Annotated in this window: 52 protein-coding genes (2 of these 52 only partly in view); 24 read left to right on the forward strand and 28 right to left on the reverse strand. The window is 71.3% G+C overall.

Features of this window, described 5'->3' with window-relative positions:
* Positions 1 to 599: the 3' portion of a trans-sulfuration enzyme family protein gene (locus tag ACFYY8_RS32495; RefSeq protein WP_390047608.1), read on the forward strand. 574 nt of this gene lie to the left of the window's left edge; 599 of the gene's 1173 nt are visible here — the last part of the coding sequence; its start codon lies off the left edge, out of view; it ends in the stop codon at positions 597 to 599.
* A 64-nt stretch (positions 600 to 663) separates the two neighbouring features.
* On the opposite strand, the gene panB is transcribed toward ACFYY8_RS32495, so the two are convergent.
* On the reverse strand, positions 664 to 1527 hold the full coding sequence (gene panB / locus ACFYY8_RS32500; protein ID WP_390047610.1) for a 3-methyl-2-oxobutanoate hydroxymethyltransferase: 864 nt from the start codon (positions 1525 to 1527) through the stop codon (positions 664 to 666).
* Between the two features lie 186 nt (positions 1528 to 1713).
* On the opposite strand from panB, the gene ACFYY8_RS32505 reads away from it, so the two are divergent.
* The 3 genes from ACFYY8_RS32505 (at position 1714) to ACFYY8_RS32515 (ending at position 5218) form a co-directional block, all read left to right on the forward strand.
* Positions 1714 to 2919 carry an MFS transporter gene (locus ACFYY8_RS32505; protein WP_390047612.1) on the forward strand — a complete coding sequence of 402 codons (1206 nt, stop codon included), beginning with the start codon at positions 1714 to 1716 and terminating at the stop codon, positions 2917 to 2919.
* Between the two features lie 105 nt (positions 2920 to 3024).
* Positions 3025 to 4587 (forward strand): MFS transporter, encoded by a 1563-nt coding sequence (locus ACFYY8_RS32510; RefSeq protein WP_390047614.1) that lies wholly within the window; start codon positions 3025 to 3027, stop codon positions 4585 to 4587.
* A 16-nt stretch (positions 4588 to 4603) separates the two neighbouring features.
* Entirely contained in the window at positions 4604 to 5218 is a 615-nt protein-coding gene (locus ACFYY8_RS32515; protein ID WP_390047617.1) for a TetR/AcrR family transcriptional regulator, read from the forward strand.
* A gap of 21 nt (positions 5219 to 5239) precedes the next feature.
* Here ACFYY8_RS32515 and ACFYY8_RS32520 read toward each other — a convergent pair whose 3' ends face one another.
* The 10 genes from ACFYY8_RS32520 to ACFYY8_RS32565 all read right to left on the reverse strand — a co-directional run bounded on the left by ACFYY8_RS32520 (position 5240) and on the right by ACFYY8_RS32565 (position 17873).
* Complete coding sequence (locus tag ACFYY8_RS32520) at positions 5240 to 6166, reverse strand: alpha/beta fold hydrolase (RefSeq protein WP_390047621.1); 927 nt, start codon at positions 6164 to 6166, stop codon at positions 5240 to 5242.
* A gap of 161 nt (positions 6167 to 6327) precedes the next feature.
* Positions 6328 to 6543, reverse strand: coding sequence for a DUF1918 domain-containing protein (locus ACFYY8_RS32525; protein WP_390047624.1), 216 nt, complete (start codon positions 6541 to 6543; stop codon positions 6328 to 6330).
* A gap of 201 nt (positions 6544 to 6744) precedes the next feature.
* Positions 6745 to 8529 (reverse strand): NAD+ synthase, encoded by a 1785-nt coding sequence (locus ACFYY8_RS32530; RefSeq protein ID WP_390047626.1) that lies wholly within the window; start codon positions 8527 to 8529, stop codon positions 6745 to 6747.
* 56 nt (positions 8530 to 8585) lie between these two features.
* Positions 8586 to 9485, reverse strand: coding sequence for a TolB family protein (locus ACFYY8_RS32535; protein ID WP_390047628.1), 900 nt, complete (start codon positions 9483 to 9485; stop codon positions 8586 to 8588).
* Between the two features lie 66 nt (positions 9486 to 9551).
* Positions 9552 to 11618: a sensor histidine kinase gene (locus ACFYY8_RS32540; protein WP_390047630.1), complete on the reverse strand. Its 2067-nt coding sequence runs from the start codon at positions 11616 to 11618 to the stop codon at positions 9552 to 9554.
* A gap of 2 nt (positions 11619 to 11620) precedes the next feature.
* The gene (locus ACFYY8_RS32545; RefSeq protein ID WP_390047632.1) at positions 11621 to 13102 is read right to left on the reverse strand and encodes a BTAD domain-containing putative transcriptional regulator; all 1482 of its coding nucleotides are present in this window, start codon (positions 13100 to 13102) and stop codon (positions 11621 to 11623) included.
* Positions 13103 to 13186: 84 nt separating this feature from the next.
* Positions 13187 to 15157, reverse strand: a complete 1971-nt coding sequence (locus ACFYY8_RS32550) for a sensor histidine kinase (RefSeq protein ID WP_390047634.1) — start codon at positions 15155 to 15157, stop codon at positions 13187 to 13189.
* 180 nt (positions 15158 to 15337) lie between these two features.
* Positions 15338 to 16459, reverse strand: coding sequence for a terpene synthase family protein (locus ACFYY8_RS32555; RefSeq protein WP_390047636.1), 1122 nt, complete (start codon positions 16457 to 16459; stop codon positions 15338 to 15340).
* Positions 16459 to 16971 (reverse strand): EF-hand domain-containing protein, encoded by a 513-nt coding sequence (locus ACFYY8_RS32560; RefSeq protein ID WP_390047638.1) that lies wholly within the window; start codon positions 16969 to 16971, stop codon positions 16459 to 16461. The genes ACFYY8_RS32555 and ACFYY8_RS32560 overlap by 1 nt, the downstream gene beginning before the upstream one ends.
* A 35-nt stretch (positions 16972 to 17006) precedes the next feature.
* A complete protein-coding gene (locus tag ACFYY8_RS32565) occupies positions 17007 to 17873 on the reverse strand; it encodes a hypothetical protein (protein WP_390047640.1) in 867 nt (288 codons plus the stop codon).
* 477 nt (positions 17874 to 18350) lie between these two features.
* Between ACFYY8_RS32565 and glnA (ACFYY8_RS32570) the strand changes: the two genes are divergently transcribed.
* From glnA (ACFYY8_RS32570) to ACFYY8_RS32595, 6 genes are all read left to right on the forward strand, one after another.
* Positions 18351 to 19712, forward strand: coding sequence for a type I glutamate--ammonia ligase (gene glnA / locus ACFYY8_RS32570; RefSeq protein ID WP_352008797.1), 1362 nt, complete (start codon positions 18351 to 18353; stop codon positions 19710 to 19712).
* A 397-nt stretch (positions 19713 to 20109) separates the two neighbouring features.
* Complete coding sequence (locus ACFYY8_RS32575) at positions 20110 to 20835, forward strand: hypothetical protein (RefSeq protein WP_390047642.1); 726 nt, start codon at positions 20110 to 20112, stop codon at positions 20833 to 20835.
* A gap of 87 nt (positions 20836 to 20922) precedes the next feature.
* Positions 20923 to 21648, forward strand: a complete 726-nt coding sequence (locus ACFYY8_RS32580; RefSeq protein WP_390047644.1) for a type 1 glutamine amidotransferase — start codon at positions 20923 to 20925, stop codon at positions 21646 to 21648.
* Positions 21649 to 21750: 102 nt separating this feature from the next.
* Positions 21751 to 24720 carry a bifunctional [glutamine synthetase] adenylyltransferase/[glutamine synthetase]-adenylyl-L-tyrosine phosphorylase gene (locus ACFYY8_RS32585; protein WP_390047798.1) on the forward strand — a complete coding sequence of 990 codons (2970 nt, stop codon included), beginning with the start codon at positions 21751 to 21753 and terminating at the stop codon, positions 24718 to 24720.
* 74 nt (positions 24721 to 24794) lie between these two features.
* Positions 24795 to 25883 (forward strand): hypothetical protein, encoded by a 1089-nt coding sequence (locus tag ACFYY8_RS32590; protein WP_390047646.1) that lies wholly within the window; start codon positions 24795 to 24797, stop codon positions 25881 to 25883.
* A gap of 73 nt (positions 25884 to 25956) precedes the next feature.
* On the forward strand, positions 25957 to 26841 hold the full coding sequence (locus ACFYY8_RS32595; protein WP_390047648.1) for a TIGR03620 family F420-dependent LLM class oxidoreductase: 885 nt from the start codon (positions 25957 to 25959) through the stop codon (positions 26839 to 26841).
* A gap of 16 nt (positions 26842 to 26857) precedes the next feature.
* Here ACFYY8_RS32595 and ACFYY8_RS32600 read toward each other — a convergent pair whose 3' ends face one another.
* On the reverse strand, positions 26858 to 27391 hold the full coding sequence (locus ACFYY8_RS32600; protein WP_390047650.1) for a C40 family peptidase: 534 nt from the start codon (positions 27389 to 27391) through the stop codon (positions 26858 to 26860).
* A gap of 257 nt (positions 27392 to 27648) precedes the next feature.
* The gene (locus ACFYY8_RS32605) at positions 27649 to 28155 is read right to left on the reverse strand and encodes a Pycsar system effector family protein (protein ID WP_390047652.1); all 507 of its coding nucleotides are present in this window, start codon (positions 28153 to 28155) and stop codon (positions 27649 to 27651) included.
* Positions 28156 to 28544: 389 nt separating this feature from the next.
* Here ACFYY8_RS32605 and ACFYY8_RS32610 point away from each other — a divergent pair, with 389 nt between their 5' ends.
* Complete coding sequence (locus ACFYY8_RS32610; protein ID WP_390047655.1) at positions 28545 to 29495, forward strand: N-acetylglucosamine kinase; 951 nt, start codon at positions 28545 to 28547, stop codon at positions 29493 to 29495.
* 115 nt (positions 29496 to 29610) lie between these two features.
* Here the strand turns inward: ACFYY8_RS32610 and glnA (ACFYY8_RS32615) are convergent, their stop codons facing one another.
* Complete coding sequence (gene glnA, locus ACFYY8_RS32615; protein ID WP_390047657.1) at positions 29611 to 31035, reverse strand: type I glutamate--ammonia ligase; 1425 nt, start codon at positions 31033 to 31035, stop codon at positions 29611 to 29613.
* Positions 31036 to 31193: 158 nt separating this feature from the next.
* Positions 31194 to 32210: a hypothetical protein gene (locus ACFYY8_RS32620; protein ID WP_390047659.1), complete on the reverse strand. Its 1017-nt coding sequence runs from the start codon at positions 32208 to 32210 to the stop codon at positions 31194 to 31196.
* A gap of 117 nt (positions 32211 to 32327) precedes the next feature.
* Here ACFYY8_RS32620 and ACFYY8_RS32625 point away from each other — a divergent pair, with 117 nt between their 5' ends.
* Positions 32328 to 32792: an RDD family protein gene (locus tag ACFYY8_RS32625; protein WP_390047661.1), complete on the forward strand. Its 465-nt coding sequence runs from the start codon at positions 32328 to 32330 to the stop codon at positions 32790 to 32792.
* 1 nt (position 32793) lies between these two features.
* Here the strand turns inward: ACFYY8_RS32625 and ACFYY8_RS32630 are convergent, their stop codons facing one another.
* The 9 genes from ACFYY8_RS32630 to ACFYY8_RS32670 form a co-directional block, all read right to left on the reverse strand.
* Positions 32794 to 33591, reverse strand: coding sequence for a class I SAM-dependent methyltransferase (locus tag ACFYY8_RS32630; protein WP_352008808.1), 798 nt, complete (start codon positions 33589 to 33591; stop codon positions 32794 to 32796).
* Positions 33591 to 34271, reverse strand: coding sequence for a DUF4191 domain-containing protein (locus tag ACFYY8_RS32635; protein ID WP_390047663.1), 681 nt, complete (start codon positions 34269 to 34271; stop codon positions 33591 to 33593). Before ACFYY8_RS32635 ends, ACFYY8_RS32630 begins: the two co-directional genes overlap by 1 nt.
* 106 nt (positions 34272 to 34377) lie before the next feature.
* Positions 34378 to 35307: a lipoyl synthase gene (gene lipA / locus ACFYY8_RS32640; RefSeq protein WP_390047665.1), complete on the reverse strand. Its 930-nt coding sequence runs from the start codon at positions 35305 to 35307 to the stop codon at positions 34378 to 34380.
* 272 nt (positions 35308 to 35579) lie between these two features.
* Positions 35580 to 36257 (reverse strand): lipoyl(octanoyl) transferase LipB, encoded by a 678-nt coding sequence (gene lipB / locus ACFYY8_RS32645; RefSeq protein WP_390047667.1) that lies wholly within the window; start codon positions 36255 to 36257, stop codon positions 35580 to 35582.
* A 28-nt stretch (positions 36258 to 36285) separates the two neighbouring features.
* Complete coding sequence (locus ACFYY8_RS32650) at positions 36286 to 37023, reverse strand: peptidase E (protein WP_352008812.1); 738 nt, start codon at positions 37021 to 37023, stop codon at positions 36286 to 36288.
* Between the two features lie 37 nt (positions 37024 to 37060).
* A complete protein-coding gene (locus ACFYY8_RS32655; protein ID WP_390047670.1) occupies positions 37061 to 37957 on the reverse strand; it encodes a TIGR01777 family oxidoreductase in 897 nt (298 codons plus the stop codon).
* A gap of 136 nt (positions 37958 to 38093) precedes the next feature.
* A complete protein-coding gene (gene sucB, locus ACFYY8_RS32660) occupies positions 38094 to 39554 on the reverse strand; it encodes a 2-oxoglutarate dehydrogenase, E2 component, dihydrolipoamide succinyltransferase (RefSeq protein WP_390047672.1) in 1461 nt (486 codons plus the stop codon).
* 36 nt (positions 39555 to 39590) lie between these two features.
* Positions 39591 to 40970 carry a dihydrolipoyl dehydrogenase gene (lpdA, locus tag ACFYY8_RS32665; RefSeq protein ID WP_390047674.1) on the reverse strand — a complete coding sequence of 460 codons (1380 nt, stop codon included), beginning with the start codon at positions 40968 to 40970 and terminating at the stop codon, positions 39591 to 39593.
* A 210-nt stretch (positions 40971 to 41180) separates the two neighbouring features.
* Positions 41181 to 42674 carry a leucyl aminopeptidase gene (locus ACFYY8_RS32670; RefSeq protein ID WP_390047676.1) on the reverse strand — a complete coding sequence of 498 codons (1494 nt, stop codon included), beginning with the start codon at positions 42672 to 42674 and terminating at the stop codon, positions 41181 to 41183.
* Positions 42675 to 42800: 126 nt separating this feature from the next.
* Between ACFYY8_RS32670 and ACFYY8_RS32675 the strand changes: the two genes are divergently transcribed.
* Genes ACFYY8_RS32675 through ACFYY8_RS32685 form a run of 3 tightly spaced genes read left to right on the forward strand, consistent with a single transcriptional unit; the run spans position 42801 to position 45141 of the window.
* A complete protein-coding gene (locus tag ACFYY8_RS32675) occupies positions 42801 to 43148 on the forward strand; it encodes a GntR family transcriptional regulator (protein WP_390047678.1) in 348 nt (115 codons plus the stop codon).
* 50 nt (positions 43149 to 43198) lie between these two features.
* Positions 43199 to 44176, forward strand: coding sequence for a DUF1648 domain-containing protein (locus tag ACFYY8_RS32680; RefSeq protein ID WP_390047680.1), 978 nt, complete (start codon positions 43199 to 43201; stop codon positions 44174 to 44176).
* Positions 44177 to 44217: 41 nt separating this feature from the next.
* Positions 44218 to 45141, forward strand: coding sequence for a CPBP family intramembrane glutamic endopeptidase (locus ACFYY8_RS32685; protein WP_390047682.1), 924 nt, complete (start codon positions 44218 to 44220; stop codon positions 45139 to 45141).
* A 1-nt stretch (position 45142) separates the two neighbouring features.
* Here the strand turns inward: ACFYY8_RS32685 and ACFYY8_RS32690 are convergent, their stop codons facing one another.
* Complete coding sequence (locus ACFYY8_RS32690; RefSeq protein WP_390047684.1) at positions 45143 to 45922, reverse strand: adenosylcobinamide-GDP ribazoletransferase; 780 nt, start codon at positions 45920 to 45922, stop codon at positions 45143 to 45145.
* A 29-nt stretch (positions 45923 to 45951) separates the two neighbouring features.
* Positions 45952 to 46989 carry a bifunctional adenosylcobinamide kinase/adenosylcobinamide-phosphate guanylyltransferase gene (locus ACFYY8_RS32695; protein WP_390047686.1) on the reverse strand — a complete coding sequence of 346 codons (1038 nt, stop codon included), beginning with the start codon at positions 46987 to 46989 and terminating at the stop codon, positions 45952 to 45954.
* 142 nt (positions 46990 to 47131) lie between these two features.
* Between ACFYY8_RS32695 and ACFYY8_RS32700 the strand changes: the two genes are divergently transcribed.
* Positions 47132 to 47338: a hypothetical protein gene (locus ACFYY8_RS32700; RefSeq protein WP_352008822.1), complete on the forward strand. Its 207-nt coding sequence runs from the start codon at positions 47132 to 47134 to the stop codon at positions 47336 to 47338.
* A 48-nt stretch (positions 47339 to 47386) separates the two neighbouring features.
* On the opposite strand, the gene ACFYY8_RS32705 is transcribed toward ACFYY8_RS32700, so the two are convergent.
* The gene (locus ACFYY8_RS32705; protein ID WP_390047688.1) at positions 47387 to 48385 is read right to left on the reverse strand and encodes an aldo/keto reductase family protein; all 999 of its coding nucleotides are present in this window, start codon (positions 48383 to 48385) and stop codon (positions 47387 to 47389) included.
* Positions 48386 to 48449: 64 nt separating this feature from the next.
* Between ACFYY8_RS32705 and ACFYY8_RS32710 the strand changes: the two genes are divergently transcribed.
* Positions 48450 to 49598, forward strand: a complete 1149-nt coding sequence (locus ACFYY8_RS32710; protein WP_390047690.1) for an SMI1/KNR4 family protein — start codon at positions 48450 to 48452, stop codon at positions 49596 to 49598.
* A gap of 55 nt (positions 49599 to 49653) precedes the next feature.
* On the opposite strand, the gene ACFYY8_RS32715 is transcribed toward ACFYY8_RS32710, so the two are convergent.
* Positions 49654 to 50262 (reverse strand): DUF3043 domain-containing protein, encoded by a 609-nt coding sequence (locus tag ACFYY8_RS32715; RefSeq protein WP_390047692.1) that lies wholly within the window; start codon positions 50260 to 50262, stop codon positions 49654 to 49656.
* 146 nt (positions 50263 to 50408) lie between these two features.
* Here ACFYY8_RS32715 and ACFYY8_RS32720 point away from each other — a divergent pair, with 146 nt between their 5' ends.
* The 7 genes from ACFYY8_RS32720 to ACFYY8_RS32750 all read left to right on the forward strand — a co-directional run.
* Entirely contained in the window at positions 50409 to 51221 is an 813-nt protein-coding gene (locus tag ACFYY8_RS32720; RefSeq protein ID WP_390047694.1) for a PspA/IM30 family protein, read from the forward strand.
* Positions 51218 to 51496: a hypothetical protein gene (locus ACFYY8_RS32725; protein ID WP_390047696.1), complete on the forward strand. Its 279-nt coding sequence runs from the start codon at positions 51218 to 51220 to the stop codon at positions 51494 to 51496. The genes ACFYY8_RS32720 and ACFYY8_RS32725 overlap by 4 nt, the downstream gene beginning before the upstream one ends.
* 9 nt (positions 51497 to 51505) lie before the next feature.
* Positions 51506 to 52414, forward strand: coding sequence for a zinc metalloprotease HtpX (htpX, locus tag ACFYY8_RS32730; RefSeq protein WP_390047698.1), 909 nt, complete (start codon positions 51506 to 51508; stop codon positions 52412 to 52414).
* Positions 52415 to 52418: 4 nt separating this feature from the next.
* The gene (locus ACFYY8_RS32735) at positions 52419 to 52997 is read left to right on the forward strand and encodes a hypothetical protein (protein WP_390047700.1); all 579 of its coding nucleotides are present in this window, start codon (positions 52419 to 52421) and stop codon (positions 52995 to 52997) included.
* Between the two features lie 21 nt (positions 52998 to 53018).
* The gene (locus ACFYY8_RS32740; protein WP_390047702.1) at positions 53019 to 54494 is read left to right on the forward strand and encodes an alpha/beta fold hydrolase; all 1476 of its coding nucleotides are present in this window, start codon (positions 53019 to 53021) and stop codon (positions 54492 to 54494) included.
* Positions 54495 to 54558: 64 nt separating this feature from the next.
* Entirely contained in the window at positions 54559 to 56823 is a 2265-nt protein-coding gene (locus tag ACFYY8_RS32745; protein ID WP_390047704.1) for a serine/threonine protein kinase, read from the forward strand.
* Positions 56824 to 56911: 88 nt separating this feature from the next.
* Positions 56912 to 57160, forward strand: partial view of an SIMPL domain-containing protein gene (locus ACFYY8_RS32750; protein ID WP_390047706.1) — the start only. Its footprint extends 495 nt past the window's final position; the window shows 249 of its 744 coding nt (coding positions 1–249); the start codon lies at positions 56912 to 56914; its stop codon lies beyond the right edge, outside the window.

Raw genomic sequence — 57160 nt, forward strand, 5'->3', positions numbered from 1 at the left:
GTCCGATCGAGCACGGGGCCGACATCGTGGTCCACTCGACGACCAAGTACCTGAGCGGGCACACCGACGTGCTCGGCGGAGTCGCGGTCTTCGCCTCGGAGGAGCTGTACCGCAGGGTGTGGCACTTCGCGGTCGAACTGGGCGCCACCGCCGACCCGTTCGCCGCCTGGCTCACCCTGCGCGGCATTCAGACGCTGCCGCTGCGCATGGAACGCCACTGCGCCAACACCCGTGAGCTGGCCCTGCGCCTGGACAACCACCCCGCTGTCGTCGCGGTGCACTGGCCCGGCCTGCCCTCCCACCCCTCGCACGCCCTGGCCAGGAAGCTGCTGCCCGACTTCGGCGGGGTCTTCTCCTTCGATCTCGTCGGCGGGCGCGCGGCGGGCGAGAAGTTCATGAGCTCGGTACGGCTGGCGCTGCTGGCCCCGTCGCTCGGCGGCGTAGAGACCCTCGTCCTGCACCCGGCGACCACCTCGCACCGGTCGCTGACGCCGGAGGAACTGGCCCGGCACGGGATCGGCGAGGGCACGGTCCGGGTCGCGGTCGGCATCGAGCACATCGAGGACCTGTGGGACGACTTCTCCCAGGCGCTTTCTTGACGACCCGCTGAGGGGTGTACGGCCCGGCGAACACCGGGCCGTACACAGTGGGGTCGGCGGTGGGTCAGCGGTAGCTGTGCTCGACGGTGGGGAAGGCGCCGCCGGTCACCTCGTCGGCGAAGGCGCGTACCGCCCGGTTCATCTCGCCCGCCAGGTCGGAGTACCGCTTGACGAACTTCGGCGGGTTGGGGGTCAGCCCCATCAGGTCCTGCCAGACGAGGACCTGGGCGTCGGTCGCGGGACCGGCGCCGATGCCGACCGTCGGGATCGACAGGGAGGCGGTGACCCGCTCGGCGAGGTCGCCGGGGACGCACTCCAGGACCACGGCGAAGGCCCCGGCGTACTCCAGGTCCTTGGCGTCGGCCATCAGCTCGTCACCCGACTGGCCGCGCCCCTGCACCCGGTAGCCGCCGAAGGCGTTGACCGACTGCGGGGTCAGGCCCAGGTGGGCCATCACCGGGATGCCCGCCGAGACCAGGGTCTCGACCTGGGGGAGGACCCGGCGCCCGCCTTCGAGCTTGATCGCGTGGGCTCCCGCCTCCTTCATGAAGCGGGCGGCCGTCTCCAGCGCCTGCTGGGGAGAGGCCTGGTAGGAGCCGAACGGCAGGTCGGCGACCACCATCGCGCGGGAGGAGCCGCGCACCACGGCCGAGGTGAGCGGGAGGAGGTCGTCGACCGAGACCGGCAGCGTGGAGTCGTGGCCGTAGACGACCATGGCGGCCGAGTCGCCGACGAGCAGCACCGGGATGCCCGCCTCGTCGAAGACCCTCGCCGTCATGGCGTCGTAGGCGGTGACCATCGGCCACCTCTCGCCCCGTTCTTTGGCCGCGGCGATGTCGCGGACGGTGACCCTTCGCCCGGCCTTGCCGCCGTAGAGGGCGGTCGGCTGGCCGGCCGTGGAGGGCGCGGAGGGCGCGGAGGAAGGCATGGACGAAGACACAGAAGAGGGCATGAAAAGCCTCCAGTGAAGTCTCGAGGCGTCCCTGTGACGTCCCCGGACTGCTTCCGATGATTGCACGCGGACGTCTTGATAAACACCCCCGGCCCCGACCGTAATCCGGTGCGGAGCGTGCCGGTGCCATACGACACAATACGCGGGGAGGTAAGCAATCAAATGGCATTGGAGCCTTACCGTCGTCTGCTGTCCGTTCCCGGTGTGCGGTCGTTGTTGCTGGTGGGAATGGTCGCCCGGATCCCGGCGACCGCGACCGGGATCACCCTGACCCTGCACGTGGTCAACGGGCTGGGGCTCGGATTCGCCCAGGCGGGGCTGGCCGCGACGGCGAGCGCGATCGGCACGGCCGTCGGCTCGCCGCTCGCGGGACGGTTCATCGACCGCAGGGGGCTGCGGCCCGTGATCCTGGTGACCTCGCTGGCGCAACTGGCGTTCTGGGCGACGGCCTGGGCGCTGCCGTTCCCCGCGCTGCTGGCCGCGACGGCGCTGGCCGGGCTGCTCAGCCTGCCGCTGTTCAGCGTGATCAGGCAGTGCGTCGCGGCGATGGTCCCTCTCGAACAGCGCAGGCTCGGCTTCTCCCTCGACTCGATGATCATCGAGTTGTCCTACATGACGGGTCCCGCGCTCGGTGTCCTCGGCGTCACCCTGCTCGGCAGCACGTGGACGATGTGCGTGGTCGGGGTCGGCCTTGTCGGGGCGGGCGCGACGTTGTTCGCGCTGAACCCGCCCGTCCGCTCGGCGGAGGAGGCGCGGGAGATCGCGAAGACCGGCGAGCCGGTGTCCAGGCGAGGCTGGCTGACCCCGGCGTTCGTGGGCCTGCTCGGCACCGTGTGCGCCGCGACCTTCGTGCTCACCACGACCGAGCTCTCGCTGGTCGCGGTCATGAAGCAGTCGGGCGACACCGCCTGGACGGGCCTGGCGATCGGTGTCTGGTGCGCTTACTCCCTGCTCGGCGGCTTCGTGTACGGTGGCCTGTCGCGGGGTTTCTCCCCGCTGTTGCTGATCGGCGCCATGGGCGCGCTCACCATCCCCGTCGGGCTGGTCGGCGACGACTGGCGCTGGCTGATGGTGGCGCTTGTCCCGGCCGGGGTGCTGTGCGCGCCGGGATTGTCGGCCACGGTCGATACCTTGAGCCGCTGGGTTCCCGCGGGGGCGCGCGGTGAGGCGATGGGCCTGCACGGTACGGCGTTGCTGATCGGCGGTGCCGCGTCGGCGCCGATGGGCGGGGCGCTCATCGACTCCTGGGGGCCGGGCTGGGCCTTCGCCGTCGCGGGCCTCGTGGGGGTGGTGATGGTGCTGCTCGCCCTGCCGTTCTGGCGACGAACCGGTGTCCAGGTTGAGGAATCTGTGCCGGTTTCCACGTGAATCTGCCGGAAATATCCGGCAAATACGAAACGCAACGGTTGCGTATCGTATGATCTACCGATACGGTACTGTTTCGAAACTTTTGTGTATCGAAACGGGGCATCCATGGAACACCAAACCGGCCACCCGAGACGGTGGCAGATCCTGGGGGTGCTGGTCTTCAGCCTCCTGGCGGTCGTGCTGGACAACACGATCCTCAACGTCGCGCTGAAGACGATCGCCGACCCTCAGGAGGGGCTGGGGGCCACGCAGAGTCAGCTTGAGTGGGCGATCAACTCCTACACGCTCGTCTTCGCCGGTCTGCTGTTCACCTTCGGCGTGATCGGCGACCGCACCGGTCGTAAGCGCATGCTGTTCATCGGCATGGTGCTCTTCGGCCTGGCGTCGCTGGCCAGCGCCTACGCCCAGGACCCGACCCAGCTGATCGTCGCGCGCGCCTTCATGGGCGTCGGGGGCGCCGCGATCATGCCGGCCACCCTCGCGATCATCTCCAACGTCTTCCCCCCGCAGGAGCGCGGCAAGGCGATCGGCGTCTGGGCGGGAGGCGTCGGCATCGCCGTGGCGATCGGCCCGATCACCGGCGGCCTGCTCATCGAGCACTTCTGGTGGGGTTCGGTCTTCCTGGTCAACCTGCCGATCGTGCTGGTCAGCATGGTGCTCATCGCCCTCGTCGTGCCCGAGTCGCGTGACCCCAAGCCCTCCAGACTCGACCCGGTCGGCGTGCTGCTGTCCATCATCGGCCTCGTGGCGATCACCTACGGCATCATCAGGGGCGGTGAGCTGGCCACGGTCGCCAGCGCCGAGGTGCTGGTCCCGACGATCCTCGGCGTGGCCGTGCTCGCGGCCTTCGTCTGGTACGAGCGCCGCATCGACCACCCGGCCTTCGACGTCCGCTACTTCTCCAACGTCCGTTTCTCCACCGCGGTCGGCATGATCGGCATCGTGTTCTTCGCGATGATGGGCGCGATGTTCTTCCTGATCTTCTACCTGCAGATCGTCCTCGGCTTCACCCCGATGGAGTCGGGCGCGCTGATGATCCCGTTCGCCGCGGCGCAGATCATCTTCGCCCCGCTCAGCCAGCAGATGGTCAGGCGCTTCGGCAGCAAGGTGAGCGCGACCGTGAGCATGGTCGTGGTGGCCGCGGCCCTCGGCTCGTACGCGCTGATGGACCAGAACACCCCCGTCCTGCTGATCGAGATCGTCTTCTTCGTCCAGGGCGCGGCGATGGCCAACATCATGCCGCCCGCGACCACCACGATCATGGAGGCGTTGCCCAGGGAGAAGGCGGGCGTCGGCTCGGCTATGAGCAACACCATCCGCCAGGTCGCGGGAGCGCTCGGCGTCGCCCTGCTCGGCTCGCTGCTCTCGGCGACCTACCGTGACGAGATCGCCCCCAGCCTGACCGGCCTGCCCGCCGACCTCCAGCACGTGGCGGGCGAGTCCCTGACGGCCACGATCGGCGCGGCCAAGGCCCTTGGCGAGCGCGGTGCCGCGCTGATAGAGCCCGCCAAGCACGCCTTCCTCGACGGCATGCACGTCACCTCGCTGGTCTCCGCCGCCATCGCACTCCTCGGCGCTCTGGTGGTGCTCAGGTGGCTGCCGGGAAAGAACGCCCCGGTGACGGTCGCGGAACAGCACGATCTCGATAAGGAACCGGCCGGCGTGTAGGTAATGTGGACATACGATGACCACGACGGATGAGACTCAGGCGGCCCGTCCCGCGGGCCGCCCCCGCAGCGCCAGGGCAGAGAAGGCGATCATTGAGGCGACCCTCGATCTGATCAGCGAGAGCAGCGGCCTCGGTGAGCTGTCGATCGAGGCGATCGCCGCCCGCGCGGGCGTCGGCAAGACGACGATCTACCGCCGATGGTCCAACAAGGAAGATCTGCTCGTCGACGCCCTCGCCGCCCTCAAGGCGCCGCTGCCCGCGCTGGCGGGCAGGTCGTTGCGCGAGGACCTGGTCGCCTGCGCCGAGGTCTTCCTGCAGGAGACGCGCAACGCGCGGTCGCGGTGCGTGATGAACATCGCGATGAACGAGACCGAACGGCATCCCCGCCTCGTGCAGCGCATCCACCAGGCGACCATCGCGCCGCGCAGGGCCGTACTGACCGCGTTGCTGCAGCGTGGCATCGCGACCGGCGAGCTGAGGGCCGACCTCGACGTGCCGGTCTCCATCGCCTCGCTGATCGGGACCGTGGTCTGGTACGTCAGAGGCTTCGGCCCCGATCAGGAGGATCTTCCCGAGGGGACCGCCGAGCGGGTCATCGACCATCTGCTCGTCGGTATGTCCCCTCGCTGATCCCCGCCTCACGCCCGGGCCTCATCCGGTGGTTCGGGCGCCGATCCGTGCCCGCAGCCACGGGCGCACCAGGGGCAGGACCGTGGGAGGCTGCATGGCCCCCATGTGGTCGAGCCCGTCCAGGACCGTCACGTCCCAGCCGAGGGCCTCGATCTCGGCCCGCCGCCCGACGACCGCGCTCGCGATGCCCACACGCACCCCGCCCCAGCGCTCGCCGTACTCGATGTCGTCGGCCGATCCGACGAAACAGAGCCTGGGGCAGGTGATCCGGGCCTGGGCCGCCAGATCGTCGAACCCCCGCAGTTCCTCGTACAGCGTGACGAACTGCCTGGTCTGGTCCGGCGACAACGTCACCTCGACCGACGACCAGTCGTCCTTCTCCGGCGGTCCTGAGGGCTTCTCGGCGGCCTCCCCGGCGGCTTTCTCCGTGGTTTTCTCTGTGGTTTTTTCTGTGGTTTTTTCTGTGGTTTTTTCCGAGGGTCCGGCGAGCGCCATCTCGTGGGTCGCCGTGGTCACCCGCAGCATCTCCGCGTACGGCCCGCCGAGTGGCGGGAAACCGCCCATGACCAGGGCGGACAGCCGGTCGGTCCTGAGCGCGAGCTGGAGTCCGCTCAACGCGAGCCAGGAGTAGCCGTAGTAGGCGAACCGGTCGGCACCAGCGGCGTCGGCGACGGCGAGCAGGTCGCGGGCGATGTTGGCGGGGGTCAGGGTGCCGGGCTTGGGGTTGGCCAGGACGTGGTTCTCGTAGTCGAAGGCGACCACCGTGAAGGCGTCGCGCAGGCCCTCGATGAGGGAGCGGCCGAGCGCGGGGTCCATGCCCCAGGCACGCATCGTCTCGGCCTGGGGCCCCTCGGCGGGGAGGGGGTCGACGGGTAGCAGCAGGACGGGTCCCTCGCCGTGGATCTCCACCTCGATGGGGCTCGCGTCGTGCAGGGTCACCGTGGGCATGGGCGTCTCTCCGGTTCTTCCAGCGGCGGCGGTAATTCCGTACGCCGTAAGGAGTTAATGGGCGCAAGAATAGCTTATGCCGTAAAGAATTGTCGCCCGGGGTGGGGAGACGAGTTCGCCGCCGCCCCGGATCGGGACGACGGCGAACGACCCGCCTCACGTCACAAGGTGGTGAGCGGGGTCTCCCTCCGGTCCTCGGTGACCACGTGGGCGTCCGGGCCGGGGAACACCATGGTCTCGTGCTCGTCGTGCTCCCAGTGCACCATGTAGGGCGGGGAGCCGTCCTCGTGGACGAGCCCCACGACCACACCGATCCGCCGGGTCTCCCCGTGCCGGGTGCCCTCGACGACGAGCCTGTCACCTACCTTTGCCTTCATCTGATCTCCCCCTGTCTCCTGGATTCCGGCGGGCCGCCGAGCGCGGGCGGACGGGTGGAGGGGAGTCGACGGCGCCCGCTCGCCGCCCGCCGGACCACCGCGGCCGATCTCAGCCCCCTCCCCGGCCGCCGGTGCTCCTCCCTGCGGTGATACCCACCCCGCAAAGCTCATGCACGGCCTGGGCGGAGTCGTTCAGGCAGGTCAGAGGGGAGTCTCGCGCCAGCGGTTGGTGATGGGGAGGCGACGGTCGCGGCCGAAGTTCTTGGCCGTGATCTTGGGGCCCGGGGGATACTGGCGGCGCTTGTACTCGGCCAGGTCGACCAGGCGGATGATCCTGGCGACCAGGGCGGGGTCGTGACCTGCGGCGACCAGCTCGGCCGATCCCATGTCCTCCTCGACGTAGTCGTGCAGGAGGGGGTCGAGCACGTCGTACTCGGGCAGGGAGTCGGTGTCGCGCTGGCCGGGTCGCAGCTCCGCGCTCGGCTCCTTCTCGATGGAGTTCTCCGGGATGGGCGGGCGCGCGAAGCCGTACAGGAACTCGCCCGACCTGCCCGCCTGGGCGTTTCGCCAGCGCGACAGCTCCCAGACCAGGGTCTTGAGCACGTCCTTGATGGGCGCGAAGCCACCGGCGGAGTCGCCGTAGAGAGTGGAGTATCCGACCGCGAGCTCGCTCTTGTTGCCGGTCGTCAGCACCAGGTGACCGTGCTGGTTGGACAGGCCCATCAGGATCATGCCGCGCACCCTGGCCTGGAGGTTCTCCGCGGCCAGCCCGGACAGCTCGATCTCCTTCTCGAAGGCGTCGACCACACCGGAGATCGGGACGACCCTGGAGTTGATGCCCTGCCGTTCGACCAGCTCCCTGGCGTCGCTCAGGGAGTGGTCCGAGGAGTAGCGGGAGGGCATCAGCACCGCGTGCACCCGCTCGGGGCCGATCGCGTCCGAGGCGATCGTCGCGGTCAGCGCCGAGTCGATCCCCCCGGACAGGCCGAGGATGACCGACTGGAAGCCGTTCTTGCGCACGTAGTCGCGCACCGCGAGGACCAGCGCCGCGTAGACCTCCGCGGTGTCCTCCATGGGCTCGGCGACCGAGGGCGCCAGCGGCTCGTACGGCTCGAGGGAGCGGGCGGACAGCTCGATCCGCTCGACCGTGATGACCGTCCCGTCGCCAGCCTCGGTCTCGAAGGTCCCCAGGCCGCCGAACCGCGCCTCGGGCAGGTCGAGATCGACGACCAGCAGTTCCTCGGCGAACTTCGCGCCCCGCGCGACCAGCTCGCCCGAGGCCGAGACGACCAGCGAGTCGCCGTCGAAGACCAGCTCGTCCTGACCGCCGACCTGATTGACGTAGAGGAGGGCGCAGCCCGCCTCCCTGGCCCGCCGCGCGACGAGCTCAAGCCGCACGTCGTCCTTCTCCCGCTCGTACGGCGAGGCGTTCGGCGTGACCAGCAGCCCGGCGCCCGCCTCGGCGACCACGGCGACCGGCCCGCCCTCCTGCCACAGGTCCTCACAGACGGCGATGGCCACGTCCACCCCGTGCAGCCGGAAGATCGGCAGCCGGTCACCGCGCACGAAGTAGCGGTACTCGTCGAAGACCCCGTAGTTGGGCAGGTGGTGCTTGGCGGTCCTGACCACGACCCGGCCCCGGTGGATGAGGGCCGCGGCGTCCAGCGGGGCCCCCTTCGGCAGGCCGAGCCTCGGGGAGAGGTTCGCCCGGTCCACGTAGCCGACCACGACCGGCATCTCGCCGAGCCCCTCCTCGGCCAGCCGCGTCGCGAGGGCCTCGACGGCGGCGAGCGAGGCGTCGACGAAGGACGCCCGCAGCACCAGGTCCTCGACCGGGTATCCGACCAGGGACATCTCGGTGAAGACCGTCAGGTGCGCGCCACGCTCGGTGGCGCGCCTGGTCCACTCGACGATCCTGTCGGCGTTGGCCGCCAGGTCGCCGACCTCGGGGTTGGTCTGGGCAAGGGCGATGCGCAGTTGAGCCACGTGCCCCACCCTATTGGGGCCCCGCCCTCCGGCGCGGCGGGGGCCGTACGGGCGGGTCAGCCGATGACGCTGAGCAGGCCGAGGTTCTTGGCCTGCGGGATCTCGCCCACGCGCTGGCTCACCTTGTAGGTGTCGGGGTCGAGCACGACCCAGGTGTTGGCGCTCTTGCCCTTGACCCGGACCACGAGGGTCCCGTCGGTCAGGAACCTGGCGCCGATCAGCGTGCCCCGCACCGGGATGGGGATCTTCCTGCCGGTCCTGGTGTCATAGAGCGACGGAGTGTAGGACAGCGGCCAGGAACCGTCCCCGCCGGGGGCGTTCTTGCCGATCGTGTTCACCACGACCCGGTCGCCGTTGGGGGACAGGCCGTCGACGTGGTTGGCGAGCCGGATCCCGGGGACCCTGGTCGAGACGTGCGAGACGGTGTTCAGCAGGTAGACGCCGTCGGTGTTCCCGGCGTATCCGGCGAGCGTTCTGCCGTCGGCCGACCAGGCCAGGTGGCACACGCCCGCGGTCTTGCCCGCGATCACCGGCCTGCCGCCGCCGGCGCCGACCAGTGCGACGGTCGCCTTGTCCGAACCGCCCTTGGTCACGTAGGCGATCCGCTTGCCGTCCGCGCTCCAGGCGGGGGTCAGGCACGGCCCCACGTAGGCGGCGTTCGTGGCGACCACCTTGTCACCGGCCGCGCTCTTGACGTGCAGGCGTCCCCTGCCGTCGATCCAGGCGACCTTCCCGCCGCCGGGCGCCGCGGCGAACTGCCCGGCGAAGGAGGAGCCGCCGACGGTCAGTTTGCTCAGGCCCCCCTGTTGGGTGACCACCTCGACCCCCGCGCCCTTGTAGCCGAAGAAGACGGCCCCCGGGGTGGTGGCGGCCCGGGCGGGGGAGGGGACGGCGGCGACGGACACGACGGTGGACGCAGCGAGTACGGCGCCGACGGCCAGAGCCAGGTGCTTCACGCGAAACTCCTCGGATAATTTCAGCAACGCCTTGTCAGACCCGCGGGAGCACCGGAAAGTTCACACTCAGGCGGCGGAGATCGGCAGCACGGCCTCGACGACCGTACCGCCTCCCGGCGCGGCGCCGATCACGCACGTCCCGCCCAGCTCCGCGGCGCGCTCACGCATCGACAGCAGGCCGACGCCCGCACGGCGCCCCTCGGGCAGCCCGCTTCCGTCGTCCTGGACGCGGACGACCAGCGACTCGCCCCGGCGCAGCGAGACCACGGCGGAGCTGGCGCCCGCGTGCTTGCGGACGTTGGTGAGCCCCTCCTGCGCGATCCGGTAGGCGGCGACCTCGGTGGCCGCGGGCAGGTCGGACAGGTCGCCCTCGGTCTCCACGGCCACCTCGGGCCCGCCGTCGGCGGCCAGCGCCCGTACGGCCCCGGCAAGGCCGAGCTCGTCAAGGGTCGGCGGGCGCAGGCCGTAGACCAGCTCCCTGATCTCCTGACCGACCGTGTCCATGCCCTCGCGCAACTCGGCCAGGAGCCGGTCGGCCGAGGCCGGGGCGGAGCGCAGGCTGATCCTGGCCATGTTGATCGACATCGCCATGTCGGTCAGCGCGTGGCCGAGCCCGTCGTGCAGGTCCCGCCGCAGGCGCCTGCGCTCCTCCTCACGGGCGGTGAGGATGCGCTCGCGGGAGCGCCGCAGGTCGGCGGTCATCGTCACGGCGTGCACCACGTCCGCCACGTACGGCGTGACCACGGCGATCAGCCGGTCGTTGTGGGCCGCGGCGAACCTGCGGGGGCCGGGCGCGCCCAGGAGCAGCCGTCCGACGGGCTCGCCGTGCCAGACCAGCGGTACCACGCGGGGTGTGGGCCCCAGCAGGCCGATCTCGACCCTCCTGCTTCCCGGGGCCCGCGCCTCGACCGCCACACCGGTGACGCTCAGGCCGTCCTTGACGGCCGAGGCCACGGCGGCCAGCGCGTTGGCGGGCTCGGCCTGGCCGACCTCCCTGGTCAGCCGGGCGGCCAGGGCCGCCGGATCTCCGTGCGTGCCGTACATGAGACGGTCGGCCCAGCGCCTGAGCATCACGCGCAGCGGGTGGAAGAACACCCCGGCGAGCAGGGCGGCGGCCAGGCCGCCGACCCGGTCGTAGCCGGACAGGGCGAACCCGGCGACGGCCCCGGCCCCGAAGTAGACCACGCTGACCGCGGCGATCAGCCCGGCGGCCACGAAGGCGCGGCTGATCACGGTGTCGATGCCGTACAGGCGGTGGCGCAGCACGGAGAAGGTGATGGCGATCGGGATCAGCCCGGTCCACACGGTGGCCGCCAGGATCCAGTCCTTCCCGGCGAGCATGCAGACGATGTAGACGGCGAACGCGCCCAGCGGCCAGGCGATCTGGCGGCGCAGCACCGGGTCGGCCCGGCGCAGGCGCAGCACCAGGGAGAGCATCGCCAGCACCGCCATGCCCATGATCATCCCCAGCATGACGTTCTGCAGCGCCGCGTTGTACGGCCTCAGCGCCTCGATCGCCAGCGGGTTGGGAAGCCGGGCGGGCAGCGGGTAGCCGTCCAGGGGCGGTGTGGGCCGTACGACCAGGCGGAGAGCCTCGACGGCCATCACCACGCCCGTCAGGACCACGACAGGACGCCAGCGCCGGGAGGGCAGCCTGCCGTCGGGGGAGTAGAGCGGCAGCAGGACCGCCAGCGTCAGCCCGCCGACGGCCCAGCCGATCCCGGCGGCGTAGCGGTACGTCCCGGCCGCCATCAGGTCGCCCTGGGCCCCCGAGCGCAGCATCAGGGCGGTGCCCAGGACGTTGACGGCGCAGGCGATCCCGCCTACGCACATCAGCCACGCCGCGGGCGGGCGGGACCGGTGGGCCAGCAGGAAGGCGCCGACCAGCGGGAAGGACAGGGCACACGACAGGTCGGGGGAGACGAGCAGCCCGACGCCCCATTCGGACGGCAGGTCCCAGGTGACCACCAGCGCGGCCACCGTCAGCGCGGACGCGGCGGCGGAGAGCGCGATGACCACCAGGCGCGGCCGGGAGATCGCCCGACGCCCCCGTGCCGCCCGCCCGGGCACGTCCACGGAGGGGACCGTTCCGGGGACGTCGGGGGGGCGGCCGGGAGGTGTCTCGACCGGCATCGTCACCTGCCCACGTCACCCGGGTTGACCAGGCCCGACTCGTAGGCGGCGACGACGAGCTGGGCGCGGTCGAACAGTCCCAGGTGGTCGAGGAGCCTGGCCACCGACTGGGCGACCGACCGTTCCTGGACGGCCAGGGTCGCCGCGATCTGCCGGTTGGTGAGCCCCCTGGCGATCAGTTTCATCAGGTCGAGGTCGGCGTCGCCGAGACCGGCGAGGCCGGGGGGAGCCGAGGGGTTGGCCCGCCCGGCGAAGCCCGCGATCAGGCGGGTCGTGACGGCGGGGTCGATCAGCGCGTCACCGGCCTGCGCGGCGCGCATCGCGCTGATGAGCTGCTCCGGCGCGGAGGTCTTGAGCACGAACCCGCTCACCCCGGCCCGCAGCGCCGCGTAGAGGTTGTCGTCCGTGCCGAACGTGGTCATCATGATCACCTTCGGCGGGGCCTCGTCGGACAGGATGCGCCGCGCGGCGGTCAGGCCGTCGAGACGGGGCATCTGGATGTCCATCAGCACCAGGTCCGGGTGGGTCTCACGGACGACCGTGATGGCCTGTTCGCCGTTCTCGGCCTCGCCGACGAGGTGGAAGCCGGGCTCGCTGTCGAGCACGACGCGCAGACCCGTGCGGACCAGGGCCTGGTCGTCGGCGACGACCACGCGCAGCGCGGGGGCGGCGGGGAGGACGGGGGCGGAAGGCCGTACGGTGACGGTCTCCCTGACGGACGGCTCGTCCCCGTGCGGGTCCAGGTGGGCGGCCTGCGAGAGCATGTCCGATTCGAGCCGTTGCAGCGTCGCGCCGAGATCGAGGCCGAGCTCCTCGCGGAGCGTCGTCCTGGCCCGCCGGAGAGCTCCCAGGGCGTCGCCCTGCCTGCCGCCCCGGTAGAGCGCGAGCGCCAGCAGCCGCCAGGCCTCCTCCCGCAGCGGGTGCGCCGAGACGTGCGCCTCCAGGTCGGCGACCAGCGCGCCGGACCGGCCGAGCGCCAGCCCCGCGTCCGCGCGGCGTTCGAACGCGATCAGCTGCAGTTCCTCAAGGCGGCCCGCCTCGGTCATCGCCCAGGGCAGGTCGGAGAACTCGGCCAGCGCCGGTCCCCGCCACAGCGACAGGGCCTCTCCCAGCCGTTTCCACACCGTCGCGGGGTCGCCCTCGGTCTTGACGGCGTCCTCGAACATCCAGGCGTCCACCTGCTGGGCGTCGGCGCGCAGCGCGTACCCCGGCGGCGCCGAGACCAGCACCTCCGCCTCCTCCCGGGGGGCGCGGCCCGGTTCGAGGGCACGACGCAGCCGCGAGACGTATCCCTGTACGGTTGACAGGGCCTGAGTGGGGGGTTCGCCCGGCCAGAGCTCGTCGATGAGCATGCTTACGGGCACGGCGCGACCGCCCGCGACGAGGAGGCGGGCCAGCACGGCCATCTGGCGTTGGCCGCCTAGATCGATCACCGTGTCGCCGTGGCGAGCCTGGAACGGTCCGAGAGCACGAAATATCAGCATCGCAGGGTAAGCGTAGGGCTAGCAGGGCTAACGTCATACGGTAATACCCACCATCGTTCGCATCCTGTGAGAAATCGCCAAAGATCAGGTCTCCGCGTTCACGTTCAACGGGAGCACCGCCTCGACCACCGTCCCGCCCTCCGGCGGCGAGGCGATCACGCAGGTGCCGCCGAGTTCGGCGGCCCGCTCCCGCATCGACGAGAGGCCGACGCCGGAGCGCCTGTTCGCGGGCAGGCCGACACCGTCGTCGCTCACCCTGACGTTCAGGTGTTCTCGCCCGTCCTGGCCCGGCGCGACCTGTTCGAGGACGACCCGCACCGTCTGGGCCCCGGCGTGCCTGGTGGCGTTGGTGAGCGCCTCCTGGACGATCCGGTAGGCGGCGACCTCGACCGCGGCGGGCAGCCCGGCCGCTTCACCGCTCACCTCGACCCCCGGGCCCGCCATCTGCCTGACGGCCCCGGCGAGCCCGAGGTCGTCCAGGGCGGGCGGGCGCAGGCCGTAGACCAGGTGCCTGATGTCGCTGGTCACCGCGTCCATGCCGGAGCGAAGGTCGCTGAGCATGCGTTCGGCGGCCTCGGGGGAGGTGCGCAGCGAATGCCTGGCCATGGTGATGGACATGGCCATCCCGCTGAGCGACTGGCCGAGCCCGTCGTGCAGGTCCCGCCGCAGGCGGCGGCGCTCCTCCTCCCGGGTGGCGACGATCCGCTCGCGGGAGCGCCGCAGCGCGCCGACCAGCCTGACCGCGTGGGCGGCGTCGGCCACGTACGGCGTGAGCGCGGTGATCACCCGTCCGTTGTGCGCGGCGGGCAGCCGCCTGGCCCCGGGCGGTCCGATCAGCAGGTCGCCGACGTGCCCGCCGTGCCAGACCAGCTCGACGTCGCGCACCACCTCCCGCAGCTCGCCGGCCGTCACCTCCGCGGGCCCGCCGTCCGGGAAGCGCACCGCGACCCCGGTCACCGCCAGGCCCTCCCGGAGCACCTCCAGCGCGGCGACCAGTCCGTCGGCGGGGTCGACGCTCTGCAGGCGCCGCCGGAGCCCCTCGGCCAGCGCCACCGGGTCGCCCCTGCTGCCGTAGAGCAGGTTGTCCGCGCCGCGTTGCAGCAGACGGCGCAGCGGGTGGAAGAACGCCCCGGCGCAGAGCGCGGCGAGCAGTCCGCCGACCGGGTAGACGTCGGACAGGAACAGGCTGGAGGCCGCGCCCGCCGCCATGTAGACACCGCCGATCACACCGACCAGTCCCGCGCCGACCAGCGTCCGGGTGACCAGCGTGTCGATGCCGTAGAGCCGGTGGCGCAGCACGGAGAAGGTGATCGCGGCGGGGATGAGCAGGACCGTGAACGAGGTCAGCCACCACAGGGGGTTGCCGATCACCCAGGGGATGATCACGGTGGCCATCGCCAGCAGCGGCCACAGGATCTGCCTGCGCTCCTCCAGGGCCGCCCGCCGGAACCGTACGGCCAGTGAGACGAAGGCCAGGACCATCGCCACGTTGCCGAGGTACTCCATCAGCAGATGGGCCTGCCAGGGGAAGGTGGAACGGTCCCGTGTCTGAGGGATCAGGAACTCGGCGCGCAGCGTGTCGACGGTCAGCACGACGACGGTGAACCAGATCAGCGGCCGCCAGCGGCGGGAGGGCAGACGCCCGTCCGGGTACAGCAGCGGCAGCAGCACGCCCAGCTGCAGGATCGTGAGCTTCCCGCTCACTCCGGCGACCGTCCAGATCTGCTCGGGAAGGCCGAGATGCCCGACCGCGTTCAGCAGCGCGAGGTTCGTCGTCAGGCTGTTCAGCGCCGAGCACAGCCCGCCCAGGCACAGCAGCCAGCCGATCACCAGCCGGGGCCGCTGGAACACCAGCAGCGCCCCGAAGATCGGGAAGGCGCTGCCCGAGACGTCCTCGGGCGCGAACGGCAGCGGCGTGTAGGAAGGCTGCGGCAGCTGCGCCGTGACCCAGATGTTGCCCCATTCCATGGCCACGGAGACGGCGGCGATCAGTACCGCCGAGATCCGCGCCCTGACGGGCGTCATCGTCGGGAAAACCCGGCTCAGCCCGCGCATCGCCTCGGCCCTTCCATGTCGTGCTCAAAAGGACCTTAACCGGCACGAACCACAAACGAATCAACCAATGATCAACGTGAGAACCTCACCTTCACGCCCCGTACGGCCCGGGCGCGCCGGGTGAGGGGGAGGCCGCCTTTCGCCACGCGGGTGCGGACGCGGGCGAGGGCGGCGCGAACCTCACGCCGTGACGTCGTATCTCTCTGACTCGAGGAGCCATTCGAGCTGGGCCCTGGGCGCGGTGAGGAAGGCGCACGCGACCTTGCTGGCGTTCCTCGCCTCGACGGGTGTGAGCCCGAACTCGTCGAACAGTCCGGGCAGCCGTCGCGCGGCGGCCCGCAGGTCCTCGGCGCGCTCGGCGATCCGGTCGTTCACCCAGGCCACGGCCTCGGCGTCGGACAGGCCGAAGGCGTGCGCGGCGACCATCACGTAGTTGTGCACGTCACCGTTGGCCCGCTCCTTGTGGTGCGAGGCGACGTCGTTGCACCAGGCGGTGACGTCGTTGCAGGCGTCGACCAGCGTCCGCCAGGTCCGGCACTCCCGCAGCTCGGCCGGGACCTCGACCCCCAGGCACGGTTCGACCAGGTCGAACAGGTAGGGACCGACCGTTCCCCTGCGCAGCACGGGGTACTCCGTGATCGAGGGCACCCGCCCGGCGCACCGGTTCTCCGCCTCGGTACGGCACGCCGCCCCCTGGGCCGCCAGCCCGTGGGCGAAACGTTCCCGCCAGCGACGGCTCATCCTGGGGGCGGTCGTCCCCCACAGGTCACGGAAGGCGGCCTCGACCGGGGAGACCCCCTCCGGCCTCGGCGTCCTGACCGGGAGCGGGGACGGGATCCGCGTCATGACCGGTGCCGGAGGCCTCGGCCGTACGGCGGTGAGCGACGCCGTCATGGCCGTCCTGGCCGCCTGTGTCTCGCCGTGGGCGGCCTCCGCGGTGTGGCGGACCAGACGGGAGAAGGTGGCCTCCACGATCCCGGCCGCCCGCCCGGCGGGTTTCTCGTCCCACTCGTCGTCGAAGTGGAACAGCCAGGTCAGCCATTTGGCGAACAGGAGCGTCGAATCGGTGCCGAACCCGGCGAAGGCGCGCCCCGCCATCCGGTCGAAGCGCGCGAGCACGGGAGTCTCAAGCCCGACCTCGCGGGTCCAGTCCGCCAGTGAGGCCGTGATCCAGTCGATCGAGGCGTGCATGCGGCACGGGGCGGCCATGACCGGAACCCGGTCGACGAGGGGCAGCAGCAGAGCCGCGGCGACCGAGGAGGCCCGTCCACCGGTCCTGGTCGCCGTGTCGATGACGGACACTACAGCGAACCGCCGGGCCGGGAGGGAACCGTGTAGTAGGCCCTGGTCGCCTCGACCAGTTCGCCGACCGAGACCCCCCGCTCGTGCTCCAGCCGCTCGAAGGCGGTTTCCGCCTCGCCGCACGGCGCGCCGAACGCGCTCAGCAGAAGCCGGAGCTCGGCCGCCTCGACGACACCGTCTCCATCGGTGTCGCACATCTCCGCGACCGCCTCGGCGGCGGGGCGGAGCACCGCGTCGAACCGCGCGTCCTCGGAAAGGACCGAGGACATGCCGGTTCTGAACTCCTCCGGGGAGATGGCGCCGTCGCCGACCTCACCGGAGAGGGCTCGCCAGACCGACTCGAACCCGTCGACCAGTTTGCTGCCCGCGGCCGAGGTCGGCGACTCGCCGAAACCGACCAGGATCAGGGCCCCCAGGCCGAGTAGGTCGTCACGCTCGACCCGCCCGTTGCCATCGGCGTCCAGTTGCCCGAAGGCATGATCCAACCTGCGCTTGAGAAGCTCTGTGCTCATCCTACACCTCCACGTTACTTGTGGGACACAGGCGGTTACTCTAGGTGACGATAGCGACGGGATTCCAGAAGTCCCTCCAGGTAAGCCCTTGGAATCGTCAAGAAGGCACAGGCCACCTGGATCACCTCACGAGAGGCGTCGAGACCGAGGCCGTGGCGTCCGACGAGCGGGGGCAGGGCGCGGGCGGCGGCCCACAACTCCTCCATGCGCTCGACCACGCGGTCGACCGCCCGGGCCTGGGCGCCCTCCGGGAAGGCCTCCGCCCTCGCGGCGGGAACCGGAGGAACGGACGGGGAAGACGGGACGGCCACGACCGGCGGACGACCCGTCAGCAGGACGTCGCACCAGGTCACCACGTCGCCGCCCGCCTCGGCCGCCGCGCGCCACCGGCGGCTCTCCTGGAGCGCGGCCGGTACCTCGACCCCGAGACACGGTTCGGCCAGGTCCAGCAGCTGCCGCCCGAACCCCGCCCCGGCCGGTACGGCGAGCCCCGAGACGAACCGCTCGCGCCACCTCCGGCTCATCCCGGGAGCGCAGGACCCCCACAGGTCGGCGAAGGCCCGTTCGGCCGGGGCGTGCCCCGGTTCGCCGCCCCCGGCGACCGCGAGCACCCCGGGAAGAGCCGCGGGTTCGCGGCGCAGCCGGGTCAGCAGGGTCAGCCAGCGGGCGAACAGTGTGGCCGTGCCGGTGTCGTGACGGGCGAACGCCCGCCCGGCCAGCCGGTGGACCTCCTCCGCGGGGTCGGCGTCAAGACCGGTCCTGCGCGCCCAGTCGATGACCGCCGCCTCGATCCGGTGCGAGGACGGGTGCATGGGGCAGGGCGCGGACAGCGCCGCCAGCCGTTCTCTGAGCGGGACTCCGGGCGAGACCGCCCCCCGTGGCGTGTTGAGCCGGGTACGCATCGTTCTCCCCCAGAAGGACGTCGGCGGGACGTGGTGTGCGAGGGCCGGGCCGCCGGGGCGGAGCCGGGAGCCCGTCACGGCCCGGGGGTCCCGCCTCGCCGTGGCACGGCCGCCGCGGGCCATCGGGACGGCCGTTCGGATGATCGGCCGTACGGTGTCCCCGATCCCGGCCCGCCGGTGCGCGCGGGCCGGTGGCCCGCATTGTTTCGCCTGGTCACCGCAGGTTCCAGTACCTCTCGCGCCGGGCGTGTCCCGCTCTCGCGGCGACCTCCCGCGGCCTCCGCGGGGCCGTACGGCGGGGGCGGGGACGCGAAGGGACACAACGGGTGACACAGGAAGGGCGGGAAAGGGGCGAAACGGCGTCTCGCCGCCTTCTCCGTAACGTGTCCGAAACACTGAGCGGGCAGACTGGTAGAAGGCCAGGCGTGTGCCCGCAGACGTGCACCGTGTCGGCCTCGGCAGTGGAGGAGAGAGGCTTTGGACCGCCAGCAGGAGTTCGTTCTCCGTACCCTTGAGGAGCGCGACATCCGGTTCATCCGGTTGTGGTTCACCGACGTGCTCGGGTTCCTGAAGTCGGTCGCCATCGCCCCCGCCGAGCTTGAGGGGGCCTTCGCGGAGGGCATCGGCTTCGACGGCTCCGCGATCGAGGGCTTCGCCCGCGTCTACGAGTCGGACATGCTCGCCAAGCCCGACCCGTCGACCTTCCAGATCCTGCCCTGGCGCAGCGAGACACCTGGTGTGGCCAGGATGTTCTGCGACATCCTCATGCCGGACGGCTCACCGTCGCACGCCGACCCGCGCTGGGTGCTCAAGCGGACCCTGGCCAAGGCCTCCGACATGGGCTTCAGCTTCTACACCCACCCCGAGGTCGAGTTCTTCCTGCTGAAGGACAGGCCGGAGGCGGGCAGGCGGCCCGAGCCGATCGACGACGGCGGCTACTTCGACCACACTCCGCACAGCTCGGGGCACGACTTCCGGCGCAGCGCGATCATGATGCTGGAGTCGATGGGCATCTCGGTCGAGTACAGCCACCACGAGGGCGCCCCCGGTCAGCAGGAGATCGACCTGCGCTACGCCGACGCTCTCACCACGGCCGACAACATCATGACCTTCCGGCTGGTCATGAAGGAGGTCGCGCTGGAGCAGGGCATCTGGGCGAGCTTCATGCCCAAGCCGTTCACCGAGCACCCCGGCTCCGGCATGCACACCCACATGTCGCTGTTCGAGGGAGACCGCAACGCCTTCTACGAGCCGGGGGCCGACTACCAGCTCTCCAAGGTCGGCCGGTCCTTCATCGGCGGGCTGCTCGCGCACGCCGCCGAGATCACCGCCGTCTGCAACCAGTGGGTCAACTCCTACAAGCGGCTGTGGGGCGGCGCCGAGGCCATCGCCGGGGCGGGCGGCGAGGCGCCGAGCTACATCTCCTGGGGGCACAACAACCGCTCCGCCCTGGTCAGGGTGCCGATGTACAAGCCCCACAAGAGCGGTTCGACCCGCATCGAGTTCCGCTCGCTCGACTCGGCCTGCAACCCCTACCTCGCCTTCGCGGTGATCCTCGCGGCAGGCCTGAAGGGCATCGAGCAGGGATACGAGATGCCTCCCGGCGCCGAGGACGACGTCTGGGCGCTGACCTCGGCGGAGCGCCGGGCGCTGGGCATCCAGCCGCTGCCGCAGTCGCTCGACGAGGCCATCGCCGTGATGGAGCGCAGCGAACTGGTCGCGGAGACCCTCGGCGAGCACGTCTTCGACTACTTCCTGCGCAACAAGCGCGCCGAGTGGAGCGAGTACCGCCGCCAGGTCACCGAGTTCGAACTCGGCCGCTACCTGCCGGTGCTGTGACGGTCCGCGGGGTGCGGCAGGGGGCCGTACCCCACCTGCCTCACGCGGGCGCGTCCCGGGCGCGGTAGGGTTCAAGCGCGCGGGCGGTTCCGGCGCCCGTACCCTGTGACCCCCGATCATGCGGGCTGCTTCGGCGTGCCCGCGACCGGCCGGTCCGCGGGGCGCGGGCCGGGCGAGGTTTCGCGGAGACGACCGGCGGGCCGTCCCCGAAAGACTCGCCGGCAAGGACGCGCCCCCCGCGGTTCCCCTCAGGACGGCGGGTGGCAAGGCGCCGTTGACCCGCTCGTCACCGTCACCTGGTTCGCTGACCCCGTGGCGGCTCCGGTAAAATCAGTCGGTCCATTTATAGGGATTTTTCGAGGACAAATCGCCGTAAAGGGCGATTAGGAGGTGCCGTATGACAACGGCTGCCGAGCTGCAGACCGTGGTGACCGTCCCGGCGCGTTTCCGTGGGCCCGAGGGCTCAGCGAACGGCGGATGGATCGCGGGCACGGTCTCCCAGGCGTCGCACGGCGCCCGGCACGACTCGGCCGTCGAGGTCACACTGCACGCCCCCACACCGCTGGAGACCGAGCTCTCCCTGCGGCACCTGGCCAACAGCGCGACCCTCACCGACGGGGAGACCCTGCTCGTCGAGGCCATCCCGGTCGCCGAGCGGCTCAACGCCCCCGACTTCGTGCCCTTCAACGAGGCCGCCCGTGCTGAGAGCGGTTTCGCCGGGATCGCCGGGCACCCCTTCCCCGGCTGCTTCGTCTGCGGTCTGCGCGACCCGGGAGACGGCCTGCGGATCTTCCCCGGCGCCGTGTCCGGCGGCGAGCTGGTCGCCGCGGGCTGGCGGGTGCCGATGACCGTCACCGACGAGGACGGCGTCGTCCCCGACGCGCTCGTCTGGGCGGCACTCGACTGCGCGACCGGCTGGGCCCACTTCGGACCCGGCGAGTCGGCCCTGCTCGGCAGGCTGACCGCCAAGGTCGAGCGGCGTGTCTACCCCGGCGGCACCTACTCCGTCGTCGCCCGCGCCACGGGTCGCGAGGGCCGCAAGCTCTTCGGCGAGAGCGCCGTCTACGAGGTCGACGGCACCCTGGTCGCCGCCGCCAAGGCCGTCTGGATCACCTCCGCCTGAGGTCGTACGGGGACCGGGGGCCGCACCCCTCGTATCCCATTGAAGACCGATATGGGGTCCGGTACGGCTTTCGCCGATAATTGCGGCATGAGAATCACCGTCGTCGAGAACGAAGCCGGAGCGGGCCTGGGCGCCTTCGCCGGATGGCTGGCCGACAGCGGCGCCGAGTGCGAGGTCGTCCGCCCCCACCTTGGAGAGCCGATCCCGCGGCGGGCGCGGGACGGCCTGATCGTGCTCGGCGGGACGGCGGCGGCCTGGGAGGACGAGCGCTTCCCCTGGCTGCCCGAGACCCGCGCCCTGATCAGGTCCTCCGTCGAGAACGGCGTGCCGACCCTGGGCGTCTGCCTGGGCGCCCAGCTGATGGCGCTCGCCTGCGGCGGCTCCGTAGAACGCGGTGAGCCCGGCCTTGAGGTCGGCGTCACCGAGGTCGTCCCCCTCCCCGCCGCCGCCGACGACCCCCTGTTCACCGGATTCGGCCCGGTGCCCGCCGTGCAGTACCACGGCGACGCGGTGACCCGGCTGCCCGAGGGGGCCGTGCCGCTCGCCACCGGCGACCCCTACCCCAACCAGGCCTACCGCCTGGGCGAGAGAGCCTGGGGGGTGCAGTTCCACCCGGAGGCGGACGTCGAGGTCTTCACCGACTGGACCGGTCAATCCGCCGACCACCTGACCGGGCTCGGCCACTCGGTCGAGGAGCTCAACGCGGGGGTCAAGGCGGCCGAGGAGGACCTGACCCGGACCTGGCGGACCTTCGCGCGGCGTTTCGCGGCCGTCGTCGAGTCCACCGGGGAGGGCACGGACACCGCTGGCTGATCGGCGCGGCCGTATCGGGTGGGGATGACGGGGCGGTGATCGGGGAAGGCCACACCCGTGCCCGGTGACCGTGGACGAGGGAGGGTGAGCGCCGTGCCCCGGATGGAGACGACCGCGGGACGGATGGCCAGGCTCGGTTTCGCCGACGCGGCCAGGGCGGGCCGGCTGTTCGGCGAGCTGGGCACGCGGGCGGCGAGCGAGGCGGGCCTGCTCGACTCCCTCGTGACGACCGCCGACCCCGACCTGGCGCTGACCTCGCTCAACCGGCTGGCCGAGCGGGACGAGGAGGCCGTCGAGGCGCTCACCGCCGACCCCGTCCTGCGGGCGCGCCTGCTGGGCGTCTTCGGGGTCAGCGCCGCGCTCGGCGACCACGTGGTCAGGCACCCGGAACACCGGCACCTGCTGGACGGCACGCGGGACCTGAGGCGTCCCGCCGCCTCCGAACTCCGTGCCTGCCTGCTACGGGCGGTCGGCGCCGACCCGGCGGACCCCGAACCCAGGGCGGCGGCCACCGGTACCGAGACCCTGGTCGCGCTGCGGGTCGCCTACCGGGCCCGCCTGCTGTGCCTGGCCGCCCGTGACGTCCTGGGCCAGGCCTCGCTCGCGGAGGTCGCCGCCGAGCTGTCCGACCTCGCGGGAGCCGCGCTTGAGGCGGCGCTGGCCGTGGCCAGGGCCGAACACGACGACCCGGGGACGGTACGGCTCGCCGTCATCGGCATGGGCAAGTGCGGGGCGCGGGAGCTCAACTACATCAGCGACGTGGACGTCGTCTTCGTGGCCGAACCCCGGGAGGGCGCGGAGGAGACCGAGGCCATCCGGCTGGCCACCCGCCTGGCCCAGGGCATGATGCACGCCTGCTCGGCGGGCACCCCCGAGGGGGCGCTGTGGGAGGTGGACGCCGCGCTGCGTCCGGAGGGCAGGTCCGGGCCGCTGGTGCGCACCCTCGCCAGCCACCGCGCCTACTACCGCCGCTGGGCCAAGACGTGGGAGTTCCAGGCGCTGCTGAAGGCCCGCCCCGTCGCGGGAGACCTCGAACTGGGCGAGCAGTACGTCTCGATGACGAACGAGATGGTCTGGCAGGCGGCCACCAGGGACCGGTTCGTCGAGGACGTGCAGGCGATGCGCCGCAGGGTCGAGGCCCACGTGCGCGGTGACGAGGCGGAGCGTCAGATCAAACTCGGGCCCGGCGGGCTGCGCGACATCGAGTTCGCGGTGCAGTTGCTGCAGCTCGTCCACGGCCGCCTCGACCCGCTGCTGCGCCGCCGCGCCACGCTTCCCGCGTTGGCCGCGCTGTCCAGGGGAGGCTACGTCGGCAGGGACGACGCCAAGGCGCTGGCCGAGGCCTACACCTTCCTGCGCCGGGTCGAACACCTGATCCAGCTCTACCGGCTGCGCCGTACCCACGTGGTGCCGGAGGGGGAGGGTGACCTGCGGCGGCTCGGGCGCGGGCTGGGCATGACCGTCGATCCGGTCGGGGAGTTCACCGTCCGGTGGCGGCGGCACGCGATGGAGGCCAGGCGCCTGCACGAGAAGCTGTTCTACCGGCCGTTGCTGCAGGCCGTGGCCCGGCTGCCCGAGTCGGAGGACCGGCTCTCGACCTCCGCGGCGCAGGCCCGCCTCGAGGCGCTCGGCTACGCGGACCCGGCCGGGGCGCTGCGTCACATCAGCGCGCTGACCAGCGGGGTCTCCCGGCGGGCCGCGATCCAGCGGACCCTGCTGCCGGTCATGCTCGGCTGGTTCGCCGACGCCCCCGATCCGGACGCGGGCCTGCTCGGCTTCCGCCAGGTCTCCGACAGGCTCGGCGCGACCCCGTGGTACCTGCGGCTGCTGCGTGACGAGACCGCCGTCGCCTCACGCCTGGCCAGGCTGCTGGGCACCAGCCGCTACGTGACGGGCCTGCTGTTGCACGCCCCGGAGGCGGTCGCGATGTTCGGCTCGGACGCCGACCTGGCCCCCCGGGCCCCGGAGGCGCTGCTGGCCGAGGCGCGGGCCACCGTCGGGCGCTACCCGGGCGAGGCGGAGAGCGCGGTCGCCGCCGCCCGCGGGCTGCGGCGCAGGGAACTCGTCCGTACGGCCGCCGCCGACCTGTCGGGGCTCCTCGACGTGGAGCGGGTGGGGCAGGCTCTGTCGGCGCTGAACGACGTGACCGTCCAGGCCGCGCTCGACGCCGCGATCGGCAAGGTGGAGATGGAGCGGCGAGCCCCGCTCCCCACCAGGTTCGCGGTGATCGCGATGGGCCGTCTCGGCGGCCTCGAATGCTCCTACGGCAGCGACGCCGACGTGATGTTCGTGCACTCGCCCCTGGAGGGGGCGGCGGAGCGGGAGGCGACGGAGGCGGCCTTCGCGGTCGCCAACGAGCTGCGCCGCCTGCTGGCGCTGCCCGCCCCCGACCCGCCGCTGCTCATCGATCCCGACCTGCGTCCCGAGGGCCGTCAGGGACCGCTGGTGCGCACACTGGCCTCCTACGCCGCCTACTACGGGCGCTGGTCGTCCCCCTGGGAGTCCCAGGCTCTGCTGCGCGCCCGCCTCTCCGCAGGGGACGCCGCGCTCGGCGCGGAGTTCCTCGCCCTGGCCGACCCGGTGCGCTATCCGGCCGGGGGCATCCCCGACGCGGCGGTGCTGCAGATCCGCAAACTGAAGGCCAGGATGGAGGCGGAACGGCTGCCCCGGGGCGCCGATCCCGCCCTTCACACCAAGCTGGGCAGGGGAGGCCTGTCGGACGTCGAGTGGGTCGCGCAACTGCTGCAACTGCGCCACGCGGGGCCGCTGCCGTCGCTGCGGACCACCCGGACCCTGGAGACGCTGCGCGCCGCGGTCGCCGAAGGGCTGCTCTCCGAGGCGGACGAGGCCGCGCTCGCCGGGGCCTGGCGGCTCGCCTCACGCGTCCGGGACGCGATCATGCTGGTCAGGGGCAGGGCCGCGGACTCCATCCCGGTCGACGTCCGTGAACGCGCCCTCATCTCCCGCACTCTCGGCTACCCGCCCGACGACAGCGGGGATCTCGTCGAGGACTACCGCCGGGTCACCCGCCGCGCCCGTCTGGTCATGGAACGCGTGTTCTACGGCGAGTGAGCGTTTTACCGGTTTCCGGTGATGTTGTTGCGCCTCCAGGGACGGACGTGTATCAACGGTGCGGGTGATCTACTGTGATATCGGTATACGTTGACCTGGCCATCGGCCTGGTGCTGGCCTTCCTGCTGCTGTCGCTCCTGGTGAGCGGTGTCAACGAGGCCATCGTCAGGCTGCTCGGCATCCGCAGTAAGTTCCTGTGGGCCTATCTTCGTGACACGCTCGACGGCGGGCGGGGCAAGGGCGTCTCGTGGATTCCGTCGAGGGTCCTCGACGTCTTCGCGCGGCTCCCCTTCTCCCGGCACGATCCGAGGCCCGTGCACGATCCCGACCCCGCACCGCCGGTGGTCGAGCCCGTGCCGGTCGATCCCGAGGTGGTGCTCGCGACGGAGGCTCCCGCGCCCGCGGTCGACATGACCAAGCGGCTCTACGAGCGCCTGCAGGAGATCGACCGTCCCGAGGGCGCCAGGACCAGCATCGCCGACATCCCGCCCGAGCGTTTCGCCTGGGCGCTGCTCGAACTGGTCGCCGCGGAGAAGGAGGGCGTCGAGGGGCTGATCGCCAAGCTGGAGGCCGTACGCAGCCCGCTCGCCGGACACCTGAGGGGTGTCTGGGAGGGCGCCCAGCGCGACATGGGCAGGTTCCGCAAGGGCGTGGAGGACTGGTTCGACGGAGAGATGCAGCGACTGTCCCGGCTCTACCGTCGTTACGTCAAGTGGGTGGTCTTCACCCTGGCCGTGGCGCTGACCCTGCTGTTCAGCATGGACTCGCTGGAGTACGGCAAGAACCTGCTGCGGGACAACGCCTACCGGGCCGCGGTCGCGGCCATCGCGGGCGGCGGGGAGAGCACGACCGAGCTGAAGGACTCCCTGAGGGACAGGTGCGCCGTCGCGGGGTCCGTCGAGCCGTACTCCTGTGTGACCGAGGTCTTCAGCTCCCCGGCACTGGTCAAGATCTTCGACCACGCGGTGATGAGCGTGACGATCCCCGCGGGCGACTCCGGTCCCTCCTTCACCTTCAACGTCGGCGCCTGGTGGAGCCGTCTGACCACGGTCGGCCACTGGCCCGGTTACCTGATCACGGTGTTCGCCCTGCTGTTCGGCGCCTCCTTCTGGTGGGACGTCCTGCGCAGGCTCACCGGTATCCGCGGCAGCCGTTCGAGTTGATAAAGGGAGGACGCCTCCGTATGGTTGGGTGAACCGGAGAGTGCCTCCGGTAAATCCTTCGGGAGTGCGACCCATGAGTGTGGATCTCGGGCGTATCGGCGTGTGGACCTTCGCCTTCGACGGCAGGCCCGCGACCGAGGTGCGGGAGGCCGCGGCCGAGCTGGACGAACTGGGCTACGGCGCGATCTGGTTCGGTGAGGCCTTCGGCAGGGAGGCGCTCACCCAGGCGGCGCTGCTGCTCGGGGCGACCGGGCGGCTGGCCGTCGCCACCGGCATCGCCAACGTCTTCCTCCGAGACCCGATCGCCATGGCCGCGGCGGAGCGCACCCTCGCCGAGGCCTTCCCGGGCCGCTTCCTGCTGGGTCTCGGCGGGCACCGCACCGTGGACCAGCCCGCAGGTCTCCTGCCGCACCACGGTCGTCCCGTGCCCACCATGCGGGCCTACCTGGACGCGATGGACCGGGCGCCCCTGCAGGGTCCGGCGCCGGCCGAGTCCTCGCCCCGCGCCCTGGCCGCCCTCGGCCCCGGGATGCTCAAACTCGCCGCGGAGCGCACCTGGGGCGCCCACACCTACTTCGTGCCGGTCGAGCACACCGCCAGGGCCAGACAGGTCATGGGGCCGGGAGCGCTGCTCGCGGTCGAGCAGACGGTCGTCCTCGACCGGCCCGAGCGCGCCCGCGAGATCGCCCGTGGCTTCGTCGCCGGGTACGGCCAGGCGCGCCACCAGGTCGAGAACCTCGAACGGCTCGGCTTCGGTGAGGACGACCTGGCCGGGGGCGGCGGCGACCGGCTGGTCGAGGCCCTGGTGGCGTGGGGGGACGCCGGGGACATCGCCGGACGGGTGCGTGAGCATCTCGACGCGGGCGCGGACCACGTCTGCGTCCAGGTCCTGTCGGCGGAGGAGGGCCTGCCCGTCCGGCAGTGGCGCGAGCTGGCCCCGGCCCTGCTGGAGCTTTGAGCTTAAGCGGATATTTCTACATATAACGGAAATATCCGGCGAAATCCTTGACGGTGGTGATCGGATCGATCCTGATCCTCGTCCCGGTTCGCAGCGCGTTGATCATCTTGCCGTCGCCGACGTAGACGCCCACGTGGTGGGTCTTCACCCGGCCGCCGAGCCTGCCGTAGAACACCAGGTCACCGGGGCGCGCCGCGGAAGCGGGAATCCTGCTCAGCCGCCGGATGTGGTCGTCGGTGTTGCCGGGCCCGAGCACGTCCCCGCCGTAGGCGAGCGAGTAGACCCACCTGACGAGTCCCGAGCAGTCGAGCCCCCGCGTGGTCGTCGCCGGGCACGGCTTGATCGATCCCCGGTAACCCACACAGGTGCCGAAGGAGGGCCCGGGAGCCTCGTCGTGACCGCCGCCCCAGGAGTAGGGGATCCGGCCACCCCGCCAGCCGGGCTGCTCCTGCCCGGCCTTGATCGCGTAGGCGATGGTGGTCACCCGCTTCAACAGGGCGGGCAGAACCGGCACCGACCCCCCGCAGGCCAGCAGGGTCCCCACGAGCACGACCGCGAGCGTCGGCCATCGCGGAGAGGCCCTCCGGCGTTCCCACCCACCGCGATCGTCAGGCTGCTTCCGGGGCATTCCGTTACGGTACCGCCACTTCTGTCCGAGTGATCCACCCGGTTGAAGCCGTTGGAGCGCCTCCGAATACCCACTCCTTGTCGCAACGACACGACACCGGGCCCGTAACGGCGCGGAGACCCTGCTTCGATCGGTGCGTTCGTACGTCGGACGCACTTTCTGGCAATCGCGCGAACCTGTCAGAAGGCGAGCTGGAGCACCGCGGAGCCGACCGTCGCTCCGACGGAGGCCAGCAGCAGCCAGAAGCCCCAGCGGATGAGCAGGTACTTCCTCAGGACGATCACGCTGATCGCCCTGATCTGCTCGGCCAGTTCGATCAGGTCGCCGTCGGTACGGCCGCGCAACGCCTTGGCGATCTCCTCAGCGGAACGGTAGCGCCGGATGTCCCCGAAGTAGGTGATGCCGAGGGGCCGTCTGGTGATGCGCGGGTACACCGCCTTCGCCAGGCAGAACAGGGCGGCCAGCGCGCACCCTGCCCCCGCCCACCACAGCCACTGCAGGGCCGTGTGCAGCTTCAGCGGTGACCAGTTCCCCGCGAGCAGGCCACCGGCGACCGCGCCGATGCCCACCCCCGCGACGCCCAGCAGCACCTGTGCCTTGGCGTCGGCCCGGTTGAGCTCCTCGCGAGCCTCGGCGAGCATCCGGGTGCCGTGCGCGCGCGCCTGGGTCTCGGGGTTCGATGGCACTGGCGTGGCCGTCCTGGTCATCCACCGGAACACCGTGTCCCCCTAATTGAGTGAACCCCGGCAACCGCCGCGAAGACGGCGAAGTGCCGCACGACAAGATCGCACTCTACGCGACACCCAGCGGCATGCGGCAGCGGAATCCGCGAGACGTCGCGGGAGCAGACGACCGGCCGAGGAGGATGCCCTTGGCCGGCGGAGAGCCGTACGCCTCAGGCCTGGACGGTCAGGCCGCCGCGCGGCAAGGGATCGGTTTCTCTCGACGCGATGGCCTTCGGGAGCGGCGAAACGCCTCGGGCGAGCGGTCCGGTTCCGCCTGGATCCGATGGACTTTCACCTCGGGTGGAGTCGGTACCGGACCAAGGTCGCGTCAAGCCCCAAGATGTCGAGCCATGGACCTGGTTCTCGGCATCGACGCGGGCGGCACGTCATCCCGCTGCGCGGTTCGCACCCTCCACGGAGACCCCGTCGGCTACGGCCGCTCCGGGGGCGGCAACCCCACCGCGCACGGTGCGGCCGTCGCCCGGTCGAACCTCGCCTCGGCGGTGCGTCAGGCGCTGGGCGCCCACGATCCGGCGTCGGTGCGCGCGGCGGTCGCCGGTGTGGCCGGATCCTCCGCCTCTCCCGATGACCTGACCGAACTCTGGGCCGCACTGGGACTCGGCGTCTCACCCCGCGTGGTGGGAGACGTCGAGATCGCCTTCAGCGCCGGAACCGCGGCCCCCTCGGGAACGGTACTGATCTCAGGGACGGGGGCGATCGCTGCGGCCATCACAGACCGGTCGATCACGGCCGTCTCCGACGGCTACGGCTGGCTGCTCGGCGACACCGGCTCCGGCTTCTGGCTCGGCCGCCAGGCGGTCGGCAGCGTGCTCGACACCCTGCGCCACGGCACACCCCCGTACGGAACACTGGCGGAGACCGTGGTGGAACGGCTGCTGGGAGCTGTGGGGGCACCACTCGGCCCGGATCGGGTGAATGAGGTGATACGGGCGGTCCACGCTCGCGCGCCCCTGGCACTCGCCGAGCTGGCGCCGCTCGTCACCGCCGCGGCGGAAGCCGGGGACGCCACCGCCACGAGCCTGGTCACGCGGGCGGCCACCCACCTGGCCGACACCGTCGCCAAGGTACGCGCGCCGGGGGACACCGGCCCGATCGTCCTGGCGGGCAGCGTGCTGACCGGGAGCGGTCCGCTCGGCCACGCCGTAGGGGACCGGCTGGCCCGGCGCTGGAACGCCCCGGTGACGACGGCGGGCGACGCGGCGTGCGCCGCCGCGTGGCTGGCCGCCCGCGACCTGGTGTCCGACCCCGCCGCCCTGCACGCCCGGATCATGCGAACGTGACGCGCTCCTCCCCGTCAGGAGGGAAGGAGGGCATGCGAAAGGCCGCCGGGCGCCCTGAACGGACGGCTGCCCGACGGCCTCACGCCGCATTGTCTCCGCGGGTCAGGGCGCTGGTTCACACGTCGTAGTAAAGCTCGAACTCGTGGGGGTGGGGACGCAGGCGGATGGGGTCGATCTCGTTCTCGCGCTTGTAGGAGATCCAGGTCTCGATCAGGTCCGGGGTGAACACGCCGCCTTCGAGAAGGTAGTCGTGGTCGGCCTCCAGCGCGTCGAGCACCTCACTGAGCGAACCGGGGACCTGCGGAATGCTGCGGGCCTCCTCCGGAGGAAGCTCGTAGAGGTCCTTGTCCACCGGCTCCACCGGCTCGATCTTGTTGCGGATGCCGTCGATCCCGGCCATGAGCTGCGCGGCGAAGGCGAAGTACGGGTTGCAGGACGGGTCGGGCACCCGGAACTCGATGCGCTTGGCCTTCGGGTTGGAACCCGTGATCGGGATACGGATGCACGCCGAGCGGTTGCGCTGGGAGTAGACCAGGTTGACCGGAGCCTCGTAGCCGGGGACCAGGCGGTGGTAGGAGTTCACCGTCGGGTTGGTGAAGGCCAGCAGCGACGGGGCGTGCCTGAGCAGGCCGCCGATGTAGTAACGGGCGGTGTCCGACAGGCCCGCGTAGCCGACCTCGTCGTAGAACAACGGCGCGCCGTCCTTCCAGAGCGACTGGTGGCAGTGCATGCCGGAACCGTTGTCGCCGAAGATCGGCTTGGGCATGAAGGTGACGGTGTGGCCGTGCTCGATGGCCGTGCTCTTGACGATGTACTTGTAGAGCATCATCGTGTCAGCGGCCTTGAGCAGCGTGTTGAACCGGAAGTCGATCTCGGCCTGCCCGGCGGTGCCGACCTCGTGGTGCTGCATCTCCACCGGGATGCCCGCCTCGATGAGACGGCGCACCATCTCCGAACGCAGGTCGGTGAAGTGGTCCATCGGCGGGACCGGGAAGTAGCCGCCCTTGTAACGCGGCTTGTAGCCGAGGTTGCCGCCCTCCTGGGCCTTGCCGGTGTTCCAGGCGCCCTCGATGGAGTCGATGTGGTAGTAGCTGGCGTGCGCGCTGGTCTCGAAGCGGACGTCGTCGAAGATGTAGAACTCGGCCTCCGGTCCGAAGAAGACCGTGTCGGCGATGCCGGTCCCCTTGAGATACTCCTCCGCCTTGCGGGCGACGTTGCGCGGGTCGCGACTGTAGGCCTCACCCGTCAGCGGGTCGTGCACGAAGAAGTTGATGTTGAGCGTCTTGTGCCGGCGGAAGGGGTCGAGCACGGCCGTCGAGGGGTCGGGCAGCAACAGCATGTCCGACTCGTGGATGGCCTGGAAGCCGCGGATCGAGGAGCCGTCGAACATGAGGCCGTCGGTGAAGACGTTCGCCCCGAAGTTCTCCGTGGGGAACGTGAAGTGGTGAGTCGTCCCGGGCAGGTCCGTGAACCTGACATCGACGAACTGCACCCCCTCGTCCTTGATGAACTTGAGGACGTCGTCGGCGGAGTTGAACACGCGAACCTCCCAAGGGGACGAGCTTTCAGCTCGAAAGTAGGCTTGAGCCGTTACCGCCCCGTGTCTCATTTGTTTCACCCGTGTTAAGGAGAATCGCCCCACGTTAGTCCTGGAATGCGGCCGTACCGGGCGGGAGAACGCTTCCTTTGCCGGACTTTTCACGTGCGGGAGGCGAGCGTGCACTCCTCGTCGCGCGGCTCCCGGTCGAGCTCGTAGGGGTCGACCGGGGCGCCGGTGGCCTTGGAGAGCTCCTTGTCGGGGACGGAGTCGTCGTAGTACGGGTGGACGAAGCCGTCGTCGACGTCGCAGCGGGCACCCGTGACGGCCCCGCCGTTCCACTTGACGGGCCACACGACCAGCCGGCCGTTCTCCCGGTAGGCGATCACCTCGCCGATGCTGTGCACGATGATCCGCTCGCCCTGCCCTGTCTGCCCCGGCCGTCGTACGGCGTAGACGAACAGGTAGTTCACCGTGATCCTCGCTCCGCTACGGCCCTCCTCGTGGAACGAGGCATACTTCGTCCGCCCGTTGACCTTGATCACGTCGGTGGCCAGTTCCGCGGCCTTGGGGGCCAGGCTGGTGACCCAGTATCTGGTGTTGAAGTGGCCCTTCTTCGTCTTCCTGTTGTCCAGGTCCTTCAGGAACCACTCACGCAGTTCCGGAGGGAGGAGCCTCACCAGCGCCGTCGGCCTGCCACCCGCGAGAGTCTTGCGGTCGAGATGGGCCGCCGCGAGCATGTCCCGGGTGCTCTTCAGGGCGGTGGCGACGTCCTTGCGGCTCAGGCCGCCCGTCGCCCGGGCCTTCGGCGACGTCAGTCCCTTGACACCCTCGGCGTAGTCCTTGGCGGGGGACCCCTCGAACGGGGAGACGGGCTCGGGGGTGACGGGGACGGGCGCGGTCTCCTCGGGAACCGGGCCACCGTGGTTCTCCCGCGCCTGAAGGAAACGGGCGGAGAGGGCCTCGCCCACCGGGGTGACCCACCCGGGCCGGTAGACGGCGACCAGTCCGGCGGCCACGACGAGGACGAACGCCACGAGTGAGGTGATCCGCCGTCTGCGGCGACGCCTGTAATGCGGCAGGTGAGACCACGCCTTCTCCATCCTCCGCCGTTCCTCGCGCTCGATCTGCGAGGTCAGGGCCTTGAAGCGCCGGTTGATGTCGTCGTTGTCAGTCATTGGGGGTACTCCGGGAAGGGAGGGCGGAAGATCATGACCATGATGTACTGATCACATGGCCAATGTGGCCGTTTGGGGGAGTTCGAGGGCGACCTCGGGGGCGGATACCGTTGCACCATGAACAGCAGGCAGCAGCCCCGTTGGACCCAGACCTGGCTCGGCGGCGTCAGATCCGCCGGAGTCGACCTGGGCTATCCGGGGGAAAGGCTCGGACTGCCCCAGGAGGGCAGCGGATCGGTCGCCGGATTCGGGCGCAGGATCGGCGCCCTGGTGATCGACTGGCTGATCTGCACCTGGGCCATCACCCAGGGACTCCTGCGGATCGACCCGACCCACCAGAGCTGGGTCCCGGTCGCGGTGCTCGCCGCCGAATACCTCCTGCTCGCGGGCACCATGGGCATGACCTTCGGCATGCGCCTGACCGGCATCAGGATCGCCGCGCTCAACGGCGGCCGCGCCCCGTTCCCCTCGATCGTCGTGCGAACCGTGCTGCTGTGCCTGGCCGTACCCGCGCTGATCTGGGACCGCGACCAGCGGGGGCTGCACGACCGCGCCGCCGCGACCGTGGTCGTCCGTATGTGAGTTACGGCCGCACGCAGGTGAAGATGGCCGTCCCCGGCAGCAGGCGGCCCCGCAGCGGGCTCCAGCCGCCCCACTCACGCTCGTGGCCGACCGGCCACTCCGGCTCGGTCAGCCCGCGCAGCACCAGACCGGAGGCGACGATGTGCCCCACCCAGTCGGCCATCGTGCGGTGGTGCTCGACGTAGGAGGCCTTCCCGTCCGCACCGACCTCCACGTACGGCGAGCGGTCGAAGTAGGACCGGTCGGAGGTCAGTCCGGCCGGGCCCGGATCGTCGGGGAAGGCCCAGCGGATCGGATGGCTCACCGAGAAGACCAGAAGGCCCCCCGGACGCAGCACCCGGCGGACCTCGGACAGGACGGCACCCGGATCGGCCACGAACGGCAGGGCGCCGAAGGCCGAACAGGCGAGATCGAACGACTCACCGGCGAACGGCAGCGCCTCAGCGTCGGCCTGGACGACCGGCAGCCCGGAACCACTGTCCAGATCGATCCGATGAGAGTGCTGAAGCTGCCGGAACGACAGGTCGAAGGCGACGACCCGGGCCCCCTGCCCGGTCAGCCACCGCCCGCACTGGCCCGCGCCACAGCCGATCTCCAGCACGTCCCTGCCCGCGACGTCGCCCAGCAGCCGGGCGTCGGCCTCGTCCAGACCCTCCGGGCACCAGACGAACCCGCAGTCACGCAGGAAGCCGCCGTGCTCGGCCTGGTACTCGTCCGCGGCGCCGTCCCACCAGCCGCGGTTGGCCCGCGAGGTTTCCTCGGCGCCCACCCGGCGTCGGTCGATCCCCGCCACGTCCATCAGCGCATCTTGGGGCGGGGCATCTTCGCACCACGCGGCAGCGGGCCCTTGGGCATCGGCAGCGTCTGCGACAGGGCCTTGAGCCTGTTATTGACCTCGTAGACTGCGGGCTTCTTGAGGTTCCTCGGCAGCTTCATCAGGTGCCGCTGCAGCTTGGCGATGGGCACCTGACCCTCGCCGTCACCGGACTGGATGTCGTAGACGGGGACGTCCAGAGCGACACGCTGGACACGCTTCTTCTCCGCGACCAGCATCTTCTGCACCCGGGAACCCGGCCCCTCGGAGACGAGGATCACACCGGGAAAACCGACCACGCGGTGCACGATGTCCTGATCACGGTTGACCGCGACGGCGGGAGCGACCTCCCACGTGCCGCGCATGCCCTGCAGGATCGCGGCGGCCGCGCCGGGCTGGCCGTGCAACATGGAGTACTGCGCGCGCTGGGCGAGCTGGCCGAAGACCACCAGGCCGACGGTCAGCGACAGCATCACTCCGATGAAGAGCAGGTACCAGATCGAGCCCGTGACCAGGCCGATCACGACGCACAGCGCGAACGTGCCGAGCGCTGACGCGTAGACGATCGGCATACCCTTCGGGTTCGCCTGCTTGATGATCCCCGCGATCATACGGAGCTGCTTGATGCGCCCCGGGCGCTCTTGGTCTTCGGGCTTCTTCGCCATGACTTGAGGATACAAATTCCGGGGTCAAGAAATGAAAACGTGACCTGCCGTCCCACGGGAGTTCCGGTGACCGGGAAGGGTCACCGGGCCCCGCGGACGACGACGGTCAGGCGTACCTGCGGGCTTCGATGGCCTGCTGGTACAGACGGCCCGCCCGGTAGGAGGAGCGGACCAGCGGTCCCGACATGACCCCGGCGAAGCCGATCTCCTCGGCCTCCTTCTGGAGCTCGACGAACTCCTGGGGCTTGACCCAGCGGTCCACCGGGTGGTGGCGGGGGGTCGGACGGAGATACTGGGTGATGGTCAGCAGGTCACAACCGGCCTCGTGCAGGTCACGCATGGCCTGCACGACCTCCTCCCGCTCCTCGCCCATGCCGAGGATCAGGTTGGACTTGGTCACCAGACCGGCCTCACGACCCCTGGTGATCACTTCGAGGGAACGCTCGTAACGGAACGCGGGACGGATTCGCTTGAAGATCCGCGGCACGGTCTCGATGTTGTGCGCGAAGACCTCGGGCTTGGCGGAGAAGACCTCCTCAAGCTGCCCCTGGTCGCCGTTGAAGTCCGGCACCAGCAGTTCGACGCCGCACCCCGGCAGCAGCGCGTGGATCTGCCGCGCGGTCTCGGCGTACAGCCAGGCACCGCCGTCCGGCAGGTCGTCACGGGCCACTCCGGTCACCGTGGCGTATCGCAGGCCCATCTGCTGAACCGACTCGGCCACCCTGCGGGGCTCGTCGGTGTCGTACTCGGCGGGTTTGCCGGTGTCGATCTGGCAGAAGTCACAGCGCCGGGTGCACTGGTCGCCACCGATGAGGAAGGTGGCCTCCCGGTCCTCCCAGCACTCGTAGATGTTGGGACAGCCTGCCTCCTCGCAAACCGTGTGCAGCCCCTCGCGTTTCACCAGTGACTTGAGCTCGGTGTATTCCGGCCCGGTCTTCAGCCGGGTCTTGATCCACGGGGGCTTACGCTCGATGGGGGTCTGGCTGTTGCGCACCTCCAGGCGGAGGAGCTTTCGGCCTTCAGGAGCAACGGTCACATCGTTCAGCTTATGTCCAGCGGGAAGGGGGCCGCGCGCGGGGTTGTGTCCCTGTTCCTTTGCGCCGCCTGGCGGCGTCGCGGGCTTGGGCGCTTTCGGGTCGGCGCTTTCCCTCGTCGCTCATCCGCTTCGCTCCTTCGCTCCTCAGTCCAAGCACCGACGCGCCCAAGCCGACACTCCTCACGCACGGTGTCGGGAAAGCACAGGACGACACCTCTCGCGCACGGCTTGGGAAGGCTCGGTCGAGGGCGAACAGGGGGAGCGAGGGGCGATCAGCGGCGGAAGAGGTCTTCCTCGGGGAGGTCGAAGGCCTGGGCGTCCAGGGCTTCCACCAGGCGTTTCTCGGCGTACGGCGTGACCTCGTCGACCACGATCCTGCGGCCCGTCTCCGCTGACAGCGAGGAGACCCCGGCGTCGCTGATGCCGCACGGGACGATGCGGTTGTACCAGCTCGGGTCGTTGGAGCAGTTGAGCGCGAAGCCGTGCATCGTCACCCCCCGGGTGACACGGATGCCGATCGCGCCGACCTGGCGGTCTGGGAGGCCGTGGGAGGGGTCTCCGGCGACCCAGACGCCGCTGCGCCCCCCGACCCGTCCCGCCTGCACGCCGAAGTCGGCGCAGACCCGGATGAGGGTCTCCTCCAGCAGCCCCATGTAGGCGGTGACGTCCAGCCGGTCACCGAGCTTGACGATCGGATAACCGACGAGCTGGCCTGGACCGTGCCAGGTGATGCGGCCTCCCCGGTCGACGTCGATGACCGGGGTGCCGTCCGTCGGCCGCTCGTGCGCGGCGGTGCGCTTGCCGGCCGTGTAGACCGGCGCGTGTTCGAGGAGAAGACAGGTGTCGGGAATCTCGTCGGCCACGCGCCGGGCGTGAATGCGCCGCTGAAGATCCCAAGCCTGCTCGTAGGGGAAGTCAACGCCAAGACGAACGATCGCCAGCTCAGTCACGCTTAAAGAGTAGTTGACCCGCTCATGCTCAAGTCGTGAGAAGCCGAGGCTCGATGCGGAACTCCTTGACCCCGCCCTGCCCGTCGTGCTCGATCCGGTAGGCGTAACCCTTCGGGTCGACGCTCACGGCCTGGATGAACTCGGTGCCGACGTAGTGCAGCGCCACCCCCTCGTCGGCGGCGTAACCACCGGGCAGCTCGCCGGAGGCGACCGACTCGTGCAGCAGCGCGCGGCGCTGCGGCTCGGAGTTGTAGTGCACGCCGCACGAGTACGGCAGCAGCCCGAGGCCGTCGGCCCACACCCGCAGCTCGGGCCCGAAGGAGTCGGTGTTGCCGCCCACGTGCCAGCACAGCGCCCCCGCGCTCTGCCCGGCCAGCACCACACCCGCCCGCCACGCCTCCTCGAAGGCCTCGTCGAGGCCGTGCAGCCGCCACAGCGCCGCGAGGTTGGCCACGCTGCCGCCGCTGACGTAGATGACGTCCTGGCTCAGCATCCACTCGCGCGGATCGTCGACGTTGGGCATCGGGAAGACGGTCAGATGGCTGATCTCGACGTCCCAGGCCCGGAACGCGCCGTACATGCTCAGCAACCACTGGGAGTCGTCACCCGTCGCGGTGGCGAGCAGGCCGAGTCTCGGCCGGTCCTGGCCGGTCAGGTCGAGGGCGTACCGCAGCAGGGCGCTCGCCTCAATGACTCCTTGCCGTCGTGAGGCGCGGAAGGAACCGCCCCCGATGGCGAGGATGTGAGACTGCCCGGACCTGCCCATAGGTGATCTCCCAGCTGATGTGGTGGAAACAGGGACCCTAGAGTACGGCGGACAGTGCGTCGCCGAGACGGATATGCCGGAACGTGTGGCCCACCTCGGTCAGGCGCCGGGGGACCACCCGCTGCCCGGTGAGCACCCCCTCCTCGGCGAACCCGCCGACGAGGGCCCGCAGCGCGAACCCCGGTACGGCCAGCGGCATGGCGGGCCGGCGTACGGCCTGGGCGAGCGTCTTGGTGAACTCCGCGTTGGTGACCGGGTGCGGCGCGGTCAGGTTCACCGGTCCGGAGAGGCCGGGGTCACGCATGATGCGAAGCACGGCCCCGACCCAGTCGTCGGCCGTGATCCACGACCAGTACTGGCGGCCGGACCCGAGCGGCGCGCCCAGCCCCATCTTGAAGATCGGCAGGATCCTGGGCAGCATGCCGCCCTCGCGGCTCAGCACCAGGCCGGTGCGCAGCAGCGCGACCCGGATGCCCGCCTGCCGCGCGGGCTCGGTCTCCGCCTCCCAGGGCACGACCACATCCCGGGCCAGGAACCCCTCGCCGGGCGGGGACGTCTCGTCGACCTCCCTGTCCCCGGTGTCGCCGTAGAAACCGATCGCGGAGCCGGAGAGCAGCGCCTCGGGTTTGGCACCCGCCCTGGTCAGCGCGTTGACCAGGGTCCTGGTGCCCTCGATGCGGCTGCGGGCGATCTCACGCTTGACATCGGCGTTCCACCGCCGGTCGCCGATGCCCGCCCCGGCCAGGTGCACCACGGCCCGCGCCCCCTCGACGGCCGTCGGGTCCAGGACCCCCTCCGCCGGGTTCCAGAACGCCTCATCCGGCCCGTGAGGCTCACGCCGTACCAGGCGGACCACCCGCGCGCCCTCGGCCCGCAGGGCCTCGGTCAGGGCCGAGCCGAGCAGACCGGAGGAGCCGGTCACGATGATCGTCATGCCGTTCAATCTAAACAACCTCCCCCGGGGTTTTCGGGAACCGGGCGGACCGCGGACGCAGATGTCTCTCCGGGAGAGGAAAAAGACCGGGCCGGCCCGCGAGAACGCGGACCGGCCCGGAGGTGCGAAGCGGAGGCTAGACGTTGAGGCCCAGCTGGTTCTCGAAGCGGCCCTCCTCAAGACGACGCTTGATCGTCGTCAGGAAGCGGGCGGCGTCGGCGCCGTCGACCAGGCGGTGGTCGTAGCTGAGCGCGAGGTACACCATCGAGCGGACGGCGATGACCTCGCCCTCGGGGGTGTCCAGGACGACGGGCCGCTTGACGACCGCGCCGGTACCCAGCATGCCGACCTGCGGCTGGTTGAGGATCGGCGTGTCGAACAGCGCGCCACGGCTGCCGGTGTTGGTCAGCGTGAACGTGCCGCCGCCGAGCTCGTCGGGGCTCACCTTGTTGGTGCGGGTGCGCTCGGCCAGGTCGGCGATCTTACGGGCGAGGCCGGCGATGTTGAGGTCGCCCGCGTCCTTGATCACCGGGACGATCAGGCCGCGCTCGGTGTCCGTCGCGAAGGCCAGGTGCTCGGCGTCGAAGTAGGTGACCTCGTTGGTCTCGCTGTTGATCGTGGCGTTGAGCTTGGGGTGCTGCTTGAGCGCCTCGATCGTGGCCAGCGCGAAGAACGGCATGAACGAGAGCTTGACGCCCTCGCGCCGCTGGAACTCCGCCTTCGCGCGGTCGCGCAGCTGGGCGACCTTGGTGACGTCGACCTCGACCACGGTGGTGAGCTGGGCCGAGACCTGCAGCGACTCGACCATGCGCTTGGCGATGGTCTGCCGCAGACGCGACATCTTCTCGGTACGGCCACGCAGCGTGGTGTCCACCGCGACCGGCTCGGGGGCCGGGGCGGCGGCGGGCGCCTGAGCGGGGGCGGCGGCCTGCGGGGCGGGAGCCTGCGGGGCCGGAGCGGCCTGGGCCTGGGCCGCGGCGGCGCGCTCACGCTGGCTGCGGGCCGCCTCAAGCACGTCCTGCTTGCGGATGCGACCGCCGACGCCGGTGCCGGTCAGCGTCTCCAGGTCGACGTTGTGCTCGCTGGCGAGCTTGCGGACCAGCGGGGTGACGTACGGGCTCTCACCGGAGACCGCCTCGGCGGCCGGGGCGGGAGCCTGCGGGGCCGGAGCGGCCTGCGGAGCAGGAGCAGGCGCGGGGGCAGGCGCGGGAGCGGGGGCGGGGGCCGCGGCGGGGGCCGGGGCGGGCGCGGGCTGCGGGATCGAGGAGATCGGCTGAGCCGGGGCGGGCGCCGGAGCGGGCTCGGGCTCGGGGGCCGGAGCCGGGGCGGGGGCCTCGGTCTGCACGGCGCCCTCGGTGGCGTTCTCGTCGATGATCGCCAGCTCGGCGCCGACCTCGACGGTCTCGTCCTCGCCGACAACGATCTTGGTGAGGATGCCCGCGGCCGGGGAGGGGATCTCGGTGTCGACCTTGTCGGTCGAGACCTCCAGGAGCGGCTCGTCGGCCTCGACGCGCTCGCCCTCCTTCTTCAGCCAGCGGGTGACGGTGCCCTCGGTTACGCTCTCGCCGAGCTGGGGCATCTGTACGGACTTCGGCATGATGACTTCTCTCGTGTTCCGAGTGAGGGCTTCGAACTAGCTGTGAACGTGCAGAGGCTTGCCGGCCAGGGCCAGCATCGCCTCACCGACGGCTTCGGACTGGGTCGGATGCGCGTGGATGAGCTGCGCGACCTCGGCGGGCAGCGCCTCCCAGTTGTAGATCAGCTGACCCTCGGTCACGAGCTCGCCTATCCGGCGGCCGACCATGTGCACGCCGAGAACGGGCCCGTCCTTCTCCGAGATGATCTTGACAGCGCCCTGCGTCTGCAGGATCTGGCTCTTGGGGTTGCCCGCGAGGTCGTAGGTGAACTCGACGATCTCGTGACCCCGCTCCCTGGCCTGGGCGGAGGTGATGCCGACCGAGGCGACCTCGGGGTCGGAGTAGGTGATCCTGGGGACACCGGCGTAGTCGATCGGCACCGGGTTGAGCCCGGCGATGTGCTCGGCGACCAGGATGCCCTCGGCGAAGCCCGCGTGGGCCAGCTGCAGGGTGGGGATCAGGTCTCCGACGGCGTAGACGCCGGGGACGCTGGTCTGGCAGTACTCGTTCACCACGACGGTGCCCCGCTCGACGGCGACGCCCGCCTCCTCGAAGCCCATGCCCGCCACGACGGCGCCACGGCCGACGGCGACGAGCAGGAGCTCGGCCTCAAGGGTCTTGCCGTTGGCGAGGGTGACGACGACACCGGTGTCGGTGGTCTTGACGCCCTCGAAGAAGACGCCGAGCTCCTGCTTGATGCCCCTGCGGCGGAAGGCGCGCTCCAGCAGCTTGGAGCTGGACTCCTCCTCAAGGGGAAGCAGGTGCGGCAGGCCCTCGATGATCGTCACCTCGGCGCCGAAGGAGCGCCAGACGCTGGCGAACTCGACGCCGATGACGCCACCGCCAAGGACGATCACCGAGGCGGGCACCCGGTCGAGCTTGAGCGCGTGCTCGCTGGTGATGATCCGCTCACCGTCGATCTCAAGGCCGGGCAGCGACCTGGGCGCGGAACCCGTCGCCAGCACGACGTTGCGGCCCTCGTAGACGTCGGAGCCGACGGCGATCCGGTTCGGGCCGACCAGGCGGCCCTCACCCTCGACGATCGTGATGCCCTTGCTCTTCAGCAGGCCCTGCACGCCCTTCCAGGCACGCGTGACGATCTTGTCCTTGAAGGCGTGGACCGCGGGCACGTCGATGCCCTCGAAGCGGGCCTTGACGCCGTAGGTCTCGCTCTCCCGCGTTTCGTCGGCCACCTCCGCCGAGTGCAGGAGGGCCTTGGTGGGGATGCACCCCCGGTGCAGGCACGTGCCGCCGATCTTGTCCTTCTCGATGAGGACGACCGTCTTGCCAAGCTCGGCCGCCCGCAGAGCGCAGGCGTACCCACCGCTACCGCCCCCCAGGACGACGATGTCGTACGGGCCGCTGCCATCAGCCACAGGAAAGCTCCTTGTCGGATCGAAATACCTTCTCGCGGTCGCGCCCTCCCCGTGTCCCGGGGGCCGCGAACACCCGACGGTGTCCGCGGCCGTGTCCCGGGGCGCTCGGTTCGCCGCCGTGCCGCTGCCCGCCCCTGGCTCTGCCGCCTGTGGCCTGGCCTCGGCAACCGCATCTTTTCATCTGTCTGTGCCGCTCGTGACCCGCACGGGTCAGCCCGCGTAACGCTCCGCGAGGCCGACGAGGGTGCGGGTGATCGCGCCGGTGCCGCCCTTGGGGGTGTAGCCGTGCGCCTCGCCCTTGTTGAAGGCGGGGCCCGCCATGTCGATGTGGGCCCAGCGGACGCCGTCGGGCACGAACTCCCGCAGGAAGATCGCCGCGGTCAGCATGCCGCCCCAGCGCTCGGGGTGCAGGTTGGCGATGTCGGCGACGGGGGAGTCGAGACCCTTGCGGAGCTCCTCGGGCAGGGGCATGCCCCAGGCGCCCTCGCCCTGCTCGCCCGCGACCTCGACGACCTCCGCGCGCAGCGCGTCGTCGTTGGACATGACTCCGGCGGTGCGCCAGCCGAGCGCGACAAGCTGCGCGCCGGTGAGGGTGGCGACGTCCACGATCACGTCGGGGGAGTCCTGCGCGGCCCTGGCGATGCCGTCGATCAGCACCAGGCGGCCCTCGGCGTCGGTGTCGAGCACCTCGACGGTCTTGCCCGCGAAGCTGGTGAACACGTCGGAGGGACGCTGGGCGGTGCCGCTGGGCATGTTCTCCGCGAGGCAGAGGTAGCCGACGGCGTTGACCTTCAGGCCCAGCTTGGCGATGGCGACGAGCGCGCCGAAGACCGCGCCCGCGCCGCCCATGTCTGACTTCATCCAGTCCATCGAGGCCGACGGCTTGAGCGACAGGCCGCCGGAGTCGAAGGTGATGCCCTTGCCGACGAACGCGACCGTCTTGGCGGCCTCGGGGTGGGTGTAGGCGAGGCGGACCAGGCGCGGCGGGTTGGCCGAGCCCTGGCCGACGGCCACGATGCCGCCGTAGCCGCCCTCCTTGAGGGCCCTCTCGTCCAGCACCTCGACCGAGAGGCCGGCCGCGGAGCCGGTCTGTTCGGCGATCTCGGCGAAGCGGGCGGGCCACAGGTCGGAGGGCGGGGTGTTGACCAGGTCGCGCACCAGGGAGACCGACTCCGAGACGGTGACGGCGCGCTCGACCGCCGCCTGGGCGTCCTCGGTGCCGCTCAGCACGGTCAGCTCCCCGACCGGGGCGGGCTGCTCGCCGTTGGTGCGGTACTTGGTGAAGGCGTAGGCGCCGAGCAGGCCGCCCAGCGCGAGGGCTCCGACCTGCCGGGCGTCCGCCGCGGGCAGGGCGAGCGCGACGCGGGCCGTGCCCGCCAGGGCGCGTACGGCCACGCCGGCCGTACGACGCAGCGCCTCGGCGTCGTAGCCCGCACCGTCGGCGGGGGCGTCGCCGAGGCCGACGACCACCAGGAGCGGGGCGGCCAGCGCGCCGAAGGTCGGAACCTTGGCGACCTCGCCGGATCTGCCCTTGACGCCTATGGCGTCGAGTGTCGCGGCCAGCTTGCCGTTCAGCGCATCGTCCAGTCCCTCGGCGCCGGGGGCGAGACGGGGACCGTCCTCACCGGAATGGACGCCGACGACCAGCGCATCGGTTTCGAACGAGACGACGTTGTCAGTTGAATTCACCCGCACAGTGGTCACGCGCCCGATGCTAGCCGTGCTTGCGCCGTACGCATAAACGAGGGTTCGTCCTATGAATTGGCCGAGCGGTAATGAAGCTACTTGAACTAGCATCATTTGGGTGATGGTGCTAGTGTCGCTATCACTATGTTGCTCTCTTTGGACCTCAACGATCCGCGGCCGCTGCACGACCAGGTCGCGGGAACGATTCGCCGCGCCATCGCGGACGGTTCATACCGGCCGGGTGACCGGCTGCCGCCCGCCCGGGACCTGGCGGACGCGCTGGGCATCAACGCCAACACCGTGCTGCGCGCGCTGCGCGACCTGCGGGACGAGGGGCTGCTGGAGTTCCGCAGGGGCCGGGGGGTCAGCGTTCTCAGCAGGCCGGACGCCAGGGCCGTGCTGGCGGAGGCGGCGCGTGAACTGCTCGCCGAGGCCGACCGGTACGGCTACGGCCCCGAAGAAGTGATCCACATCATCAGAGAGCTGACATGACCCCTCGCGCCACGGCTCCCGAACCGCTCGTCTCTACGGAAGGAGGCGCGATGACCTCCAAGGGCCGCGCCGCCCTCGCCCTCGGCTGGGGCACCATCGTCACCGCCGCCGTCGCCGGCGTCCCGCTCGCCCTGCGGGACCGTCTGCCCGATCCGCTCGCGACCCACTGGAGCGGCGCGGGCACTCCGGACGAGTACCTCTCCTTCACCGCCTCCCTGTGGGCGGGCCTGGCCCTGTGGGGGGTCGCCTGGGTGGTCCTGACCGTCCTCGCCCTGCGGGGACCGGCGCTCGACACCCGCCTCGGGCGTGCGAGCTGGTCGGGCTTCCTGTTCGGCTGGGCCGTGCTGGCCATCGGCGTGCAGGTCTCGACCGTCGCCGCCAACCTCGACGTCGCCGACTGGCGCCAGGCCGGGTTGCCCCCCTGGCAGGTGGCCGCGGTCGTCCTCGCCGCGCTCGCGGCCGGCGTGCTGGCGGGGGCGCTGGGCAGGGGCGGTCCCGACTCGCGCCGTGACCCGGACGCCCTGCCGGCCGTGCGACTGCGTCCTGGGCGGCGCTCGGTCTGGGTGAGCCGCGCGAGCAACGGCTGGCTGGTCGGGCTTTCCCTGGTGGCCCTGGCCGGAGCCCTGGTATGCGCGGGGTTCGCCGTGCTCGGGTCGCTGTCCGGGCCCGGCCTGGCCGCCCTGGCCGGGCTGTCCCTGGCGGCGCTGCTCGGGCTGGCCACCTGCTCGACCCGTGTCCGGGTCGACGAGAACGGCCTGCGCGTCGGCCTCGGTCCGTTCGGCGGCTTCGCGCGCCGTACGCCCATCGACAGGATCGAGTCCGCCTGGGTCGAGACGCGCAGCCCGGCCGAGGTCGGCGGCTGGGGGATGCGGGGACTGCCCGGCACGGGCCGGGTCACGTTCATGCTGCGCGGCGGCGAGTGCCTGGTCATCCGGCGCGTCACCGGAGGCGAGTTCGCGGTCTCCGTCGACGACGCGAGCCACGGCGCCGCCCTGCTGAACGCCTACGTCGCCGAAGCCGCCCACTGACTCGCGGGACACGTCCGCGAACCCTCCAAGGAAGTGGTGTCATGCCCCGTCGTTCCACGGACCTGTGGTTGTTCCTGATCGTCACGTTCGGCCTGTCCTGGCTGTTCGCCCTGCCGCTCTGGCTGACCGGCTCCCCGCTCGGCTCCCCGCTGCTGGTGGTGACGGCCGCCGTGATGATGTTCACCCCCACGCTCGGAGTCCTGGCCGTCCGGCTGCACGGCAGGCGCCGGGGAGAGCCGGGCACCACCTGGCGTGAGTGGGCCAGGAGCACCGGCCTGACGCTGGGGGAGCGGCCGGGCCGTACGGCGGCCCTCTTCGCGCTGGCCTGGCTCGGCGTGCCGCTGCTCGTGGCCGTGGCGATCGCGCTCAGCGCCGCCCTGGGGCTGTTCGGCCTCGATCTCGACGGGTTCAGCCTGTTCAAGCAGGGCCTGGAGCAGGCCGCTCCCGGACGGCCCCTGCCTTCGTCGCCGGGGGCGCTGGTCGCCGTCCAGGTCGCGCTCGCGGTCTTCCTCGCGCCGCTGATCAACGTCATTCCGGCCCTCGGCGAGGAGTGGGGCTGGCGGGGGTGGCTGCTGCCGAGGCTGATGCCACTGGGCACCTGGCGGGCGATCCTGGTCTCCGGGGTGATCTGGGGGGCCTGGCACGCCCCGCTCACCCTGCGCGGCTACAACTACCCGGAACTCGGCGTCTGGGCGGCCCCCTTCTTCGTGGTGTTCTGCGTCGCCTTCGGCGCCCTGCTCGGCTGGCTGCGCCTTCGTTCGGGCAGCGTCTGGCCCGCCGCCGTCGGCCACGGCTCCCTGAACGCCTCGGGAAGCCTGATCCTGCTGTTCGCCGACGCGGCGCACCCGCCGAGCCTGGTCGTCGCCGGGATCACCGGCCTGGTGGGCTCGGCGCTGCTGGCCGTGCTCTCACTCCTGCTGTTCACCCGGGCCCCGGTGCGGACCGCCGTACCGGCGCCGAACTGAGTCAGCCGCCCGTCGCGCACACCACGAGCGCCGTGGCGGTCGCGGTCTCGACGAGCGCGCCGAGCACGTCCCCGGTGACGCCGCCGAGCCGCCGTACGGCCCGCCGCCGCAGGGCCCAGGCCGCCAGCAGGCCCGCCAGGACGGCGAGGACGGCCCGCGGACCGGCCAGGGCGGCTCCCAGGAGCGTCAGCGCCGTCACCGCGAGCGCGGGGCCGGGCCGTACGGTGCCGGCCACCAGGCTGCCGAGTCCGCCGGGGCGGGCGGCGGGCACCCCGGAACGGCAGGCCCAGGTGAGGGCGAGCCTGCCCGTGGCGCACGCGGTCACCAGCGCGGCGGGACCCGTTCCCGAGGCCGTGACCTGCGCCAGGGCCGTCACCTGGATCAGCAGGGTGAGGACCAGCGTCACCACACCGAACGGCCCGATATCGGATTTTTTCATGATGTCGAGCGCCTGCTCGGCGGGTTTGGCGCTGCCCAGCCCGTCGGCCAGGTCGGCCAGCCCGTCCAGGTGCAGCCCCCGGGTGAACAGCGCCAGGGCCGCGACGGCAAGCGCCGAGGCGAGCGGGGGAGCCAGGCCGAGCCACACCGCCACGGCGAGCACGGCCGCGCAGGCACCACCGAGCAGCGCCCCGGCGAAGGGGGCGACCGTCATCGCGACGCCCCCGGCCCGGCGGTCGACGACCCCGATCCCGGCGGGCAGGACGCTCAGCGTCCCGGCCGCCAGGCGCAGGCCGTCGGCGAACGTCGAGGGCCGCCCCTCCGGCGGCGGGTCACCGGGCACGGTCGTCGGTCCTCATCAGTCGGTCCTCATCAGACGGGCAGGGGCATCGGGCGGCCCGCGACGACCAGGGCGACGTCCTCGGACTCGGCGGCCAGCCGCCGGTTCAGCGCGCCGAGGGCGTCGCGGAACATCCGGCCGCTCGCCGTCGCGGGCACCACACCGAGCCCGACCTCGTCGGAGACCGCGACCACCCGGCGGCGGACCCGCCGCCAGGCCTCGACCAGCTCGTCGAAGCGGGCCTCGACCGCAGGAAGGCCGTGGTCACCGGACCAGGCCCCGCACTCGTCGAAGACCGCGGCGACCCAGGTCCCGAGCCCGTCGACGAGCAGCGGAACCGGTGAGTCGCGCAACAGCCCGGCCAGGTCGGTGCTCTCGACCGTCTCCCAGCGGGCGGGCCTGCGCTCCCGGTGCGCCCTGACCCGGCGGGCCCACTCGTCGTCCCCGTCGCCGCGGGGGCCGGTCGCCACGTAGCGGACCTCGGGTTCGGCCGCCAGCCTCAGCTCCGCCTCGGCCGACTTGCCCGAGCGGGACCCGCCGAGCAGCAGCGTCCGCCGGGGAGGCGCGCCGGGGGCGGGCGCGGGATCGTCCAGGTCGAGGACCGTCCCGTCGGGTACGGCCCGCACCCCCCACAGCGCGGCCCGCCTGGCCAGCTCCGCCTCGGAGGGCACCCGGTGGTCCAGGTGCGCGGCGACCACGTGGGTCCCGTCGGTGACCAGGCCCCGGCGGCGCAGGCCGCCGAGCAGCTCGGGCCGGTCGAGCACGTCGACCAGCACCAGGTCGCACGCCCGCCCGGCGGGACCGTCCAAGGACCGGACGTGGGGCGGGACGGCGTACAGGACGCGGTGACCGCCGGGGCAGGTGAGCAGCAGGCCGCCCGGGTCGGCGAAGACCCGGTGCCCCGCCGGGAGGGGGCCGCCGGACAGATCGTGCGGGAGCCGTACCGCTCCGTCGAGGACGATCTCGGCGGGGCGCCGGTTGCCGGGGGAGAGGCGGGAGCACGAGGCGCATCCGCATCCGGGAACCGGCCATCCCTCGGTGCCCGCCGTACCGGAGAACAGGACCTTCACGGGCCCAGCGTACGGCCAACCCCCGGGGCGGCCTCGGGCGATGTAGGGTTCGCTGAGCCGCCGGAAAGACGTCGGGAAGGCATCTGAGGGCACCGCAAGGCACCGGAAGACACAGCCGGACCTCTGAGAAGGAGCGCATGGCATGACGTGGCACTGGCGTTACGAAGACGCGAACGGCGGCGAGGTGACCGAGGGGGTCACACCGTCCGACGCGTTCCCCAGCCAGGCGGACGCGGAGTCGTGGCTCGGCGAGAGCTGGCGTGAGCTGCTCGACGCGGGTGTCGAGAGCGTCACGCTCCTTGAGGACGGCCGGGTCGAGTACGCGAACATGTCGCTGCGCCCCGAGTGAGCCGTTCTCTCCCGTGGCTCCTGCCGGGGCCACGGGAGAGGGGTGGGGTTACGGGCGCTTCTGCGGGCTCACGGTCTTGGCCGGGTCGCGTTCGGCCACGGCGCCGATGATCTCGTCGATCCTGGCGAGCACGTCCTCACCCAGCTTGACCCCGGCGGCCCCGACGTTGTCGCGGACCTGCTCGGGCCTGGTCGCGCCGACGATCGCCGAGGACACGTTCGGGTTCTGCAGCACCCAGGCGACCGCGAGCTGGGCCATGGTCAGGCCGAGGTCGGAGGCGATCGGCTTGAGCTGCTGGACCCGGGTGAGCAGGTCGTCGTCCATCATCCGGGAGATGAAGCCGCCTCCGGTGGGGTCGGTGGCCCTGGACCCGGCGGGCGGGGGCTGACCCGGGAGATACTTGCCGGTGAGCACGCCCTGGGCGATCGGGGACCAGACGACCTGGCCGAGGCCCTCCTTCTCACACAGCGGCACGACCTCGGCCTCGATGACCCGCCACAGCATCGAGTACTGCGGCTGGTTGGAGACCAGGCGGTCGAAGCCCATGTCGTCGGCGATCCGCAGCGCCGCGGCGATCTGGTCCGCGGTCCACTCGCTGACGCCGACGTAGAGGACCTTGCCCTGCCGTACGAGGTCGTCGAAGGTCTTGAGGGTCTCCTCGAGCGGAGTCTCGTAGTCGAAACGGTGGGCCTGGTAGAGGTCCACGTAGTCGGTCTGCAGGCGACGCAGCGAGCCGTGGATCGACTCGGTGATGTGCTTGCGCGACAGGCCGCGGTCGTTGGGGCCGCTCCCGGTCGGCCAGTAGACCTTGGTGAAGATCTCCAGGGACTCGCGGCGCACACCCTTCAGCGCCCGGCCGAGCACCTCCTCTGCCTTGGTGCCCGCGTAGACGTCCGCGGTGTCGAAGGTGGTGATCCCCTCGTCGAGGGCCGCCCGCACGCACTCCTTGGCGGCGTCCTCCTCGACCTGGGAGCCGTGGGTGATCCAGTTGCCGTAGCTGATCTCACTGACCTTGAGGCCGCTACGGCCGAGGTGACGGAATTCCATGCCCTGACCCTAGTAGGCGCCATAGAACAGAGGGATTCGGGATACTCTGCCCCGCGTGTCGCGGTTGATCACTTCTAGATGGGTACGGCTCGCACTGGTGGCCGCCGTGGTGGCGGCGGTCGTCGTGGCGGTCCTGCGCCTGCGCCGCCCCCCGGCGGTCCGGCGTCAGGAGGGCCTTCCCGAACCGTCCCGCGCCGAGACCGCCGTGGCCCCCGGCGTGCGGGCCGTCCCGGAGCCGAGGGTGTGGCCCCCCGCCCCGATCCTCGGCACGCCGAACGCCGAGATCCTCAAGGGGTACGCGACCGTCACCAGGCCTCCCGCCTTCCTCACCCGGCAGGCCGTACCGCGGACGCCGCTCGACGGGGCGACCAGGCGCGTGCTGACCCGCTGGGCCGCCGCCGCGTGCGCGCTGGGCCTGCTGGCCATGGGCGCACAGGTCCTGGACGACGCGGTCTTCTCCGGCAGGAGGCACGCGGGGGAGCCGTGCGCGGGGGAGACGGTCTGCCAGAGGGCCGCGGCGCCGGTTACGGAGATCCAGGAGACGCCCGCGCCGGTCGTCCCGGACGCCGACTGCGACCCGGTGGCGCGGACGCCGCACCGCAGGCCGGTCAGCCCCAGGGTGACCAGGGCGGTCGACCGGCAGTGGAACAGGATAGAGAGGTGGCTGCGGGCCAACGCCCCGCGGACCTACCGCGCGCTCAGCGCCCCCGCCAGGTCCGGGACCATCGCCGTCGCCGAGGCTCAGATGGGCCTGCGCCTGCCCGACGACCTGCGCGCCTCCCTGCTGCGGCACAACGGCGGGGTGCCTCTGCTGATGGGGGAGAACCCGCTGGACGTCAGGGGGATCCGCGACAGCTGGCGAATGCTGTGCGAGGTCGACGGCATCGACGGATACACGGGTGAGGAGATCGACGAGAGGTCGGAGTGGTGGGACGGGCGGATGATCCCGTTCACCGCGGACGGCACCGGTTGCCATCTGCTCATCGACTCGGTCGTGCGCGACGTGGGAGGAAAGTGTGAGGACGAGCCGATCGGCTTCACGCCGGGCGGGGTCCGCCTGAGGTCCTACTACGCGCTGCTGAGGGCGACCGCCGACGCGCTGGAGACCGGCGGGAGGGTCGGCTACTGGAGACCGAGGACGGCCGGAGGCGCGCTGGACTGGGAGATCGTCGACGCCGGGGTCGACGCCGAGGCCGAGTACGCCGATCCGTGACATGCCACGGGCCCCGGTCCGTGTGGACGGGGCCCGCTCCGCGTTCTGCTTCTTGCTACTTCTTGGGCGGGACCGGCTTGCCGCCGGGCAGGAGGGTCGGCGGCGGGAAGCGCAGCTTGCGGATCTGCAGCGCGCGCATCGCGGCGTAGAAGCCGATGCCCTTGAGGTTGTCCGAGGGGAACTTCTCCTCGGCCAGCCGCTTGATCTTCCAGGCCACCCAGATCGAGGTCATCAGGACGCCGATCATCATGAGCGGCCAGCCGATCGTGATGACGGCGACGTAGATCTGGCCGCGGATCTGCTCGGGGAAGGGAACCCAGGTCACCAGCAGGATGAACAGGGAGAAGGGCAGGAAGTACTGGCTGGGCAGGCGCCGGGAGTCGACCCAGTCCCGGGCGAACTTGCGGGCCGGGCCCCGGTCACGCGCGGGGAAGTATCGCTCGTCGCCACGCAGCATGCCCTCGCGGGCCTTGACGCGCTCGGTGGCCTGGCGCTCACGGAGCTGCCGGTAGGCCTCCTTGCGGTTCTGGGGGGCGTTCACCGGCTGACGGCGGCGCCCCTCGGCGTCGCGGCGCTTGGGTGTGGGACGCCCCTTGCCCGCAGGCTTAGGATCGTTGACGGAGACGGGGGAGTCGTCCGCGGTGGTCTGGGTACGTCGGAACACATCGTCAGCCTACCGGGAGTGCAACTTAGTGACGCCCTCGTGCGTTATGCGTAGGGTGAACCTAGGTGGCTCCGGTGCTTAGCTTGGGGGGCTGGAATCACTGGGGTGACCCGAAGCGCATTTGAAGAAGGGGACGGCCGACGCGCATGAGCGTGATGAAGAGACTTTCAATGATCTTCAAGTCCAAGGCGAACAACGCCTTGGACAAGATGGAGGATCCGCGCGAGACCCTCGACTACTCCTACCAGCGTCAGTTGGAGTTGTTGCAGAAGGTGCGCCGTGGTGTGGCCGATGTCGCCACCTCGCGCAAGCGGGTGGAACTGCAGATCAACCAGATCGAGGCTCAGGCCCGCAAGCTTGAGGAGCAGGGCCGTAAGGCGCTGGGGGTCGGTCGTGAGGACCTGGCCCGTGAGGCGCTGACCCGCCGGTCGAGCCTGCAGACCCAGATCGCCGAGCTCCGGGTGCAGCACGACAACCTCCAGGGCGAGGAGGAGAAGCTCACCACCGCCTCGCACCGCCTGCAGGCCAAGGTCGACTCCTTCCGTACGCGCAAGGAGACGATCAAGGCGACCTACACCGCCGCCGAGGCGCAGACCCGTATCAACGAGGCCTTCTCCGGCATCTCCGAGGAGATGGGCGACGTCGGCCTGGCGATCCAGCGGGCCGAGGACAAGACCGCCTCGATGCAGGCCCGCGCGGGCGCCATCGACGAGCTGCTCGCCAGCGGCGCGCTCGACGACTTCAGCGGTCAGCGCGGCGACGACATCCAGGCCGAGCTCGACCGCATGGGCGGCGGGCACGACGTGGAGCTGGAGATCGCCCGGATGAAGGCCGAGCTGGGCCAGGGCCCCGCGCCGAAGAGCGCGATCGAGCAGGGCCCGTCCCAGGGCTACCAGCAGCCCCAGCAGCAGCAGCCCCAGGGCACCCAGCAGTTCCGCCAGCCGGGGGAGGGGCTGTGATCGTACGAATCATGGGCGAGGGGCAGATCGCCATCGACGAGGCCGATCTCGACGTTCTCAACGCCCTCGACGGCGAGCTTGAGGCCGCCATCGCGGCCGAGGACGAGACCGCCTTCCGGAGCAGGCTGCACGACCTGCTCGACAAGGTCCGCCACGTCGGCAAGGCGCTTCCCGACGACAGTCTGGAGCCGTCCGAGCTGATTTTGCCTCCGGCTGACGCTTCCATGGACGAAGTGCGGGAGATGCTCGGTGATGAGGGCCTGATTCCCGGCTAGTTTGGGCATATGGCACATACCCGGTTCGCCCCGGACCGGGGCCTGACCAACCGCATGGTTCTGACCATGTTCCTGCTGGGCCTGCTCTACGTCGTGTTCGTCGGCGTGCTGGTGGCGCTGGGCGTCCAAGCCGTCGTGGTGCTGCTCATCGCGGGTGCCATGCTCCTGGTGCAGTACTTCATGTCCGACCGCATCGCGTTGTTCGCGATGCGCGGGCGTGTCGTCGGCCCCCAGGAGGCACCCGAGCTGCACGGCGTGATCGACCGGCTCTGTGCCATGGCCGACATGCCCAAGCCGCGGGTGGCGATCGCCGACTCGGACGTCCCGAACGCGTTCGCCACCGGCCGCAACCAGAAGAACGCCGTGGTCTGCGCGACCACGGGCCTGTTGCGGCGCCTGGACCGCGCCGAGCTCGAAGGCGTGCTCGCCCACGAGATGTCCCATGTGGCCCACCGCGACGTCGCGGTGATGACGATCGCCTCGTTCCTGGGCATCGTCGCCGGGCTGATGACCAGGGTGGCGCTCTACAGCGGTCTCGGTGGGCGCAGGGACAACCAGAACGGGCCGCCGATCGGCCTGATCGTGATGCTGGTCTCCGTCCTGGTCTACGCGGTCAGCTTCCTGCTCACCCGTGCCCTGTCGCGCTACCGCGAACTGGCCGCCGACCGCGCGGGGGCGCTGCTGACCCAGCGGCCGTCGGCCTTGGCCAGCGCGCTGGTCAAGGTCTCCGGTGACATGGCCCGTATCCCGACCAGGGACCTGCGCGAGGCGGAGCCGTTCAACGCGTTCTTCTTCGTCCCCGCGCTCGCGGGCCGCGGGGGAGCCTCCCTGGCCTCGCTGCTGGCCACCCACCCCCCGCTCGACCGGCGCCTTGAGCAGCTCCGGAGGATCTCCGGCCAGCTCGGACAGGGGGCGTGAGCCGGTGGCCAGATGGTGGGACGCGCTGCTCGGCCGTACCGACCCCGTCAAGCCCGACCTGGACGCGCTGTTCGCGCTGCCGTCGGCCGCGGTGACCCTGCAGGCCGCGACCGGTCTTGAGCCGAACGGCGTGGGGTCCGTCTGCTTCCGTCCCGCGGAGGGCGGGGCGTTCAGCGCCCTGGAACGCGACGTCGTGGAACTGCTCGCCACAGGCGATGGACCGCCGGTCGAGGAGGTCAGGGACTCCTACGGCTACACCTGGCTGGTGGTGCGCCGCGACCCCGGCGCGCTCGGCGGCCTGGTCACCGACCTGCACGCGGTCAACTCCTCCCTGGAGGTGGCGGGCTTCGGCCCGTCCCTGCTCTGCTCGCTGGTCACCTTCACCGGCTCGGCCTCCCCGGGAGGCGGGCTCGCGTTGGTCTACCTCTACAAACGGGGCACCTTCTACCCGTTCGCGCCGATGCCCGGTCAACGCAGGGACAACCCGCTGGAGCTTCAGGTGCGCGGCGCGCTCGCCGGGGAGCTGAAGATCGAGCCCGACCTCGGCCGCTGGTTCCCCCTCTGGGGCGCCCCCGGGCTGTGACCGGTGCGCTCCAGGCGAGGTGTGACGAAGGCCGCCGCCCTGGCGTTCCTCCTGGCGGGCCTGTGTTACACGGCCTGGGCGCCGCTGCAGTTCCTCAACCCGCGGGTGGACCCTTCCCTCTCCTATCTCAGTGAACTGGCCGCCGTGGACCAGCCGTGGTCGTGGCTGGTGCGCTGCGCCGACGTGCTGGCCGGGGCCGCCTGCCTGGCCGGGGTCGCCCTGGCGCCCGACGGGCGTCCCGGTGGGGCGGGCGCGGCCGGATGGCTCGGCCTGGCGCTGTTCGGGGTGATGACGGTGCTGGACGCGGGTGTCTTCCCGCTGGACTGCGCGGTGCTGAGCGACCCCTCGTGCGCCGCGGCGGAGGCGGCGGGCCGTCTGTCCGCCTCCCACACCGTCCACGCGGCGGTCAGCTCCCTGGCCCTCGCGGGGGCCGGTCTCAGCCTCGTCGCACTGCCGGTGAGCGCGCTGCGGCGCCGCCGCCTGCTCCCGCTGGGGTACGGCGGCGCCGTACTGGCCGTCCTGATGGCCGCCGCGACGGCGTGGACGCTCACCCTGGTCGCCGACGTGGCGGAAGGCGTGCCCGGTGTTCCCGTCGGTCTCGCCCAACGTCTCCAGGTCGGGGTCGTGGCGCTCTGGCTGCTGCTGGCCGGGGCCGCGCTGTGGCGCGACAGGACACGCGTGGTCCCGCAGAGGTCGCACGTCCTGCTCCAGGGGACGGGCACGCCGCCGGTGGTGATCTGCGCGGGAATGGCCGGGGCGTGGTTCCACTGGGACCGGGTCGCCGAGGATCTGGGCGCGGACCACCTGGTGATCCGTTTCGACCGTCCCGGCCTCGGGTTCAGCTCGGGGCACCCGGGGCCGCCGTCCCTGGCCGAGGAGGCGGGGCGGATCGCCGCGCTGGCGCGCAGACCGATCGTGGTCGGTCACTCCGTCGCGGCCTTCCACGCGGAGGCCTTCGCCAGACTCAACCCCGGCCGGGTCGCGGGCCTGGTCCTGGTCGATCCGAGTTGCGAACGGCCGGCCGGACGCGGGGGCGGGACACGGGCCGGACGGGGGACCCCGCGCGACGCCGTGCGCGGAGCCGTGCAGAGGGCACTGCCCGCGCTGGGCGCGACGTTCGGCGCGACCGTGCTCGCCCGCCTGGTCCTGCCCCCGGCGCACCGCCTTCTCATGGGGCGGCACGAGGAGGCCGGGCTCGTGTACGGCAGGGGCCGGGTGCTGGCCGCGGCGCTGGCCGAGTGGCTCGCCTACCCGGAGATGGCCGCGGAACTCGAAGAGCTGCGCCGCGCCCGACCCCTGCCCCCGGTTCCGGTCGTCGTGCTCAGCGCGGGATCAGGCGACGCCTGCCATCGCGACCTGGCCCGGCTGCTCGGCGCCCGGCTGGTCCCGCTGGCGGACAGCGGGCACGAGGTACAGCTCGACCGGCCGGAGGCGGTCGCCGAGGCGGTCAGGACGCTCGACGTCCCGCGCGACACACCTCCGGTGGCCGGGCACTGATGCACTGACCGTGACTATTTGCCGTCACAATGGAGCCTAAAAGGCCCCTAAAGGGAGGGTAGGTATGCCGGACCTTGCGTCCTTGCGGTCTGGAGATCCCGAGCAGGTCCGGGAGTACCGGCTCACCGCGCGGCTCGGCGAGGGCGGGCAGGGAACGGTCTACCTCGGCGTCTCCCCGACGGGTGCCCAGGTCGCGGTCAAACTGCTGCGGGCCGATCTGGCGCAGGACGTCGAGGCGATGGAGCGCTTCGTCCGCGAGGTCAGCACGGCCAGGCGGGTCGCGCCGTTCTGTACCGCCGCGGTCATCGACACCGGGATGGACCGTAACCGCCCCTACATCGTCAGTGAGTACATCGACGGCCCGACGCTGGCGGAGGTCGTGGCCGCCGAGGGACCGCGTGAGGGCTCGGCGCTGCACCGCCTGGCGATCGGCACGGTGACCGCGCTCGTCGCGATCCACCAGGCGGGGATCGTGCACCGGGACTTCAAGCCGTCCAACGTGCTGCTGGCCCCGGACGGGCCCCGGGTGATCGACTTCGGCATCGCCAAGGCGCTGGACCGGACCTCGACGCTGACCGCCACGGCGATCGGCACCCCCTCCTACATGACGCCCGAGCAGCTCGCCGGGGAGACGGCGGGGTCGCCCGCGGACATGTTCGCCTGGGGTTGCACGATGGTCTTCGCGGCCACCGGCAGTCCTCCGTTCGGCACGGACAGCCTGCCCGCGATCTTCAACCGCATCATGAACCTTGAGCCCGACCTGCGGGCCATCGCCGACCCGGCGCTGCGGGAACTGGTCGGCCAGTGCCTGGCCAAGGACCCCGCCGTACGGCCGAGCGCGGGGGACGCCCTGCTGCGGCTGCTCGGTCACGCGGGCACCGTACCGGGTGCCATGCCGGGAGCTGTGTCAGGCACCGGGGCACCGGCCGCGCCCGGGGGCATCCTCGCCGAGGGGTCGGCCGCCGCCGCCCAGCGGACGGGTCCCGGCGGGTACGGCCAGGCGCCCCCTCAGCAGCACCAGCTCCCTCAGCAGCACCACCAGCAGCCAGGACCGCCCGTCCAGGACGCCTACCCGCAGGCTCCGTTCTACGGTCGTCCCGACCAGACGGGGCCAGGCGCGCTGGGAACGGTCCCGGCGGGACGGCCGTCCTACCCGGCCCCCGGTCACGGTTACCCGCAGGCGCCCGCGCCGGGCTACCCGCCCCACGGGGCGGCGCCGTACGGGAACAAGGGGCGGCGGGGGGTCTGGATCGCGCTCGTCGCGGGGCTCGTGGTCGTCCTGCTGGCCGGGGGAGGCTTCGCGCTGACGCTGGTGAACGGGGAGCCGGAGACGGGCAGCGAGACGGGCGTGATCGACGTCACGGAGACCGGTGACCCGGTGGAGCCGGACCGGAGCGACGCCCCGCCGACACAGGACCCCACGGTCGCCGACCCGCCGCAGCAGACGAACAAGATCAAGCTGCCGGGCAGTTCGATCACGCTCCACGAGAACCCGGACGACCCGATCAAGCTCACCGCCTACAGCCTCGACTGGGACAAGACCCTCTACACGCGTTCCCGGGCCGGCGCCTTCAGCAAGAACGACAAGTACTTCCAGTACGTGGTCAACACCGAGGGCACCAAGGCACTGGGGGTCGACAGGCAGTACGACTCGGGCAACTACGCCGTCGTCTCCCTCGTCGACCGGAGCGACAACTCCGTGACGCCGCTCAGGATCGCCAAGACGCCGGTCTACGCGACCGTCCCCCAGTGGTCCCCGGACGGCACCCGCGGTCTGGTGACGCTGTACGAGTCAGCGGGCAAGACCAGCAAGGAGTACGGCTACGCGATCATCGACATAGCCAAGAAGAAGGTCAGGACCGTCCGGGTCAAGGAGAAGGACGCCGGGAAGTGGAGCTACTTCTGGCGGGGGGACGGCAAGGCGGTCGGCACCTGGGCGCTCACCGGCAAGACCAAGCGCATCCGCTTCTACGACCTGCAGGGCACGGTCCTGCAGACCCTGCTCGACGTGGGCACCCCGCTCACCGTCGAGGGCGACGACGTCTCCCCGTCGGGCACGCTGATCATGACCTACTGCAAGCAGGACAACAAGAAGGTCTGCGTCTGGTCCACCGTCGCCGACGCGGACGCCCAGCACCGGGTCCCGTTCGAGACCGACCGGCTCATCGGCTGGTACGACGACGCGCACATCGCGGGCTGGCGGCGCAAGGGGAGCGGCTACGAGGCCGTGGTGATCGACTTCGAGGGACGCGTCAAGCGGATCCTGGCCTCCACGACCAACGCCGAGGAGTACAAGAAGCAGTACATGCGCTTCACCCGCGCGGACTGACGGTCCGATCCCCAAGTCTCCGCAAGACACGGCGGACGGCGCCGGGCTTCTTCCCGGCGCCACCGCTCCGTCGTGGTGCCATGAGCTTATGATCAAGTTGTCTCACATCACGGCCGCGGGGGCCGCCGTGGCCGCCGCCGTGTTCGTCGCCGCGGGGCCGCTCGGCGGGGCCGCGTCCGCAGACACCGCTTTCGGCACCGCTTTCGGGAGGACGGTCGTGGAGGAGAACCGAGACCAGGTGACGGTCGTGGGGGAGGGCAGTGTCTCCTCGGCCCCCGACGTCATGCGCCTGAACACCGGCGTCGAGGTGCGCCACGCGAGCGCGAGCCAGGCCTTC

Origin of the sequence: Streptosporangium sp. NPDC001559 (assembly GCF_042893955.1) — a bacterium.
GTDB lineage: Bacteria > Actinomycetota > Actinomycetes > Streptosporangiales > Streptosporangiaceae > Streptosporangium.

Bases quoted from the DNA above. Each gene is read 5' to 3' on its own strand.
- panB (WP_390047610.1), bottom strand. From the start codon at position 1,527: ATGCCTTCCTCCGCGCCCTCCGCGCCCTCCACGGCCGGCCAGCCGACC.
- ACFYY8_RS32505 (WP_390047612.1), top strand. From the start codon at position 1,714: ATGGCATTGGAGCCTTACCGTCGTCTGCTGTCCGTTCCCGGTGTGCGG.
- ACFYY8_RS32510 (WP_390047614.1), top strand. From the start codon at position 3,025: ATGGAACACCAAACCGGCCACCCGAGACGGTGGCAGATCCTGGGGGTG.
- ACFYY8_RS32515 (WP_390047617.1), top strand. From the start codon at position 4,604: ATGACCACGACGGATGAGACTCAGGCGGCCCGTCCCGCGGGCCGCCCC.
- ACFYY8_RS32520 (WP_390047621.1), bottom strand. From the start codon at position 6,166: ATGCCCACGGTGACCCTGCACGACGCGAGCCCCATCGAGGTGGAGATC.
- ACFYY8_RS32525 (WP_390047624.1), bottom strand. From the start codon at position 6,543: ATGAAGGCAAAGGTAGGTGACAGGCTCGTCGTCGAGGGCACCCGGCAC.
- ACFYY8_RS32540 (WP_390047630.1), bottom strand. From the start codon at position 11,618: ATGCCGGTCGAGACACCTCCCGGCCGCCCCCCCGACGTCCCCGGAACG.
- ACFYY8_RS32545 (WP_390047632.1), bottom strand. From the start codon at position 13,102: ATGCTGATATTTCGTGCTCTCGGACCGTTCCAGGCTCGCCACGGCGAC.
- ACFYY8_RS32550 (WP_390047634.1), bottom strand. From the start codon at position 15,157: ATGCGCGGGCTGAGCCGGGTTTTCCCGACGATGACGCCCGTCAGGGCG.
- ACFYY8_RS32560 (WP_390047638.1), bottom strand. From the start codon at position 16,971: ATGAGCACAGAGCTTCTCAAGCGCAGGTTGGATCATGCCTTCGGGCAA.
- ACFYY8_RS32565 (WP_390047640.1), bottom strand. From the start codon at position 17,873: ATGCGTACCCGGCTCAACACGCCACGGGGGGCGGTCTCGCCCGGAGTC.
- ACFYY8_RS32575 (WP_390047642.1), top strand. From the start codon at position 20,110: ATGACAACGGCTGCCGAGCTGCAGACCGTGGTGACCGTCCCGGCGCGT.
- ACFYY8_RS32580 (WP_390047644.1), top strand. From the start codon at position 20,923: ATGAGAATCACCGTCGTCGAGAACGAAGCCGGAGCGGGCCTGGGCGCC.
- ACFYY8_RS32585 (WP_390047798.1), top strand. From the start codon at position 21,751: ATGGAGACGACCGCGGGACGGATGGCCAGGCTCGGTTTCGCCGACGCG.
- ACFYY8_RS32595 (WP_390047648.1), top strand. From the start codon at position 25,957: ATGAGTGTGGATCTCGGGCGTATCGGCGTGTGGACCTTCGCCTTCGAC.
- ACFYY8_RS32610 (WP_390047655.1), top strand. From the start codon at position 28,545: ATGGACCTGGTTCTCGGCATCGACGCGGGCGGCACGTCATCCCGCTGC.
- ACFYY8_RS32620 (WP_390047659.1), bottom strand. From the start codon at position 32,210: ATGACTGACAACGACGACATCAACCGGCGCTTCAAGGCCCTGACCTCG.
- ACFYY8_RS32625 (WP_390047661.1), top strand. From the start codon at position 32,328: ATGAACAGCAGGCAGCAGCCCCGTTGGACCCAGACCTGGCTCGGCGGC.
- ACFYY8_RS32630 (WP_352008808.1), bottom strand. From the start codon at position 33,591: ATGGACGTGGCGGGGATCGACCGACGCCGGGTGGGCGCCGAGGAAACC.
- ACFYY8_RS32635 (WP_390047663.1), bottom strand. From the start codon at position 34,271: ATGGCGAAGAAGCCCGAAGACCAAGAGCGCCCGGGGCGCATCAAGCAG.
- ACFYY8_RS32650 (WP_352008812.1), bottom strand. From the start codon at position 37,023: ATGGGCAGGTCCGGGCAGTCTCACATCCTCGCCATCGGGGGCGGTTCC.
- ACFYY8_RS32655 (WP_390047670.1), bottom strand. From the start codon at position 37,957: ATGACGATCATCGTGACCGGCTCCTCCGGTCTGCTCGGCTCGGCCCTG.
- sucB (WP_390047672.1), bottom strand. From the start codon at position 39,554: ATGCCGAAGTCCGTACAGATGCCCCAGCTCGGCGAGAGCGTAACCGAG.
- ACFYY8_RS32675 (WP_390047678.1), top strand. From the start codon at position 42,801: ATGTTGCTCTCTTTGGACCTCAACGATCCGCGGCCGCTGCACGACCAG.
- ACFYY8_RS32680 (WP_390047680.1), top strand. From the start codon at position 43,199: ATGACCTCCAAGGGCCGCGCCGCCCTCGCCCTCGGCTGGGGCACCATC.
- ACFYY8_RS32685 (WP_390047682.1), top strand. From the start codon at position 44,218: ATGCCCCGTCGTTCCACGGACCTGTGGTTGTTCCTGATCGTCACGTTC.
- ACFYY8_RS32700 (WP_352008822.1), top strand. From the start codon at position 47,132: ATGACGTGGCACTGGCGTTACGAAGACGCGAACGGCGGCGAGGTGACC.
- ACFYY8_RS32705 (WP_390047688.1), bottom strand. From the start codon at position 48,385: ATGGAATTCCGTCACCTCGGCCGTAGCGGCCTCAAGGTCAGTGAGATC.
- ACFYY8_RS32720 (WP_390047694.1), top strand. From the start codon at position 50,409: ATGAGCGTGATGAAGAGACTTTCAATGATCTTCAAGTCCAAGGCGAAC.
- htpX (WP_390047698.1), top strand. From the start codon at position 51,506: ATGGCACATACCCGGTTCGCCCCGGACCGGGGCCTGACCAACCGCATG.
- ACFYY8_RS32745 (WP_390047704.1), top strand. From the start codon at position 54,559: ATGCCGGACCTTGCGTCCTTGCGGTCTGGAGATCCCGAGCAGGTCCGG.